Annotated in this window: 42 protein-coding genes and 1 pseudogene (1 of these 43 running past the window's edge); 8 read left to right on the top strand and 35 right to left on the bottom strand. The window is 73.3% G+C overall.

Going from position 1 to position 57,671, the window contains the following annotated elements:
- Positions 1–7: 7 nt before the first annotated feature.
- Positions 8–4,279: a nitrate- and nitrite sensing domain-containing protein gene (locus WA788_RS09465; protein WP_443033998.1), complete on the bottom strand. Its 4,272-nt coding sequence runs from the start codon at positions 4,277–4,279 to the stop codon at positions 8–10.
- Positions 4,280–4,856: 577 nt separating this feature from the next.
- Between WA788_RS09465 and WA788_RS09470 the strand changes: the two genes are divergently transcribed.
- From WA788_RS09470 to gltX, 3 genes are all read left to right on the top strand, one after another.
- Positions 4,857–5,051 (top strand): hypothetical protein, encoded by a 195-nt coding sequence (locus tag WA788_RS09470; RefSeq protein WP_335974183.1) that lies wholly within the window; start codon positions 4,857–4,859, stop codon positions 5,049–5,051.
- An 84-nt stretch (positions 5,052–5,135) separates the two neighbouring features.
- Positions 5,136–5,930 (top strand): fumarylacetoacetate hydrolase family protein, encoded by a 795-nt coding sequence (locus WA788_RS09475; RefSeq protein WP_335974187.1) that lies wholly within the window; start codon positions 5,136–5,138, stop codon positions 5,928–5,930.
- Positions 5,923–7,458: a glutamate--tRNA ligase gene (gene gltX, locus WA788_RS09480; protein ID WP_335974190.1), complete on the top strand. Its 1,536-nt coding sequence runs from the start codon at positions 5,923–5,925 to the stop codon at positions 7,456–7,458. The genes WA788_RS09475 and gltX overlap by 8 nt, the downstream gene beginning before the upstream one ends.
- Before the next feature lie 262 nt (positions 7,459–7,720).
- On the opposite strand, the gene WA788_RS09485 is transcribed toward gltX, so the two are convergent.
- The 10 genes from WA788_RS09485 to WA788_RS09530 form a co-directional block, all read right to left on the bottom strand.
- The gene (locus tag WA788_RS09485; protein WP_435173640.1) at positions 7,721–7,927 is read right to left on the bottom strand and encodes an acyl-CoA carboxylase epsilon subunit; all 207 of its coding nucleotides are present in this window, start codon (positions 7,925–7,927) and stop codon (positions 7,721–7,723) included.
- 47 nt (positions 7,928–7,974) lie between these two features.
- The gene (locus tag WA788_RS09490) at positions 7,975–9,558 is read right to left on the bottom strand and encodes an acyl-CoA carboxylase subunit beta (RefSeq protein ID WP_335974194.1); all 1,584 of its coding nucleotides are present in this window, start codon (positions 9,556–9,558) and stop codon (positions 7,975–7,977) included.
- A 169-nt stretch (positions 9,559–9,727) separates the two neighbouring features.
- Positions 9,728–10,636 carry an HpcH/HpaI aldolase/citrate lyase family protein gene (locus tag WA788_RS09495; RefSeq protein WP_335974196.1) on the bottom strand — a complete coding sequence of 303 codons (909 nt, stop codon included), beginning with the start codon at positions 10,634–10,636 and terminating at the stop codon, positions 9,728–9,730.
- The gene (locus WA788_RS09500) at positions 10,633–11,715 is read right to left on the bottom strand and encodes an HpcH/HpaI aldolase/citrate lyase family protein (RefSeq protein WP_335974198.1); all 1,083 of its coding nucleotides are present in this window, start codon (positions 11,713–11,715) and stop codon (positions 10,633–10,635) included. The genes WA788_RS09495 and WA788_RS09500 overlap by 4 nt, the downstream gene beginning before the upstream one ends.
- Positions 11,716–11,780: 65 nt before the next feature.
- A complete protein-coding gene (locus tag WA788_RS09505; RefSeq protein WP_335974201.1) occupies positions 11,781–12,278 on the bottom strand; it encodes a GNAT family N-acetyltransferase in 498 nt (165 codons plus the stop codon).
- Between the two features lie 116 nt (positions 12,279–12,394).
- Complete coding sequence (gene cimA / locus WA788_RS09510; RefSeq protein WP_335974204.1) at positions 12,395–14,020, bottom strand: citramalate synthase; 1,626 nt, start codon at positions 14,018–14,020, stop codon at positions 12,395–12,397.
- 368 nt (positions 14,021–14,388) lie between these two features.
- Positions 14,389–15,477 carry a branched-chain amino acid aminotransferase gene (locus WA788_RS09515; protein WP_335974209.1) on the bottom strand — a complete coding sequence of 363 codons (1,089 nt, stop codon included), beginning with the start codon at positions 15,475–15,477 and terminating at the stop codon, positions 14,389–14,391.
- A gap of 138 nt (positions 15,478–15,615) precedes the next feature.
- On the bottom strand, positions 15,616–16,659 hold the full coding sequence (locus WA788_RS09520; RefSeq protein ID WP_335974213.1) for a 3-isopropylmalate dehydrogenase: 1,044 nt from the start codon (positions 16,657–16,659) through the stop codon (positions 15,616–15,618).
- 509 nt (positions 16,660–17,168) lie between these two features.
- Positions 17,169–18,809, bottom strand: a complete 1,641-nt coding sequence (pruA, locus tag WA788_RS09525) for an L-glutamate gamma-semialdehyde dehydrogenase (RefSeq protein WP_335974216.1) — start codon at positions 18,807–18,809, stop codon at positions 17,169–17,171.
- 78 nt (positions 18,810–18,887) lie between these two features.
- A complete protein-coding gene (locus tag WA788_RS09530) occupies positions 18,888–19,817 on the bottom strand; it encodes a proline dehydrogenase family protein (protein WP_335974219.1) in 930 nt (309 codons plus the stop codon).
- 214 nt (positions 19,818–20,031) lie between these two features.
- Here WA788_RS09530 and WA788_RS09535 point away from each other — a divergent pair, with 214 nt between their 5' ends.
- Positions 20,032–21,294, top strand: a complete 1,263-nt coding sequence (locus WA788_RS09535) for a PucR family transcriptional regulator (protein WP_335974222.1) — start codon at positions 20,032–20,034, stop codon at positions 21,292–21,294.
- 28 nt (positions 21,295–21,322) lie between these two features.
- On the opposite strand, the gene WA788_RS09540 is transcribed toward WA788_RS09535, so the two are convergent.
- From WA788_RS09540 to WA788_RS09570, 7 genes are all read right to left on the bottom strand, one after another.
- Positions 21,323–21,910 (bottom strand): Uma2 family endonuclease, encoded by a 588-nt coding sequence (locus WA788_RS09540; RefSeq protein ID WP_335975205.1) that lies wholly within the window; start codon positions 21,908–21,910, stop codon positions 21,323–21,325.
- Positions 21,911–22,056: 146 nt separating this feature from the next.
- Positions 22,057–23,649 (bottom strand): phosphoglycerate dehydrogenase, encoded by a 1,593-nt coding sequence (gene serA, locus WA788_RS09545; protein ID WP_335974224.1) that lies wholly within the window; start codon positions 23,647–23,649, stop codon positions 22,057–22,059.
- 330 nt (positions 23,650–23,979) lie between these two features.
- Positions 23,980–24,978, bottom strand: a complete 999-nt coding sequence (gene ilvC / locus WA788_RS09550; protein WP_335974227.1) for a ketol-acid reductoisomerase — start codon at positions 24,976–24,978, stop codon at positions 23,980–23,982.
- 124 nt (positions 24,979–25,102) lie between these two features.
- Positions 25,103–25,630 (bottom strand): acetolactate synthase small subunit, encoded by a 528-nt coding sequence (gene ilvN, locus WA788_RS09555; RefSeq protein ID WP_335974241.1) that lies wholly within the window; start codon positions 25,628–25,630, stop codon positions 25,103–25,105.
- A gap of 32 nt (positions 25,631–25,662) precedes the next feature.
- Positions 25,663–27,531, bottom strand: coding sequence for an acetolactate synthase large subunit (locus tag WA788_RS09560; protein WP_335974245.1), 1,869 nt, complete (start codon positions 27,529–27,531; stop codon positions 25,663–25,665).
- A 239-nt stretch (positions 27,532–27,770) separates the two neighbouring features.
- Positions 27,771–30,845 (bottom strand): putative bifunctional diguanylate cyclase/phosphodiesterase, encoded by a 3,075-nt coding sequence (locus WA788_RS09565; RefSeq protein WP_335974250.1) that lies wholly within the window; start codon positions 30,843–30,845, stop codon positions 27,771–27,773.
- Positions 30,846–31,092: 247 nt separating this feature from the next.
- On the bottom strand, positions 31,093–32,013 hold the full coding sequence (locus WA788_RS09570) for a 2-hydroxyacid dehydrogenase (protein WP_335975208.1): 921 nt from the start codon (positions 32,011–32,013) through the stop codon (positions 31,093–31,095).
- Between the two features lie 111 nt (positions 32,014–32,124).
- Between WA788_RS09570 and WA788_RS09575 the strand changes: the two genes are divergently transcribed.
- Together WA788_RS09575 and WA788_RS09580 are read left to right on the top strand one after the other, a co-directional pair.
- A complete protein-coding gene (locus WA788_RS09575; RefSeq protein ID WP_335974253.1) occupies positions 32,125–33,162 on the top strand; it encodes an aldo/keto reductase in 1,038 nt (345 codons plus the stop codon).
- Between the two features lie 303 nt (positions 33,163–33,465).
- Positions 33,466–34,647 carry a PQQ-dependent sugar dehydrogenase gene (locus tag WA788_RS09580; RefSeq protein WP_335974256.1) on the top strand — a complete coding sequence of 394 codons (1,182 nt, stop codon included), beginning with the start codon at positions 33,466–33,468 and terminating at the stop codon, positions 34,645–34,647.
- 39 nt (positions 34,648–34,686) lie between these two features.
- Here the strand turns inward: WA788_RS09580 and WA788_RS09585 are convergent, their stop codons facing one another.
- The 11 genes from WA788_RS09585 to mnmA form a co-directional block, all read right to left on the bottom strand.
- Positions 34,687–37,029, bottom strand: coding sequence for an MMPL family transporter (locus WA788_RS09585; protein WP_335974258.1), 2,343 nt, complete (start codon positions 37,027–37,029; stop codon positions 34,687–34,689).
- Positions 37,030–37,286: 257 nt separating this feature from the next.
- A complete protein-coding gene (gene gatB / locus WA788_RS09590) occupies positions 37,287–38,789 on the bottom strand; it encodes an Asp-tRNA(Asn)/Glu-tRNA(Gln) amidotransferase subunit GatB (protein ID WP_335974261.1) in 1,503 nt (500 codons plus the stop codon).
- Between the two features lie 38 nt (positions 38,790–38,827).
- A complete protein-coding gene (locus WA788_RS09595; RefSeq protein WP_335974265.1) occupies positions 38,828–39,109 on the bottom strand; it encodes a hypothetical protein in 282 nt (93 codons plus the stop codon).
- Complete coding sequence (gatA, locus tag WA788_RS09600) at positions 39,106–40,599, bottom strand: Asp-tRNA(Asn)/Glu-tRNA(Gln) amidotransferase subunit GatA (protein ID WP_335974268.1); 1,494 nt, start codon at positions 40,597–40,599, stop codon at positions 39,106–39,108. The genes WA788_RS09595 and gatA overlap by 4 nt, the downstream gene beginning before the upstream one ends.
- 4 nt (positions 40,600–40,603) lie before the next feature.
- Positions 40,604–40,900, bottom strand: coding sequence for an Asp-tRNA(Asn)/Glu-tRNA(Gln) amidotransferase subunit GatC (gene gatC / locus WA788_RS09605; RefSeq protein ID WP_335974273.1), 297 nt, complete (start codon positions 40,898–40,900; stop codon positions 40,604–40,606).
- Between the two features lie 273 nt (positions 40,901–41,173).
- Positions 41,174–43,303: a putative bifunctional diguanylate cyclase/phosphodiesterase gene (locus WA788_RS09610; RefSeq protein WP_335974276.1), complete on the bottom strand. Its 2,130-nt coding sequence runs from the start codon at positions 43,301–43,303 to the stop codon at positions 41,174–41,176.
- Positions 43,304–43,538: 235 nt separating this feature from the next.
- Positions 43,539–45,794 carry an NAD-dependent DNA ligase LigA gene (ligA, locus tag WA788_RS09615; RefSeq protein ID WP_335974281.1) on the bottom strand — a complete coding sequence of 752 codons (2,256 nt, stop codon included), beginning with the start codon at positions 45,792–45,794 and terminating at the stop codon, positions 43,539–43,541.
- 48 nt (positions 45,795–45,842) lie between these two features.
- Complete coding sequence (locus tag WA788_RS09620) at positions 45,843–46,868, bottom strand: methionine synthase (protein WP_335974284.1); 1,026 nt, start codon at positions 46,866–46,868, stop codon at positions 45,843–45,845.
- 42 nt (positions 46,869–46,910) lie between these two features.
- Positions 46,911–47,600 (bottom strand): SDR family oxidoreductase, encoded by a 690-nt coding sequence (locus WA788_RS09625; RefSeq protein ID WP_335974288.1) that lies wholly within the window; start codon positions 47,598–47,600, stop codon positions 46,911–46,913.
- The gene (locus WA788_RS09630; protein WP_335975212.1) at positions 47,597–48,127 is read right to left on the bottom strand and encodes a TIGR00730 family Rossman fold protein; all 531 of its coding nucleotides are present in this window, start codon (positions 48,125–48,127) and stop codon (positions 47,597–47,599) included. Before WA788_RS09630 ends, WA788_RS09625 begins: the two co-directional genes overlap by 4 nt.
- Before the next feature lie 80 nt (positions 48,128–48,207).
- Positions 48,208–49,326, bottom strand: coding sequence for a tRNA 2-thiouridine(34) synthase MnmA (gene mnmA / locus WA788_RS09635; protein WP_443034004.1), 1,119 nt, complete (start codon positions 49,324–49,326; stop codon positions 48,208–48,210).
- 203 nt (positions 49,327–49,529) lie between these two features.
- Between mnmA and WA788_RS09640 the strand changes: the two genes are divergently transcribed.
- Together WA788_RS09640 and WA788_RS09645 are read left to right on the top strand one after the other, a co-directional pair.
- Complete coding sequence (locus WA788_RS09640; protein WP_335974292.1) at positions 49,530–50,390, top strand: thioesterase family protein; 861 nt, start codon at positions 49,530–49,532, stop codon at positions 50,388–50,390.
- Positions 50,391–50,818: 428 nt separating this feature from the next.
- On the top strand, positions 50,819–51,991 hold the full coding sequence (locus tag WA788_RS09645) for a cysteine desulfurase family protein (RefSeq protein ID WP_335974295.1): 1,173 nt from the start codon (positions 50,819–50,821) through the stop codon (positions 51,989–51,991).
- A 54-nt stretch (positions 51,992–52,045) separates the two neighbouring features.
- Here the strand turns inward: WA788_RS09645 and WA788_RS09650 are convergent, their stop codons facing one another.
- From WA788_RS09650 to WA788_RS09675, 6 genes and pseudogenes are all read right to left on the bottom strand, one after another.
- Positions 52,046–52,966, bottom strand: coding sequence for an amino acid ABC transporter permease (locus tag WA788_RS09650; RefSeq protein WP_335974298.1), 921 nt, complete (start codon positions 52,964–52,966; stop codon positions 52,046–52,048).
- On the bottom strand, positions 52,963–53,583 hold the full coding sequence (locus WA788_RS09655; protein WP_335974301.1) for an amino acid ABC transporter permease: 621 nt from the start codon (positions 53,581–53,583) through the stop codon (positions 52,963–52,965). The genes WA788_RS09650 and WA788_RS09655 overlap by 4 nt, the downstream gene beginning before the upstream one ends.
- A gap of 9 nt (positions 53,584–53,592) precedes the next feature.
- Positions 53,593–54,510: a glutamate ABC transporter substrate-binding protein gene (locus WA788_RS09660; RefSeq protein ID WP_335974303.1), complete on the bottom strand. Its 918-nt coding sequence runs from the start codon at positions 54,508–54,510 to the stop codon at positions 53,593–53,595.
- Positions 54,511–54,678: 168 nt separating this feature from the next.
- Positions 54,679–55,471: pseudogene (locus WA788_RS09665) on the bottom strand (amino acid ABC transporter ATP-binding protein).
- A 48-nt stretch (positions 55,472–55,519) separates the two neighbouring features.
- Positions 55,520–56,734, bottom strand: a complete 1,215-nt coding sequence (locus tag WA788_RS09670) for an ABC transporter ATP-binding protein (protein ID WP_435173669.1) — start codon at positions 56,732–56,734, stop codon at positions 55,520–55,522.
- Positions 56,735–56,751: 17 nt separating this feature from the next.
- Positions 56,752–57,671, bottom strand: the 3' portion of a protein-coding gene (locus WA788_RS09675; protein ID WP_335974306.1) for an ABC transporter ATP-binding protein. It continues 151 nt past the right edge of the window; the window shows 920 of its 1,071 coding nt (coding positions 152–1,071); its start codon lies off the right edge, out of view; it ends in the stop codon at positions 56,752–56,754.

Raw genomic sequence — 57,671 nt, forward strand, 5'->3', positions numbered from 1 at the left:
CACTCAACTAGCGCTCCTGGTTGTTCATGCCGAAACCACGGCCGTCGGTGGTACCGGTACCGCCGGCCTGGCGGCCCTGCTGGATACCCCTGCGGAGGTTGGTCAGACGTCCGCGCACGTCGTCGGGGGCGCGGGAGACCTGCGGGCCGCCCTGGGGGGCCTGCTGGGGGGCCGCGCCGCCCGCGACGAGATTCGCCCGGGGAACGCGCCGCGGCAGGCCGGAGGGGGTGACCCCGCCCGCGGTGGGTTCCCGGATGGCCTCGGCCCGCTGACGCAGCGCGTCGTTGGGCGAGGTGCGCCAGTTCGGCGTCTCGCGCGGCAGCGGCTGCGCCGCGGGCGCGGACGGCGCCTGGGCGCCGTTCTGCGCGCCGCCGGGCGCCGCCGGGCCGCCGGGCGCCGAGGTGGCCTGGACGGCCGGCTGCGGGCCGCCGGACAGCCGCTGCGGGCCGCCCGCCGGGGCCGGCCCGGGCCGGTCGGTGCGCGGGCGCTGCGGCGGCGCGGTGCGGCCCACCGGGCGGGGCGGCGGCGCCTGCTGGCCGCGCAGGCCCTGCTCGACGTGGATCTGCTGCATCCGCTCGGCCTGGCCGGTGCGGAACCAGTCGGACTCGATCGACGAGAAGATCGGCGTCGGCTCATCGCCCCGGGTCGGGGCCGGCGGCAGCGCCATCGGCTCGGCCGGGCCGGGCAGTTGCGGCTCCTGGCGCGGCACGGGCAGCGGACCCAGCTCGTCCTGGAACGGCGACTGGGGCACCGCCGGGTACGACCCGCCGGTGTCGCCGTGGCCCGGCACCGGCAGCGCGCCGGTGCTGTACGGGTCCTGCGGCTGCTGCGCGGGGCCGCCCTGGCCCTGGCCGCCCTGCGGGCTCCAGCCGGGGGTGCCCTGCGGCCCGCGCGGGCCGCGCTGCGGCAGCCCTCCGGCCGGTGCGGGGCCGGGCTGCTGCGCCGGGTACGCCCCGGAGCCGTCCTCGGCGCGCACGGCGGGGAACTGGCTGGTGTCGCCAGGACCGCCCGGCAGGGGGAAGGAGCCGGTGTCGCCGGGAGCGCCGGGCACCTGGAAGGCGCCCGTGTCACCGGGGCGGCCGACGCCCTGGCCCTGCGGCGGGTTCTCGTCACGGATCGGCGGGAACTGCGCGGTGTCGCCAGGACCGCCGGGCAGCCGGAAGGCACCCGTGTCACCGGGGCGACCGACGCCCTGACCCTGCAGGCCGCTCTCATCCCGCACCGCCGGGAACTGGCCGGTGTCACCCGGACCGCCCGGCAACCGGAAGGCACCCGTGTCACCGGGGCGACCGGCACCCTGACCCTGCAGGCCGCTCTCATCCCGCACCGCCGGGAACTGACCGGTGTCACCCGGACCACCCGGCAACCGGAAGGCACCCGTGTCACCGGGGCGACCGGCACCCTGGCCCTGCGGCGGGTTCTCGTCACGGATCGGCGGGAACTGCGCGGTGTCGCCGGGGCCGCCCGGCAGCCGGAAGGAGCCGGTGTCGCCGGAGTTGGCCTGGGGGGCGCGCTGGCCGCGCTGCGGGAGGCGACCGCGGGAGCCGTCGCCCTGGCCGCCGGCGGCGGGGCCGTCGGCGCGGACGGCGGGGAACTGGCCGGTGTCGCCGGGACCGCCAGGACCACCCGAGGCGGCCGCGGGGGTCGCCCCGGGGCCGCCGGAGCGCTGCAAGGGGCCGGGGCGGCCGCCGAAGACGTCGGAGCGGAAGCCGTTGGGGCCGGTGTTCTGCGGCTGCGGGGTCGGGAAGCCGCCGGGGCCGGATGGCCGGCCGGAGCCCTGGTCCTGACCCGCACCCTGGCCCTGGCCCGGCCGGCCGGGACCGGACTGCTGGGGCTGCGGGCGGCTGCCGGGGCCGGACTGGTCGAAGGCGTCGAACGCGGGCGCCTCGACCTCCTCGTGGCCGCGCGGGGTGTCCTCGCCCAGGCCCTGCTGCTGGTTGCCCTGCGCGGCCCAGCGCGGGCCGCCGCCGGGACCGCCGGGGCCGGCGTTGCCGCCCGGGCCGCCGGAGGCGCCCGGCTGCCGGCCGGGCAGCGCGGGGCGCGCCCCGCCCTGGCCGACCTGGGCCGCGCCGCGGCCGCCCTTGCCGGCGTTGCCGAACGCGTTCGCGATGCCGGTGGCGGCGCTGCCGCCCGCGGCGCCCGCGGGGCGTGCCCCAGGAGCGGCGCCGCCCTTCGCGTTGGCGCCGCCCTGCGTGACGTCGACCGGCAGCATGACCAGCGCGGTGGTGCCGCCGGAGTCGGAGGGGCGCAGCTGGATGCGGATGCCGTGCCGCAGGGACAGCCGGCCGACCACGAACAGGCCCATCCGGCGGGAGACCGCGACGTCCACGGTCGGCGGGTTGGCCAGCCGCTCGTTGATGTCGGCGAGGTCTTCGGGGGACAGGCCGATCCCGGTGTCGTGGATCTCGATCAGCACCCGGCCGTCGGGCAGCGAGTGGCCGGTGACCCGCACCTTGGTCTGCGGGGAGGAGAACGACGTCGCGTTCTCCAGCAGCTCGGCGAGCAGGTGCACGAGGTCGTTGACGATCCGGCCGGTGACCTCCGCCGAGGGCACCGACGTCAGCTCGATCCGCTCGTACTGCTCCACCTCGGACGCGGCCGCGCGCAGCACGTCGACCAGCGGGACCGGGCGGGTCCACCGGCGGCCGGGCTCCTCGCCGGCGAGGACCAGCAGGTTCTCGCCGTTGCGCCGCATACGGGTCGCGAGGTGGTCGAGCTTGAACAGCGACGAGAGCTGGTCCGGGTCGGCCTCGCGCGACTCCAGTTCGGAGATGAGCGACAGCTGGCGCTGGATGAGGCCCTGGCTGCGGCGCGAGAGGTTGGTGAACATCGCGTTGACGTTGCCCCGCAGCAGCGCCTGTTCGGCGGCGAGCCGGACCGCCTCGCTGTGCACCTCGTCGAACGCGCGGGCCACCTGGCCGATCTCGTCGCGGCTGTTGATGCCGATCGACTCGACCGAGGTGTCGACGTCCTGCGGGTCGGTGTCGGAGAGCTGCTTGACCAGTTCGGGCAGCCGCTTCTGGGCGACGTCCTGGGCGGTCTGCTGGAGCCGGCGCAGCGAGCGGACCATCGAGCGGCCGACGACGAACGCGCCGACGACGGCGACGCCGAGCACGAGCAGGATGATCGCGCCGGAGATCAGCGCCTCGCGCTTCGCCTCGCTCTGGAGGTGCAGCGACTTCTGCTGCATCTCGCTGAGCAGCGAGCGCTCGATCTGGTTCATCGCGTCGATCTTGGTCTTCGCCGCGTCGTCCCAGTCCAGGTACGAGCTGTTGATCTTGGTGATCGCGTTCTGCGAACTCGCGATCCGCTCACGCTCGTTGTCGTGGGCGGCGATGGTGTCGTTGTCACCCTGGATCGGGCGCAGCAGCGAGGCGGCGTCGGTGCCGTAGACCTTCATGAAGCGGGTGATCGCGGTGTTCTCGTCCGCGGCGGACCACTTCACCGACTGGTACTCGTCGGCGTTGAGCTTGCCGCCGCTGGCGAACGCGGCGCTGATCACCGCGCGCTGCATCGACTCGTACTCCTTGGCGGAGGAGAACGCCGACAGGGCGCGGGTCGCCTTGATCATCTCGGAGTTGCTGGTGGCCTGCGCCATGTCCTGGGAGAGCGACAGCAGCGAGGTGACCAGGCCGTCGTACTCGGAGACGGTCTGCGCGATGCCCGACTGGGAGGTGTATGCCTCGCTGCGGATCTCGTTGAGGTTGGCGAGCTGGCCGCCGATGGCGACCAGGGTGGCGCGGACTCCGCTGAAGACCGGGTCGTCGTCCGAGATGCCGTCGGTCGCCTGCTCGTAGAGCTTGAGGTCGCGGTCGGTGGCCTGCCGGGAGGCGGCGACCGCGTCGTTGTTCTTCTGGTTGGCCGACAGCGGGCCCGCCGAGCTGTCGCGCTCCTCCTGGAGCGCGGCGGCCAGGTTGGTGGCCTGCTCGGTGATGTCGGTCAGGGTCTTCATGTGCTCGAGCTGGTGGATGTTGTCCAGCGAGTTGTTGATGCGCAGGCCGCCGAGTGCGGAGGCGGTGACCACGGGGAGCGCGAGCAGGGAGATGAGTCTGGTGCTGATGCGCCAGTTGCGCATGGCTATTCGGGGGCCGGGCTTGCCGTCGAGGCCGGTGATCTTGCCGGCTTCCAAGCCGCTGGGCATGCTCATCCGCCCGGGGGCCGCAGTGGTACCCGGCGTGGCGGTTCCGGAGTCGGCCGCGGCCTTGGAGCCGTTGCCGGCCCCGCCGGGCTGCTCCGATTCGCCCGCAGCGCCGCTGTCCCTCTTGAAACGTCCCTGCACTAGCGTCGCAACCTCTGGACCAGGCGTCCCCCGCCGTGAGGCTGCGGGGACGGTGTCGAGTCATGGGGGCTCGGGCCGACCCGGGTCACGGGACGACTGGTGTGCCCTTCACCGCCGCACGGTGTTCCGTCCGCGCCCCCTGCGCGCCGGTTCGCCTGGATGCAGCGGTTCGGGGAATTCCAGCACAGTGCCTGATCTCGCAACAAGGCCCGTTGCCGACCTGTTGGAATGCGTCACCGATCGCGACGGCCCATGCACACTGCGTCGAGCGTCAGGGCGGTGATATGGGGCGAATACGGGCCGCTCGCGTAACCGCACGGAGGGGTGTCAGAGCGTGCCCGTCACACCGAGCGACGGGCTTTTCCCGGCTTTCACGGCTTTTGCGGCTTTCCTGGTACCGCGTCGGTTGTCCGAAAGGCGCGGTATGCGGTGGAGTTAGTGAGCAAAATCACACACCGTCAGATGTCTGTGCCCGGCGGCGGCGGGAAGAGCCCCCACTAATCTGGTGCTTTATCCGGGAGGCGGCTGTGTGAGCCGCCGCGTCCCGCACCCCCGTCGAGACCCGAGGTCCCCACAGATGATCGCCAACCCGCGGCGCACCACGCTCGCGCACCTCAAGGACGCGTCCGAACTCCTCGGCTCGCCCGCCCCGGTGGCGACGGCGGACACCGAGGCCGCGGAAGCGGCGGCGGCCGCCGTGCTGCCGCGGACCACCGCGAACCCGCGCCGTACGAAGCTCAACGAGCTGCCGAAGCCGCGCATCGCCCCCTGAGCGGCACTGACCTGCGGCGATCGCCTCGGTCCGGTGGGAGGCGGCCTGTCCAGTGGGAAGCGGCCCGGCCGCTAGGGTGAAGGCATGCGCATCGTCAGGTTCTCCATCGACGGCAACGTGGCGTTCGGAGCGGTCGAGGGCGACCCGGCCGGCGGTCCCGAGGCTCTGTCCGTCGACATCATGAAGGGCGTGCCCTTCGCGGACTTCGAGCTGTCCGGCACGAAGGTCCCGCTGGACAAGGTGCGGCTGCTGCCGCCGGTCCTGCCCAACAAGGTGGTCGCCATCGGCCGCAACTACGCGGCCCACGCCGCGGAACTGGGCAACGAGGTGCCGGACGCGCCCTGGGCGTTCTTCAAGCCCTCGACCTCGGTGATCGGCCCCGGCGACCCCATCGTGTACCCCTCCTTCTCCCAGGAGGTGCACCACGAGGCGGAGTTGGCGGTCGTGATCAGCCGGCTGTGCCGGGACGTGCCGCGGGAGCGGGTCAAGGACGTGATCCTCGGCTTCACCTGCGCCAACGACGTGACGGCCCGCGACACCCAGCGGTCCGAGAAGCAGTGGGCGCGGGCGAAGGGCTTCGACTCCTCCTGCCCGCTCGGCCCCTGGATCGAGACCTCGATCGACCTGGAGGCGGCCGGCGACCTCGCGATCACCGCGACCGTCAACGGCGAGCTGCGCCAGGCCGGCCGCACCCGGCAGATGCTGAACTCGATCGAGGACCTGATCGTCAACATCACCGAGGCGATGACGCTGCTGCCCGGCGACGTCCTGCTCACCGGCACCCCCGCGGGCGTGGGCCCGCTGCTCCCCGGCGACGAGGTCGCCGTCACCATCGAAGGCATCGGCACTCTCACCAACAAGGTGATCTCGCGTGGCTAGCGCAACTCCTGCACCCTCCGCCCCCGCTTCCGGCGGCTCCTCCGACTCCGACTCCGGCTCCGGTTCCGCCGTCCGCGTCAGGTTCTGCCCCTCCCCCACCGGCAACCCGCACGTCGGGCTGGTCCGCACCGCGCTGTTCAACTGGGCGTTCGCCCGGCACCAGCAGGGCACCCTGGTCTTCCGCATCGAGGACACCGACGCGGCCCGCGACTCCGAGGAGTCCTACCAGGCGCTGCTGGACTCGATGCGCTGGCTCGGCCTGGACTGGGACGAGGGCCCCGAGGTCGGCGGCCCGTTCGCGCCCTACCGGCAGTCCCAGCGGATGGACGTCTACGCCGACGTGGCACAGCGGCTGAAGCAGGCCGGGCACGCGTACGACTGCTACTGCACCACCGAGGAGCTGGAGGCCCGCCGCGAGGCCGCCCGCGCCGCCGGCCGCCCCTCCGGGTACGACGGCCACTGCCGGGACCTCAGCGCCGAGCAGACGGCCGCCTACCGGGCCGAGGGCCGCGCCCCGATCGTGCGCTTCCGGATGCCGGACCACCCGATCACCTTCACCGACCTGGTCCGCGGCGAGCTGACCTTCACCCCGGAGAACGTGCCGGACTACGGCATCGTGCGGGCCAACGGCGCGCCGCTGTACACCCTGGTCAACCCGGTGGACGACGCGCTGATGGAGATCACGCACGTGCTGCGCGGCGAGGACCTGCTCTCCTCCACCCCGCGGCAGATCGCGCTGTACGGCGCGCTGATCGAGTTGGGCCTCGCCCGGTCCGTGCCCGCCTTCGGCCACCTGCCGTACGTGATGGGCGAGGGCAACAAGAAGCTCTCCAAGCGCGACCCGCAGGCGTCGCTCAACCTCTACCGGGAGCGCGGGTTCCTGCCCGAGGGGCTGCTCAACTACCTCTCGCTGCTGGGCTGGTCGTTCTCCGCCGACCAGGACGTCTTCTCGATCGAGGAGATGGTGGCGAAGTTCGAGATCTCCGACGTCAACGCCAACCCGGCGCGCTTCGACCTGAAGAAGGCCGAGGCGATCAACGCCGACCACATCCGGCGGCTGGGCGTGAAGGAGTTCACCGAGGCGTGCGCGCCCTGGCTCCAGGCGCCGTTCGCGCCCTGGGCGCCGGAGTCCTTCGACGAGGCGGCGTGGCAGGCGATCGCGCCCTACGCGCAGACCCGGGTCACGGTGCTCTCCGACATCACCGCGAACGTGGACTTCCTCTTCCTCGACCAGCCGGTCGACGACGAGGCGTCCTGGGCGAAGGCGATGAAGGAAGGGTCCGACGCGCTGCTGCGCACGGCCCGGGAGCAGTTGGCCGCGGCGGACTGGTCCGCCGCGGAGTCGTTGAAGGAGGCGGTGCTCGCGGCCGGCGAGGCGCACGGCCTCAAGCTCGGCAAGGCGCAGGCTCCGGTGCGGGTCGCGGTCACCGGCCGCACCGTCGGGCTACCGCTGTTCGAGTCGCTCCAGGTGCTGGGGCGCGAGCGCACCCTCGCCCGGATCGAGGCGGCGCTGGCGAAGCTGGCCTGACCCTCCGGGGTGGGCTGGCCTGACCCTCCGGGGTGGGTGGTCCCTGTCGGTTCCGGGACCACCCGCCGGTGGTGGGCTGGTCGCGCAGTTCCCCGCGCCCCTTGATATGCCCGGGTTCCTCCGGGGCAAGCCCGGTGGTGGCCGCACTTACCCAGGGGCGCGGGGAACTGCGCTCCCCCAGAGCTTCGCCTGGGAGGTGCCCCCAGCCACCGCGGACCGCAAGGTCCCGTGCATCACAGGACGGGGCACCGCGGAGGGCCGGCTAGCCCTGCCAGGAGTGGGGCGCGCGGAAGCCCGGGGTGCGCTCGAGGCGGCGCCAGCCGGCGGTGGAGCGGGGGGTGGGCGCGGCCGGGGCGGCGGAGCCGCCGGCGGCGGCGCGGGCCAGCAGGAGCGCGGTCAGTGCGGCGACCTCCTCGGGTGCCGCGTGCCCCTTCTCGACGCGCACCAGCGAATCGGTGGGAGTGCTCACGATGGTCTCCAATAGGTGGGCCGCCTGGGCGGTCCTGGTCGGGGAGGTCACTGCGGGGGGTTGCCGTGCTTGCGGGACGGCAGGTCGGCGTGCTTGGTGCGGAGCATCTCCAGCGAGCGGGCGAGCACCTCGCGGGTCTCGGCCGGGTCGATGACGTCGTGCACCAGGCCGCGCTCGGCGGCGTAGTATGGGTGCATCAGCTCGGCCTTGTACTCCTTGACCATGCGGGCGCGCATCGCGTCGGAGTCGTCGGCTTCGGCGATCTGCCGGCGGAAGATCACGTTCGCGGCGCCCTCCGCGCCCATGACCGCGATCTCGTTCGTCGGCCAGGCGAACGTCAGGTCCGCCCCGATCGACTGGCTGTCCATCACGATGTAGGCGCCGCCGTACGCCTTCCGCAGGATCAGCGAGATCCGCGGCACCGTCGCGTTGCAGTACGCGTACAGCAGCTTCGCACCGTGCCGGATGATCCCACCGTGCTCCTGCGAGACGCCGGGCAGGAAGCCGGGGACGTCCAGGAGGGTGATGATCGGGATGTTGAACGCGTCGCACATCTGCACGAAGCGCGCGCCCTTCTCGGACGCCTCGATGTCGAGCACGCCGGCGAGCGAGGCGGGCTGGTTGGCGATGACGCCGACCACCTGGCCGTCGATCCGGGTGAGCGCCACGATGAGGTTGGTGGCCCACCGCTCGTGGATCTCCAGGTACTCGCCGTCGTCGACGATCTCCTCGATCACCTTGTGCATGTCGTACGACCGGTTGCCGTCGGCCGGCACCAGGTCCAGCAGCACGTCGCCGCGGCGGTCCACCGGGTCCTGGTTCTCCGCGGCGGGCGGGTTCTCCCGGTTGTTCTGCGGCAGCAGCGACAGCAGGTAGCGGACCTCCTCCAGGCAGGTCTGCTCGTCGTCGTACGCGAAGTGCGAGACGCCGGAGACCGCCGAGTGGACGTCGGCGCCGCCCAGGCCGTTCTGGGTGATCTCCTCGCCCGTCACCGCCTGCACCACGTCGGGGCCGGTGATGAACATCTGCGAGGTCTCCCGCACCATGAACACGAAGTCCGTGAGCGCCGGGGAGTAGGCCGCGCCGCCCGCGCACGGGCCGAGCATCACCGAGATCTGCGGGATGACGCCGGAGGCCCGGGTGTTGCGCTGGAAGATGCCGCCGTAGCCGGCGAGCGCCGAGACGCCCTCCTGGATACGGGCGCCCGCGCCGTCGTTGAGCGACACCAGCGGGGCGCCCGCCGAGATCGCCATGTCCATGATCTTGTGGATCTTCTGCGCGTGGGCCTCGCCCAGCGCGCCGCCGAAGATCCGGAAGTCGTGTGCGTACACGAACACGGTCCGGCCGTGCACGGTCCCCCACCCGGTGATCACGCCGTCGGTGTAGGGCCGCTTCGCCTCCAGCCCGAAGCCCGTGGCCCGGTGCCGCCGCAGCGACTCCACCTCACGGAAGGAGCCTTCGTCGAGCAGCAGCTCGATCCGCTCGCGCGCGGTCAGCTTCCCCTTGGCCCGCTGCGCCGCGGTGGCCTTCTCGCTCGGCCCCCGCTGCACCTCCTCGCGGATCGCACGAAGCTCCTCGACGCGCCCCCGGGCGTCGTTCGCCGTGACGGGCAGCTCTTGCGATGTGGTCATGTACCGACAGTACGAGCGTCAAGGGCCGGAAGGCGCCATCAACTTCGTACAGTGTCCAACGGCTCAGCCTGGTGGGTCCCGACAGACGGCGAGGTGGGGCGGGGTCCGGCGGCCGGTGCCGGGGCCCGCCCCACCGCGCGGTTGCGCGCCGCCGCGGGTGGCCCGGGGGTCAGCGGGCGGCGACCGCGGCGGCCAGCGCCAGCACCCGCCGGGCCTCTTCGACGTGCAGGTTCTCGATCATCCGGCCGTCCACGGTGACCACGCCGCGCCCCTGTGACGTGGCCTCTTCGAAGGCGGCGATGATCCGTTCGGCGCGCTCGACCGCCGCCGGGTCGGGCGCGAAGATCCGGTTGCAGGGTTCGAGCTGCCGGGGGTGGATCAGGGTCTTGCCGTCGAAGCCGAGCTGCCGCGCCTGGCGGGTCTCGGCCTCGAAGCCGGCCGTGTCCTGGACGTCGTTGTAGACACCGTCCAAGATGACCTTGCCAGCCGCGCGGGCGGCGAGCAGGGCCAGCGAGAGCCCGGTCAGCAGCGGGGCCCGGCCGGGCACGTGCTCGGCGTGCAGTTCCTTGGCGAGGTCGTTGGTGCCCAGCACCAGGACGGTCAGCCGCGGGGACGCCTCGGCGATCGCCCGCGCGTCCAGGAGCGCGGCGGGCGTCTCCAGCATCGCCCACAGCGCGGTGTGTTCCGGCGCGCCGGCCGCCTCGAGCGCCGCCACGACCTCCCGTACGGTCCGGGCGGAGTCCACCTTGGGGACGACGACCGCGTCCGGGCCCGCGGCCGCGGCGGCCGCCAGGTCGTCGGCGTGCCAGGCGGTGCCGGGGGCGTTGACCCGGATGGCGACCTCGCGCGGGCCGTAGGCGCCGCTCGCGGCGGCGGCCGCGACCCGCGCGCGGGCCTCGGCCTTCGCGTCGGGGGCGACGGAGTCCTCCAGGTCGAGGATGAGCGCGTCGGTGGGGAGGGTCTTCGCCTTCTCCAGGGCGCGCTCGTTGGCGCCGGGCATGTAGAGCACGGAGCGGCGGGGGCGCGGCGCGGCGGCGGGCGCGGCGGAGTTGGCGGCGGGGTCGGCGGCGGTGCTCATCGGGCGGGCTCCTCGGTGGCTGCGGTGTCGGCCGCGGCGGCGTAGGCGGCGGCGAGTTCGGGGTCGCGGGCGGCCAGGGTGTCCGCGAGTCCGGCGACCACCTGGCACTGCTTGTACGTCGCGTCGTCCTGCATCTTGCCGTCGATCATCACCGCGCCGGTGCCGTCGCCCATCGCCGCGATCACCCGGCGGGCCCAGGCGACGTCCTCGGGGGCGGGCGAGAAGACCCGCTTGGCGATGTCGATCTGCACCGGGTGCAGCGACCAGGCGCCGACGCAGCCGAGCAGGAAGGCGTTGCGGAACTGGTCCTCGCAGCCGGTGACGTCCTTGATGTCACCGAACGGCCCGTAGTACGGCAGGATGCCGTTCGCGGCGCAGGCGTCGACCATCCGGGCGATCGTGTAGTGCCACAGGTCCTGCTGGTAGGTGGGCCGGGGGCCGTCGCCGCCGGGGCCGGGGTCCGCGCGGACCAGGTAGCCGGGGTGGCCGCCGCCGACGCGGGTGGTCTTCATCCGGCGGCTGGCGGCCAGGTCGGCCGGGCCGAGCGACAGGCCCTGCATCCGGGGGCTGGCGGCGGCGATCTCCTCGACGTTGCCGACGCCGGCCGCGGTCTCCAGGATGGCGTGCACCAGGATCGGCCGGTCCAGGCCCGCCTTCGCCTCCAGTTGGGCCAGCAGCCGGTCGACGTAGTGGATGTCGTGGGCGCCCTCCACCTTCGGCACCATCACCACGTCGAGGCGGTCGCCGATCTCGGGGACCAGGGTGAGCAGGTCGTCCAGCGCCCAGGGCGAGTCGAGGCTGTTGATCCGGGTCCACAGCTGGGTGTCGCCGAAGTCGGCGGCCCGGGCGGTCCGCACCAGGCCGGCCCGGGCCGCCTCCTTGCGGTCGGCGGGGACGGCGTCCTCCAGGTTGCCCAGCAGGACGTCGACGGCCGGCGCGAGGGAGGGCACCTTGGCCGCCATCTTCTCGTTGCCCGGGTCGAAGAAGTGGATCATTCGCGAGGGGCGGAACGGCACGTCCCTGACGGGCGTGGGCGCCCCCACGGCCAGCGGGCGGAAGAAGTCCTTCGCCGAGCGCATGCGATCTCCCGGTGGTGTCGGGTCGAGGGTGTGGCGCTCACCCTACGACCGCGGGCACCGGACGGTTACCCGTCAGTAGGTGTGCCGTTGGTCACCGGGGTCCAGCGCAGCGTCATGTCCGGTTCCCGCTCCATGTTCCGCGAGCCGTCGTTGCGGTCCACCACCGTGAAGCCGTGGCGCGCGTAGAACGCCTGAGCGTCGGTGTTGCGCTGGAAGACGTGCAGGTCCAGGCCGTGCGGGCGGTGCGCCTTCGCGCGGGCCAGCAGCAGCGAGCCGATGCCGCGCCGCCGCGCGCCGGGCAGCAGGTAGAGGTGCTCCAGCCACTCCCCCTCCACCGCCGCGTATCCGAGGACGGTGCCGCCGCCGTCGACCGCGACCCAGACGTCGGACTGCGCGAGCACCACCTCGCGCACCCAGCGCTCCACCTCCGCGTCGGTACGCCTGCGCGGCGGCAGCCACGGCATCGCGGCTTCCCGCGAGGTGATGTGCACCTGGGCGATGGCGGCCGCGTCGGCGGCCTCCGCCGGACGGACGGATGCCTGCTGCTGCTCGGTTGCTGTCACGCCCGGCAGGCTAGGGCCTGCCGGGCGCGGACTCGACCGGTTTTCGCGGCCCGCGAGGCACTGCGGCCGGTCGGGGTCAGGCGCGGCCGGTCGGAATCAGGCGGCGTCAGTCGGCGTCAGGTGCTCGGTACCTCGTCCTGCGGCTCCAGGCCGGCCCGGATCAGGCCGTAGGCGTAGGCGTCCTCGAGGGCCTGCCAGGAGGCGGCGATGACGTTGTCGGCGACACCGACCGTGGACCACTCGGACGCGCCGTCGGAGGTGGTGATCAGCACCCGGGTGGTCGAGTCGGTGCCGGAGCGGCCTTCGAGGATGCGGACCCGGTAGTCGACCAACGCGAAGGTGCCCAGCTGCGGGTAGATCCGCTCCAGCGCCACCCGCAGGGCCCGGTCGAGCGCGTTGACCGGCCCGTTGCCCTCGGCGGTGGCGACGATCCGCTCGCCCTTCGCCCACAGCTTCACCGTGGCCTCGTTGGCATGCGAGCCATCCGGGCGGTCCTCGGTGATGGCGCGCCAGGACTCGATCCGGAAGAAGCGGCGCGGGCCCTCCGGGCGGCCGCTCTGCAACTCGTCGCGCAGCAGCAGCGCGAAGGACGCGTCGGCGGCCTCGTAGGTGTAGCCGCGCAGCTCGCGCTCCTTGACGCGCGCCACCACCCGGCCGACCAGTTCGCGGTCGCCGCCGAGGTCGATGCCGAGCTCCTTGCCCTTCAGCTCGATCGAGGCGCGGCCGGCCATGTCGGAGACCAGCATCCGCATGGTGTTGCCGACCCGTTCGGGGTCGATGTGCTGGTAGAGGTCGGGGTCCACCTTGATCGCGGAGGCGTGCAGCCCGGCCTTGTGCGCGAAGGCGGACACGCCCACGTACGGCTGGTGGGTGGAGGAGGGCAGGTTGACGATCTCGGCGATGGCGTGCGAGATGCGGGTCATCTCGCCGAGCGCGCCCTCGGGCAGCACCCGCAGGTCGTGCTTGAGTTCCAGGGCCGCGGTGACGGGGAAGAGGTTGGCGTTGCCGACCCGCTCGCCGTAGCCGTTGGCGGTGCACTGGACGTGGGTGGCGCCGGCGTCGACGGCGGCGAGGGTGTTGGCGACCGCGCAGCCGGTGTCGTCCTGGGCGTGCATGCCCAGCCGCGCGCCGGTGTCGGCGAGCACCTGCGCGGTGACGGTCTGGACCTGCTTGGGCAGCATCCCGCCGTTGGTGTCGCACAGCACCACCACGGACGCGCCGGCCTCGTGGGCGGCGGCCACCACGGAGGTGGCGTAGCCGGGGTTGGCGCGGTAGCCGTCGAAGAAGTGCTCGCAGTCCACGAAGACCCGGCGGCCCTGCTCGACCAGGTACGCGACGGTGTCGCGGACCATCGCGAGGTTCTCCTCCAGCGTGGTGCGCAGCGCCAGTTCCACGTGCCGGTCATGGGACTTGGCGACCAGGGTGATGACCGGGGCACCGGACTCCAGCAGCGCGTTGACCTGCGGGTCGTCGGCGGCCTTGGTGCCCGGGCGGCGGGTGGCGCCGAACGCGACCAGCGTGGCGTGCTTCAGGTCCAGTTCGGCGGCGGCGCGGGCGAAGAACTCGGTGTCGCGGGGGTTCGCACCGGGCCAGCCGCCTTCGATGAAGCCCACGCCGAAGTCGTCCAGGTGCCGTGCGATGCCCAGCTTGTCGGCGACGGTGAGGTTGATGCCCTCGCGCTGCGCGCCGTCGCGCAACGTGGTGTCGAAGACGTGGAAGCTGTCGTCGGGTTCGGCGGTCATGGTGGTTGCAACTCCTGTCGGGTGGGTGGGGTTGGCCCCGGACGGCGTTCATCCGGAGGTTCCGACTCCACTTGCCCCCAGTCTCCTCGTGCGGTTCCGCCTCCGGCGCGGGTGGGCCGGGAAACGAAAAAACCCCTCGCGGATGCGAGAGGTCTGCACGCGGGTCTGGGGCACGGTGAGGTTCCACCTGGGTTCAGCGGAAGCGTCACTGCGGACCGGCGTGCCTGCGGCCAATAATCAGCGTGGCGTACGAGGACACGCGAGCAGTGTGGCACACCTTTCCGCCATACGGGTGGCCGTCTCACGTTCTGAGCAGGACGGCAAGCCCCCCGCCACGGCAGGCGGGGGGCTCGGCAGCGTACTGGCGCTCACGCGCCCAGGGGGTGCATCCAGCCGTGGGGGTCGGGGGCGTGACCGGTCTGGATGTCGAGCAGGGCCTCGCGCAGCCGCAGGGTGACCTCGCCCGGACCGCCGTCGCCCACCGTCCAGTTCGCCCGGGTGGACTTGATCGAGCCGACCGGGGTGATCACGGCCGCGGTGCCGCAGGCGAACACCTCGGTGAGGGTGCCGTCCTCGTTGCCCTGCTTCCAGTCGTCGACGCTGATCCGGCCCTCGCCGACCTCGTACCCCAGGTCGGCGGCGATCGCGAGCAGGGAGTCCCGGGTGATGCCGGGCAGCAGCGAGCCGCTGAGCGAGGGGGTGACGATGCGGTTGCCGTAGACGAAGTACAGGTTCATGCCCCCCATCTCCTCGATCCAGCGCCGCTCGATGGCGTCGAGCCACACCACCTGGTCGCAGCCCTGCTCGGCGGCCTGCGCCTGGGCGACGAGGGAGGCCGCGTAGTTGCCGCCGGTCTTGGCCGCGCCGGTGCCGCCGGGGGCCGCGCGGACGTACTCCTCTGACAGCCACACCGAGACCGGCTTGACCCCGCCGGAGAAGTAGGCGCCGGCCGGGGAGGCGATGACCAGGAAGAGGTACTCGCGGGAGGGCCGGACACCGAGGCCGACCTCGGTGGCGATCATGAAGGGCCGCAGGTAGAGGGAGGCCTCGCCCTGGCTGGGCACCCAGTCCTTGTCCTGGCGGACCAGCACGTCGCACGCCTCGACGAAGGTCTCCACCGGCAGCTCCGGCATCGCCAGCCGCCGTGCGGAGTTCTGGAAGCGCCGCGCGTTGGCCTCGGGCCGGAAGGTGGCCACGCCGCCGTCGGGCTGGCGGTACGCCTTGAGGCCCTCGAAGATCGTCTGGGCGTAGTGCAGCGTCATGTTCGCCGGGTCGACCGACAGCGGCGCGTACGGCACCAGCTGGGCGTCGTGCCAGCCGCGGCCGTCGGTCCACTTGATGGTGACCATGTGGTCGGTGAAGTACCGCCCGAAGCCGGGGTCGGACAGGATCGCTTCGCGCTCCACCGCGGGCAGCGGGTGCGCGGAGGGCTTCAACTCGATCGTGGGCGTCGTCATCTTCTGTTCCTTCACCGTGTCGCTGACGCCCTCGACCGTACTGCTAGGACGTCCTACTTTCCCGCCAGGAAGCGGCCCCGTCACCGATTATCGCAGCGACGGGGCCGGGTGGTACCTCGGGTGGGCCGGCTTCCCGCGTCAGCCGGCCACCCGCGCGGCCAGCGCGTCGCCGATCTCGACCGTGGAGCGGGCCGGGCGGCCGGCGCGCTCGGCGAGGTCCGCGTGGACGGCGGCGTCGATCCGGTCGGCCTCCGCGTCGTAGCCGAGGTGCCGCAGCAGCAGCGCGACGGACAGCACGGTCGCGGTCGGGTCGGCCTTGGACTGGCCGGCGATGTCGGGCGCCGAGCCGTGCACGGGCTCGAACATCGACGGGAACTCGCCGCTGGGGTTGATGTTGCCGCTCGCGGCCACACCGATGCCGCCGGATACGGCCGCGGCGAGGTCGGTGACGATGTCGCCGAAGAGGTTGTCGGTGACGATCACGTCGAACCGCTCGGGCTGCGTCACCAGGAAGATCATGGTGGCGTCGACGTGCAGGTAGTCGGTGGTGACCTCGGGGTACTCCTTGCCGACCGCCTCGAAGATCCGGGTCCACAGGCTGCCGGCGTGCACCAGCACGTTGTTCTTGTGCACCAGGGTGAGCTTCTTGCGCGGGCGGGCCTGGGCGCGGGCGTAGGCGTCGCGCACCACGCGCTCGATGCCGTAGGCGGTGTTCAGGCTCACCTCGGTGGCGACCTCGGCCGGGGTGCCGGTCCTGATCGCGCCGCCGTTGCCGGTGTAGGGGCCCTCGGTGCCTTCGCGGACCACCACGAAGTCGATGTCCGGGCTGCCCGCGAGCGGGGTGCCCACGCCCGGGAACAGCTTGCTGGGCCGGAGGTTGACGAAGTGGTCGAAGGCGAACCGCAGCTTCAGCAGGAAGCCGCGCTCCAGGACGCCGGAGGGCACCGACGGGTCGCCGATCGCCCCGAGCAGGATCGCGTCATGGGCCTTGAGCTCGGCCAGGTCCGCGTCGGTGAGGGTCTGACCGGTGGCGTGGTACCGCTTGGCGCCGAAGTCGTACTCCTTCGTCTCCAGCTTGGTTTCCTGCGGGAGCGCCGCGGCGAGGACTTTGAGACCTTCGGCGACGACTTCCTGACCGATTCCGTCGCCGGGGATCACTGCGAGGTTGATGCTGCGAGACATGCGGGGCACCCTACTCCGCGTCTTGACCTATGACACAGCACGTCCGCATGTCGGACGCAGCATCTCCGGTGCGTTCTGGGCGCGTGCGGTATGCGCGCGGCTCAGTGCTCGTGGCCGGTGGAGCCGCCGTTGTCGCGGCGGTCCATGGAGCGCTGGAGGGCGCGCAGGGCGTTCTGGCGGGCGTCGTCGTCCATGGGAATCAACTCCGTTGAAGAGTGGTACCGACGGGTGGTGAGACGTGCCAAGGAACGCGGGCGGAGAGCAGCGCCGCGGGGGTGGCCCGCCTGGAGGCGCCTGGCTCGCATCCGCCGTCCGCTCGGTCGAGCGGGAAACGTTCGGCTCATTCAAAGTTAGGACACAGCGCGCGCCCTGTCCCCAGGTTTACTCGGACTTCCTACTATCTGAGACGACCGGCCGTTCGTTCGGCCGTACGGAGGCCGTGCAGGGGCCGGACAGGGAACTGCCCCCGTCTCCGAGGCCGGGAGGCGGGGGCAGTGGCGCGGGGGCGGTCAGCCCTGGTGCGGGTAGCGGTAGTCCGTCGGCGGGACCAGCGCCTCCTTGATCGCGCGGGTCGACGTCCAGCGCAGCAGGTTCTGCGCGGAGCCCGCCTTGTCGTTGGTGCCGGAGGCCCGCGCGCCGCCGAACGGCTGCTGGCCGACCACGGCGCCGGTCGACTTGTCGTTGATGTAGAAGTTGCCCGCCGCGAAGCGCAGCCGCTCCATCACGTGGGCCACGGCCGCCCGGTCGCGGGCGATCACCGAACCGGTCAGCGCGTAGGAGGCGACCGACTCCATCTGGTCGAGCATCGCGTCGAACGCCGCCTCGTCGCTGTCGTCGTAGACGTACACCGCCAGCAGCGGGCCGAAGTACTCCTCGCGGAAGATCTCGTGCTCCGGGTCGGTGGCGACAAGCACCGTCGGGCGGACGAACCAGCCGACCGAGTCGTCGTACGTGCCGCCGGCCACCACCTCGACGCCCGGGTCGGCCTTGGCGCGCTCGATCGCGGCCTTGTTCTTGGCGAACGCGGCGCCGTCGATCAGCGCGCCCAGGAAGTTGCTCAGGTCGGTGACGTCGCCCATGGCCAGGCCGTCGACCTCGGCGGCGAACTCCTCCTTGAAGCCGCCCTCCCACAGCGAGCGCGGCAGGTAGGCGCGCGAGGAGGCCGAGCACTTCTGGCCCTGGTACTCGAAGGAGCCGCGGGTCAGCGCGGTCTTCAGCACCGCCGGGTCCGCCGACGGGTGGGCGACCACGAAGTCCTTGCCGCCGGTCTCGCCGACGATCCGCGGGTAGGAGCGGTAGCGCTCGATGTTCTCGCCGACCGTCCGCCACAGGTACTGGAAGGTCCTGGTCGAGCCGGTGAAGTGGATGCCGGCCAGCTCCGGATGGGTGAGCGCCACCTCCGAGACGGCCTCGCCCCGCCCGGTGACGAGGTTGATGACGCCGTCCGGCAGCCCGGCCTCCTTCAGCAGCCGCATCACCAGCAGCGCCGAGTGGGTCTGGGTCGGCGACGGCTTCCACACCACCACGTTGCCCATCAGCGCGGGCGCGGTGGGCAGGTTGCCGGCGATGGCGGTGAAGTTGAACGGCGTGATCGCGTAGACGAAGCCCTCCAGCGGGCGGTGGTCCAGGCGGTTCCACACCCCGGGGGAGTTCGTCACCGGCTGCTCGGCGAGGATCTGCCGGGCGTAGTGGACGTTGAACCGCCAGAAGTCGACCAGTTCGCAGGGGCTGTCGATCTCGGCCTGCTGCACCGTCTTGGACTGGCCGAGCATGGTGGAGGCGACGAGCGTCTCGCGCCAGGGGCCGGAGAGCAGCTCGGCGGCGCGCAGGAAGATCGCGGCGCGGTCGTCGAAGGAGGTGGCGCGCCAGGCGGGGGCCGCGGCGAGCGCCGCGTCCACCGCGTCCCGGGCGTCCTGGGCGTCGGCGGCGGCGCTGGTGCCGAGCCGGGCCGCGTGGTGGTGCGGCTGCACCACGTCGAACCGCTCGCCGCGCCCCATCCGCTCGGTGCCGCCGATCACCAGCGGCAGGTCGATCGGGTTGCCGGCCAGCTCCTTGAGCTTCGCCTCGAGCCGGGCGCGTTCCGGGCTGCCGGGCGCGTAGGTGTGCACCGGCTCGTTGACCGGCGCGGGGACCTGGGTCACAGCGTCCATGGAGCGTGTCTCCTTGTGGGATCGGTTCGGCGGAACGGTTCGACGGATCGGTTCGGCGGATCGGTTCGGCGGAACGGTTCAGCGGCTGGGGGCGAAGGAGCGCAGGAAGAAGGCGAGGTTCGCCGGGCGCTCGGCGAGGCGGCGCATGAAGTACCCGTACCAGTCTGCGCCGTAGGGGACGTAGATGCGCATGCGCTCGCCGGCCGCCGCGAGCCGGCGCTGCTCGGCGGTGCGGATGCCGTAGAGCATCTGGAACTCGTACGACCCGGCGGCCCGCCCGTTGCGGGCGGCGAGTTCCTGGGCGATGGCGATCATGCGCGGGTCGTGCGAGCCGACCATGGGGTAGCCCTCGCCCTCGAAGAGGATGCGCAGCGCGCGCACGTAGGCGCGGTCGACGGACTTGCGGTCCTGGTAGGCGACGTGCGCGGGCTCCTTGTAGGCGCCCTTGACCAGCCGGACCCGGGAGCCGTCGGTGGCCAGCTCCTTGGCGTCGGCCTCGGTCCGGAAGAGGTAGGACTGGAGGACCGCGCCGGTGCGCGGGTGCTCGCGGCGCAGCTCGCGCAGGACCGCCAGCGTCGAGTCGACGGTGGTGTGGTCCTCCATGTCGAGGGTGACGGTGGTGCCGGTCGCGGTGGCGAGCTCGGCGACCGCGCGGACGTTCTCCAGCGCGATGTCGTGGCCGCCGTCGGGCAGCGCCTGGCCGAAGGCGGAGAGCTTCACCGACACCTCGGCGCGCCCGCCGAGGTCGGCGGTGGCCAGTGTCTCCAGCAGCCGCAGGTAGGCGTCGCGGGTCTGCCGGGCGGTGGCGCGGTCGGTGACGTCCTCGCCGAGGTGGTCGAGGGTGACCTCCAGGCCGGCGGCGGTCAGCGCGTGGACGGTGTCCATCGCGGGGTGCAGCGCGTCGCCCGCGACGAAGCGGTCCACCACCGGACGGGTGACGGGGGCGGCGGCGACGACGCGGCGCAGCCGGTCGCTGCGCGACGCGGCGAGCAGCACGGGACCGAGCACTTGGGGCCTCCTGGCGGATGGCGGGCGGCCGGGGCGGTGGGACCGCCGGGCGGGGCCGGTGGGCGGATGGGCGGGTTGCCGGTGCGGCGGGGGTGGCCGCCGCACCGGAGCGGCGGCACGGATCGCGTGCCGTCACCGCGAATGTAGGTACGGGCCCGCCCGGTGGGCCATCGACACCTGTCACGCATCCGGGTGCGACCCCTCATACAGATGTATGAGGACCGTGGAGGACAATGGACGGGTGGCCGCTGACTACGGTGATTTCCAGGATCTGGTGGACGAGGTCTCGGCGCTCCTCGGGGCGCCCGCGACGCTGGAGGACCGGGACTTCCGGCTGATCGCGTTCGGTGTGCACGACAGCGACGACGAGGCCGCGGTCGACCCGGTGCGGACCCGGTCGATCCTGACCCGGCGCTCCACCGCGGAGGTCCGCGCCTGGTTCGAGCAGTTCGGCATCGCCCGCGCCACCGCCCCGGTCCGCATCCCCGCGGCGCCGTCCGCGGGGGTCTTCACCGGCCGGCTGTGCCTGCCGGTGCGGCACGCCGGGGTGGTCTACGGCTATGTGTGGCTGCTGGACGAGGCCGACCACTCCCCCGGGCAGCTCGGTGCGGCGATGGCGGTCGCGGCGCGGATCGGGGACCGGCTCGCGGCGATGTCCGCGGCCGGGGCCGAGGCCGGCCAGGCACTGCGGGCGCTGCTCACCGGGGCGACCCGGGCCGCGCTGGACACCGCGGAGGAGGCGCTGCGCAAGGCGCTGGGGCCGGACGCGGACGAGCCGCACGCGCTGGTGTGCGTGTGGCCGCCGGAGCGGGGCGGCAAGCGGCTGGCCGGGCCGCCGCCGGAGGGCTGGGCCGGCCGCGCCGACGACCTGCCCGGGGCGCGGACCGTGCCGGGCGCCGCGGCGATCGCCCGGGTGCCGGGGTGGGGGCGCTGGGCGGCGGTGGCGGTGCTGGTGCGGCTGCGCTCGCCGCAGGTGCTGGCGCCCGCGCGGACGGCGGCGACCCGGGTGCTGGCCGCGGTCGCGGCGGGCGGCCCGGGTGAGGCGAACGGGGCCGGCGGGGCGCAGGAGCCGGTGGCGGGGGTGAGCGACGCGCGCACCTCGCTGGCGGAGCTGCCCGGCGCCTGGCAGGAGGCGACCGCGTCCGCCCGGGCGGCCCGGGCGCAGCCGCTGCTCGGGCCGGTCGCCAAGTGGTCGGGGATCGGGCCGTACCGGCTGCTCACCGCGCTGCCGGCCGAGGCGTCGCCGGACCCGGCGATCGCCTCCCTGCTCACCGACGCGCACCGCGAACTCGCCCACACCGCCGAGGTGTTCCTCGACCACGCGGGCCAGGCCGGGCGGACCGCCACCGCGCTGGCGATCCACCGCCAGACGCTCTACTACCGCCTGTCCCGGATCGAGCAGCTCACCGGACTCGACCTGGCCGACGGCGAGTCCCGCCTGCTGCTCCACATGGCACTGAAGGCCGCCCGCCTGTAGCGGGACGTGGCGGCACGGTCGGACAGCGCTACATGCGGTCGATCTCGGTCAGGTCGATGTCGATGGTGTACGGGGCGGAGACCTTGAGGCGGTCGTGGTGGATGCCGGTCAACTCGTACGCGTGGCCGAGCCGGTCCAACTCGTAGGTGTGGACCACCGGGCGACCGATTTCCGTCCGCTCGACCAGCCAGAAATGCGGAATTCCCGCACGTGCGTAGAGCAGCGGTTTGCGCTCACGGTCACGGTCGGCGGACTCCGGCGAGACCACCTCCACCGCGAGGACCACGTCCTCGGCACGGTAGCTCGTCTCACCATGTCCGGCGTTCGGCACCGCACGTTCGTGCAGGACCGTCAGGTCCGGCTCAGGCCGGTTGGTCTTGTCAAGCACGATGGTCATTTCTCGGCGCACCCGAAGGTCCTTCGGCGCGAAACCGCGCAGCGCGTGGACCAGCAGGTCCAGGACCAGCGCATGGAAACTCTTCTGCGGACTCACGAAAACGAGGCTCCCGTCGATCAGCTCGGTGTGCGGCGGGAGATCGGGGATGCGGTCGAGGTCGTCCGCGGTGAAGCCACCCGGAGGGGGGAAAACCCAGTCCGGGAGTTTTTCGGCAGTCATCTGTCCTCCCATGGACGGGATCGTGTCGGCATTGATCAGATGAACGCCAGAAAACACCGGCGCCACCACCCGAACGAGTGATTTGTACTACCGGTGTTTTCTGGTCACGTCATAAAGACAAGCCTACGCGCCACCGCGGTCCGGAATCAGTCCGTAAGGTTGACCGCGCGGGCGGACGTGGCGCCGATCTCGTCGGCGATGTCGGTGAGGACGCCGGCGGGGATGGTGGAGTCGACGGTGAGGGCGACGAGCGCGTCGCCGCCCGCGGCCGCGCGGGCGACCTGCATGCCGGCGATGTTGACGCCGACCTCGCCGAGGATGCGGCCGACAGTGCCGACCACGCCCGGGCGGTCGGTGTAGCGCAGGAACGCCATGTGGTCGGCGAGCGCCAGGTCCACATCCTCGTCGCCGACCGCGACGATCTTCTGGAGGTTCTTCGGGCCGGCCAGGGTGCCGGACACCGACACCTCGGTGCCGTCGGCGAGGGTGCCGCGCACGGTGACGAGGTTGCGGTGGTTGGGCGACTCGGAGCTGGTGGTGAGGCGGACCTCCACCCCGCGCTCCTGCGCGAACAGCGGTGCGTTGACGTAGGACACGGTCTCGGCCACCACGTCCTCGAACACGCCCTTGAGCGCGCTGAGTTCGAGCACCTTCACGTCGTGCTGGGTGATCTCGCCGCGGACCTCGACGTCCAGGCGGGCGGCGACCTCGCCGGCCAGCGCGGTGAAGATCCGGCCCAGCTTCTCCGCGAGCGGCAGCCCGGGCTTGACGTCCTCGGCGATGACGCCGCCCTGCACGTTGACCGCGTCCGGGACCAGTTCGCCGGCGAGCGCGAGCCGCACCGACTTCGCGACCGCGATGCCCGCCTTCTCCTGCGCCTCGTCGGTGGAGGCGCCCAGGTGCGGGGTCGCCACCACGTTGTCGAACTGGAAGAGCGGGGAGTCGGTGCACGGCTCCTTTGCGTACACGTCCAGGCCGGCGCCGGCGACCCGGCCCTCCTTGAGGGCCGCGGCGAGCGCCTCCTCGTCGACGATCCCGCCGCGCGCGGCGTTGACGATCCGCACCGACGGCTTGACCTTGTGCAGCGCCTCGTCACCGATCAGGCCCAGCGTCTCGGGGGTCTTCGGCAGGTGGACGGTGATGAAGTCGGAGACCTCCAGCAGCTCGTCCAGGGAGAGCAGCCGGACACCCATCTGCGCGGCGCGGGCGGGCTGCACATAGGGGTCGTAGGCGACGACGTTCATCCCGAAGGCCGACATCCGCTGGGTGACCAGCACACCGATCCGGCCCAGGCCGACCACGCCGAGGGTCTTCTCGCTCAGCTCGACGCCGGTGTACTTGTTCCGCTTCCACTCCCCGGCCTTCAGCGCCGCGTTGGCGGGCGCGATGTTCCGGGCGGTGGCGATGATCAGCCCGCAGGCGAGTTCGGCGGCGGTGACGATGTTGGAGGTCGGGGCGTTCACGACCATGACGCCGGCCTTGGTGGCGGCGGCCACGTCGACGTTGTCCAGGCCGACGCCCGCGCGGGCGACGACCCGCAGTTTGCCCGCGGCGGCGACCGCTTCGGCGTCCACCTTGGTGGCGCTGCGGATCAGGATGGCGTCGACGTCGGCGATCGCGGACAGCAGCTCGGCTCGGTCCGCGCCGTTGCAGTGCCGGATCTCGAAGTCCGGGCCGAGCGCGTCGACCGTGGCCGGCGACAGCTCTTCTGCGATGAGTACGACAGGCTTCTGGCTCACGTGGTCCTCACTTGTTCCTGCGGGGGCGGCCGGTCCCGTGGGGCCGCTCCTGGGAGGGCGGGGTAGTGGGCGAAGAAGAAGCCCACCCATCCGGGGGATGGCATGCCGCGTGGAAGACGCACGACGCTGTGAGCCTGACGCGCTTGTTAAGGGAGTGTATCGGCGGGGTGGATCAGCGCCATCGCCGAAATGGAAGGATCACCCTCAAGGGTTGCGTCGCTTCGTACAAACCCCGCCCCGAATCCCCCGTTCAGGGGCACTGCCGGGGGCGGGGTCGTGTACGAAACGAGGCGCGCGGGGGCCGGTCCGGGACGGCCCGGACCGCGGGGCTTACGCCTCCTCGTCCACCCAGCTCATCAGCTTGCGCAGCTTCTTGCCGGTGGTCTCCAGCAGGTGGTTCTCGTCGGCCTTCTTGTACTCGTTGTACTTCGGCAGGCCGGCGTTGTACTCGGCGATCCAGTTGTTGGCGAAGGTGCCGTCCTGGATCTCGCCGAGGATCTTCTTCATCTCGGCCTTGGTGTTCTCGTTGATGATCCGCGGGCCGGTGACGTAGTCGCCCCACTCGGCGGTCTCGGAGACCGACCAGCGCATCTTCTCCAGGCCGCCTTCGTACATCAGGTCCACGATGAGCTTCAGCTCGTGCAGGCACTCGAAGTAGGCGATCTCCGGCTGGTAGCCGGCCTCGACCAGGGTCTCGAAGCCCGCCTTGACCAGCGCGGAGGTGCCGCCGCACAGCACCGCCTGCTCGCCGAAGAGGTCGGTCTCGGTCTCCTCGGTGAAGGTGGTCTTGATGACGCCGGCGCGGGTGCCGCCGATGCCCTTGGCGTAGGAGAGCGCCAGCGCGAAGCCGTTGCCGCTCGCGTCCTGCTCGACGGCCACGATGCACGGCACGCCGCGGCCTTCCTCGTACTGGCGGCGGACCAGGTGGCCCGGGCCCTTCGGGGCGACCATGCAGACGTCGACGCCGGCCGGCGGCTTGATGAAGCCGTAGCGGATGTTCAGGCCGTGCCCGAAGAAGAGGGCGTCGCCGTCCTTGAGGTTGTCCTTGATGGACTCCTCGTAGACGCGCGCCTGGATCGGGTCCGGCACCAGGACCATGATGACGTCGGCCTCGGCCGCGGCCTCGGCGACCGTCACCACGCGCAGGCCCTGCTCCTCGGCCTGCGCCTTGGACTTGGAGCCCTCGTGCAGGCCGATGCGCACATCGACGCCGGAGTCGCGCAGCGACAGCGCGTGGGCGTGGCCCTGGCTGCCGTAGCCGATGACCGCGACCTTGCGGCCCTGGATGATGGACAGGTCGGCGTCGTCGTCGTAGAACAGCTCGGCCACTTCGGGTATCTCCTTGGTTCGGTTGGTACGGCCCACCGTACGCCGGTGGGCGGGAAGGGGTTTCGGGGTCTCGCCATGCGGATCGGCCCGCGCGCGGGTCGCGCGCGCCGGGCCGTCCGCCGCGTCACGCGGAGCGGTCGAGCGCGCGCAGGCTCCGGTCGGTGATGGAGCGGGCGCCGCGGCCGATGGCGATGGTGCCGGACTGGACCAGCTCCTTGATGCCGAACGGCTCCAGCATCTTGAGCATGGCCTCCAACTTGTCGGCGCCGCCGGTGGCTTCGATGGTGACGGCCTCCGGCGAGACGTCGACGGTCTTGGCGCGGAAGAGCTGCACGATCTCCACGACCTGCGAGCGGGTGTCGTTGTCGGCCCGCACCTTCACCAGGACGAGTTCGCGGGCGACCGCGGCCGTCGGGTCGAGTTCGACGATCTTCAGCACGTTGACCAGCTTGTTGAGCTGCTTGGTGACCTGTTCGAGGGGCAGTTGGTCCACCACGTTGACCACGATGGTGATCCGGGAGATCTCGGGGTGCTCGGTGGTGCCGACCGCGAGGGAGTCGATGTTGAAGCCGCGGCGGGAGAACAGCGCGGTGATCCGGGCCAGGACGCCGGGCTTGTTCTCCACCAGGACGGAGAGGGTGTGCTTGGACATGTCAGTGGTTTCCTTCGCTCGTCCCGGCTCGCTCAGTCGTTTTCGCTGTCGCCGAAGTCAGGGCGGACGTCGCGCGCGGCCATGATCTCGTCGTTGGAGGTGCCGGCGGCGACCATCGGCCAGACCATGGCGTCCTCGTTCACGATGAAGTCCACCACCACCGGGCGGTCGTTGATCTCGTTCGCCTTGGCGATGACCGCGTCCAGCTCGTCGGGCGACTCGCAGCGCAGCCCGACGCAGCCCATCGCCTCGGAGAGCTTCACGAAGTCCGGCACCCGGGTGCCGTGGTTGCGGATGGAGCCGACGCCCTGGGTGGAGCCGGGCACGTGCTCGGCGCCGTCGTGCAGCACCGTGTTGGAGAACCGCTCGCCGTAGAAGAGGTTCTGCCACTGGCGGACCATGCCCAGGGCGCCGTTGTTGATGACGGCGACCTTGATCGGGATGTTGTTCAGCGCGCAGGTGACCAGTTCCTGGTTGGTCATCTGGAAGCAGCCGTCGCCGTCGATCGCCCACACGGTCTGCTCCGGGCGGCCGGCCTTGGCGCCCATCGCGGCGGGCACCGCGTAGCCCATGGTCCCGGCGCCGCCGGAGTTGAACCAGGTGCCGGGCTGCTCGTACTTGATGAACTGCGCGGCCCACATCTGGTGCTGGCCGACGCCGGCGGCGAACAGGGTGCCCTCGGGGGCGAGTTGCCCGATCCGCTCGATGACCTGCTGCGGGGCGAGGCTGCCGTCGCCGGGCGTCTCGTAGCCGAGCGGGTAGGTGTTGCGCCAGAAGGACAGCTGCCGCCACCAGTCGGTGTAGTCGCCGCGGTGGCCGGCCTCGTGGTCGGACTGGACGGCGACGATCAGGTCCGCGAGCACCTCGCGGGCGTCGCCGACGATCGGCACGTCGGCGATCCGGTTCTTGGAGATCTCGGCCGGGTCGATGTCGGCGTGCACGACCTTCGCGTTCGGCGCGAAGGTGTCCAGCCGGCCGGTGACGCGGTCGTCGAAGCGGGCGCCGAGCGCGACGATCAGGTCCGACTTCTGGAGCGCGGTGACCGCGGAGACGTCGCCGTGCATGCCGGGCATGCCGACGTGCTGGGGGTGGCTGTCGGGGAACGCGCCGAGCGCCATCAAGGTGGTGGTCACCGGGGCGCCGGTCAGCTCGGCGAGGATGCGCAGCTCCGCGGTGGCGCGGGCCTTGAGCACGCCGCCGCCGACGTAGAACACCGGGCGGCGGGCCTCGTTGATCAGCCGGGCGGCCTCGCGGATCTGCTTGGCGTGCGGCTTGGTCACCGGGCGGTAGCCGGGCAGGTCCTGCTGCGGCGGCCAGCTGAAGGTGGTCTCGTTCTGCAGCGCGTCCTTGGCGATGTCGACCAGGACCGGGCCGGGGCGGCCGGTGCCGGCGATGTGGAACGCCTCGGCGATGGTGCGCGGGATCTCGGCCGGGTCGGTGACCAGGAAGTTGTGCTTGGTGATCGGCAGGGTGATGCCGCAGATGTCGGCTTCCTGGAAGGCGTCGGTGCCGATGGACTTCGAGGCGACCTGGCCGGTGATGGCCACGATCGGCACGGAGTCCATGTGCGCGTCGGCGATCGGGGTGACCAGGTTGGTGGCGCCCGGGCCCGAGGTGGCCATGCACACGCCGACCTTGCCGGTGGCCTGGGCGTAGCCGGTGGCGGCGTGGCCGGCGCCCTGCTCGTGGCGGACCAGCACGTGGCGGACCTTCACGGAGTCCATCAGCGGGTCGTACGCCGGCAGGATCGCGCCGCCCGGGATGCCGAACACGGTGTCGGCGCCTACGGCCTCAAGGGAGCGGATGAGGGCCTGTGCACCAGTCATGCGCTCCGCGGGGGCGGCGGGCGCCGCGCTGCGGCTCCGCTGCGGGTGGTGGGACCCGGTGGCCTGCTCGGTCATCTGCGTTCTCTTCTCTCGAAGATGAGGGTTTGCGGTGGTGCGTCGCTGCTCTGGTACTGCGGTGGCCGGCGGCGACGGGCTGCCGCCGGGCAACAAAAAACCCCCCGTGCCGTGAGGCAAGCGAGGGGAGCGCGCCGGTGCGGTGCGAGGCGTAGGGGCCTCGGTCAGCCGACGCGCTTTCCAAGTACGAGAATTCGGGTGCGCATGGCTCCGACCCTCCTCCCGCCCCCGCTTTGGTGTCAAGCCGGTGGGACGGGCGTCTCATTATTCGAGCATACCGGGTAGCCGCCGCGGGCCAGCGAGCCGCGCAGGTGGTGCTCGTCGAGCGGGCCGGAGAAGGCCATGCCCAGGCCCTGGGCGCAGCCCATCTCGTGCATCGCCTGGAGCTGCTCGGGGCGGTCGATGCCGTCGGCGACGGCGCGGATGCCGAGGTCGGCGGCGATGTCCAGCAGGCCGCCGGTGATCTTGCGCAGCCGGCCGGACTCGACCACGCCGTCGGTGAAGGCGCGGTCGAGCTTGATCATGTCCACCGGGAGGGTGCGCAGGGCGCCGAGCGCGCCGTATCCGGCGGCGAAGCCGCCGAGCGCGATGCGCACGCCGAGCCGGCGCAGGCCGGTCAGCCGGCGCTCCAGCTCCTCGGGGGCGATCCGGGGGTCGCCTCCGGTCACCTCGACGACCAGGCCGCTGGGCGGCAGCTCGTGGCGGGCGAGCAGCCGCTCGATGCCGGTGGCCGACTGGTCGCGGTGGAGCAGGCGGCCGGCGGACAGCCGTACGGTGACCGGGACGCGGTGGCCGGCGCCGTAGCGCAGCGCGGCCTGTTCGACCGCCTGGTCGAGCAGGCGGTCCAGCAGGCGCCCGGTCCCTAACGCGCGCTCGCCGCCGTCACCGGAGTACAGGAACTCGGCGGGCGTGGAGAGTATGCCCTGCGGGGTGCGCCAGCGGGGGCGGGCCTCGACGCCGGTGATCCGGCCGCCGACCAGTTCCACGACGGGCTGGTGCAGCAGGGTGAACTCGCCGTCGTCGAGGGCTTTGCGCACCCGCCCGGCCAGTTCGTTGCGCCGCACGGCGTCGGATTGCAGCCGCGGGGCGTACAGCTCCACGCGGCCCTTGCCGGCCTGTTTTGCCCGGTACATCGCGAGGTCGGCGTGGCGCATCACGTCGCCGGGGGCGGCGCCGGGCTCGGCGAAGGCGATACCGACGCTGGCGCCGACCCGGACCTCGATGCCGTCCACCCGGTAGGGCTCGGAGAGGACGGCGCGCAGCCGGTCGGCGATGTCGCGGACGCGGTCCTCGACGGTGGCGGCGGGCCGGCCGGGGGCAGCGGCGCCGGGAGCCGGCCCGGTGCTTGCGCCGGTGCCAGGGCCGGTACCGGGGCCCGCGGCCGGGTCGGGGGCGGGCAGTGGCTCGGCGGGGGCCGCGCGGGGCCCGGGGATCGAACCGTGCCCGAGGTACGCGCAGTGGCCCGGGTGCCCGCCGGGGTGGGCGGGACAGGGCAGGTGGCCGGGGGCGGCCCCGGCGTGGTCGGCGCTCCCCTCGGGGTGCGCCGGGTGCGCCGGGTGCGTGGGGTGCCCTGGAGACCCGGGCGCCTGCGCGGCGGCGGGGGCCGCCTCCGGGCCCGAGATGAGCGCGGCGAACTCGTCGCCGCCGAGGCGGGCCGCCACGTCGCCGGAGCGCAGGGTGTCCCGCAGCCGGCGGGCGGCCTGGATCAGCAGGTCGTCGCCCGCCTGGTGGCCGACCGTGTCGTTGACCGCCTTGAAGCCGTCGAGGTCCACATAGAGCACGGCGGCCCTGGCGTCCCCGGCCCGCCGGCCGCCGACCGCGCGGCCGAGCCGTTCCAGGAACAGGGCGCGGTTGGGCAGGTCGGTGAGCGGGTCATGGGACGCGTTGTGCTGCAACTGGGCCTGGAGCCGCACGCGTTCGGTGATGTCGCGGCTGTTGAAGATCAGGCCGCCCTGGTAGCGGGTGACGCTGGACTCGATGTCGAGCCAGCCGTGGCGGTCGGCGCGGATGCGGCACTCGATGCGGGTGGCCGGCTCCTCGCCGGGCGGGGCGGCCAGGAAGCGGCGCACCTCGTGCAGGACGCGGCCCAGGTCCTCGGGGTGGATGTGGGCGGCCAGCTCGGTGCCGACCATCTCCTCCGGGTCCCGGCCGTAGACGCCCTGGGCGGCGGGGCTGACGTAGCGCAGCACGCCGGTGGGCGCGGCGATCATGATGACGTCGCTGGAGCCCTGCACCAGGGAGCGGAAGTGGTTCTCCTTGTGGGCCAGTTCCTGGGTGAGGGCGATGTTGTCGAGGAGCATGATGCCCTGGCGGACCACGAGCGCCAGCACCACGGTGCAGCCGGTGAGCAGCACGACGCGGTCGCACGTCTGGCCGGTGATCACGTTGTACAGGATGCCGAGGGTGCAGACGGCTGCCGCCAGGTAGGGCGTGAGGGCGGTCAGCGAGGTGGCGACCTTGCGGGTGGTGGCGCCGGCCCGGCGGGCGGGGTGCGGGTGGGCGTACAACCGCGCGCCGACCCAGGGCGCGTACGCCAGCAGCAGGCTGCCGGCGAACCAGCCGGCGTCGAGCACCTGGCCGGAGCGGTAGTGCGCGCGCAGCAGCGGCGAGGTGAACAGCGCGTCGCACAGCACGGTGAGCGCCAGGGCGGCGATCGCGGTGTTGACGGCGGCGCGGTTGACCCCGGCGCGCCGGAAGTGCAGCGCGAGCACCATGCTGACCAGCACGATGTCCAGCAGCGGGTAGGCCAGCGACAGGGCCGTCCGGGCGGTGCTGGGAGCGTCGATCGCGGCGGTGCGGGCCAGCGCCAGGCTCCAGGACAAGGTGAGCAGCGAGCCGCCGATCAGCCAGGTGTCCAGCGCCAAGCAGACCCAACCCGCCCTGGTCACCGGGCGTTTGGCGAGCACCAGCAGCCCGATGATCGCGGGCGGGGCGAACATCAGGAAGCAGAAGTCGGCGGCGGAGGTCTGCGGCACGGGACGGCGCAGCACCACTTCGTACCATCCCCAGATGCCGTTGCCCAGGGCCGTCATCGCGGAGGAGCAGGCGAACAGCAGCCAGGCCGGGCGGTGCGGCCCGGCCTGGCGCCGGGCGTACAGCAGGGCGGAGACCGAGGCGGCGGACGCGGCCGCGGCGAGCCCGAAGTCGCCCATGACCAGGGCCATTTCGTGGCTTCCCCAGCCGAGTGCGGCGCCGGTGGTGTAGCCGCCGCAGACCAGGGCCAGCAGGAGTTGGGGCAGCAGGCCGACGGCGGCGTGGCCCTCGGCCTCGGCGGTGGTCTGCGGCGCCGCGAGCACGGCTCCCCCGGTGCTCATGCCGCGCTCCGCTGTGCCGCGGTACGCCGGTGCCGCGTGATCGGTCCGCACGGTCGGTCCTGCATCACCCGCCCCCTCACTTCGTCGTCGTTCACAGCGCCGTGCCCGTGGTCGTTCGGTCACAACGTGCCCCCGAATGCCGACGATACACCAGATTCGTCACTCTGGGATAGGTCTTTCCTACTGTGTGTAACCATCAGGGGGTTGCCGGCATTCCCGGACCAGGTGGCGCCGCCCGGCGGGCCGTTCAGTTCCCGGCGACCACGTTCTCCAGCGGCAGGCCGGCCGCGAACCGCTCCAGCTGCGCGCGCACCAGGCGCTTGGCGCGCGGCAGGAAGGCGGAGGTGCTGCCGCCGACGTGCGGGCTGACCAGCACCCCCGGCGCGTGCCACAGCGGGTGCCCGGCCGGCAGCGGCTCGGGGTCGGTGACGTCGAGCGCCGCCGTGAGCCGCCCCGACTCGGTCTCGGCGAGCAGCGCCTTGGTGTCCACCACCGGTCCGCGCGCGACGTTGACCAGCAGCGCGTTGTCCTTCATCGCCGCCAGGAACGGGGCGTTGACCAGTCCCCGGGTCTGCTCGGTGAGCGGGGTGGTGAGCACCACGACGTCGGCGGACGGCAGCAGCGCGGGCAGCTCGGCCATGGCGTGGACCGGCCCGCGCGGCGCGTCCCGCCGGGTGCGGGCGACCCGGTCGACGGTGCACTCGAAGGGCGTCAGCCGGTCCTCGACGGCCGAGCCGATCGAGCCGTAACCGACGATCAGCACCCGGCGGTCGGCGAGCGCGGGGTAGAAACCGGCGTACCACTTCTCGTTGTCCTGGCCGCGGACGAAGCGCGGGATGCCGCGCAGCGAGGCCAGGATGAGCGCGAGGGTCAGCTCCGCGGTGCTGGCCTCGTGCACGCCGCGGGCGTTGCACAGCCGGACGCCGGCCGGCAACTGCCCGAGGTGGGGTGCGATGTGGTCGACGCCCGCGCTGAGCGTCTGCACCACCTGGACCCGGCTCATCCGCGGCAGCGGGCGCGCGCCGAGCACGGGCCCTCTCATGTACGGCACGACGTAGAAGGCGGCCTCGGCGGGGTCGGCGGGGTACTCGTCGGCGCCGTCCCAGAAGACGTAGTCGAAGGCGTCGGGCAGGTCGTCGAAGTCCGCGGGCGGCAGCGAGAGCCACACGGTGGGGCGCTCTCCGGAGGTGCCGCGGGCCGCGGTCCGGTCGCTTCGGGTGGTGTCGGTCATGGTCAGGAGGCTATGACACAGTGGGGCGGCGCAAGGAGGTTGTGACGGGTGGAGCGCAGAAGGGTCGGGGCCACGGCGCTCGACGTGGGCGCGGTCGGCCTCGGCTGCATGCCGATGAGTTGGGGCTACGGCCCCCCGCGGCACCGCGGCGTGTCAGCCCCCGCCGGGCGCGGCAGCGGCATCGAGCAGTCGCTGCGGGTGGTGCACGCCGCACTCGACGCGGGCGCCACCTTGCTGGACACCGCCGACATGTACGGCCCGTTCACCAACGAACTGCTGCTGGGGCGGGTGCTGGCGAAGCGCCGGGCGGACGCGTTCGTCGCCACCAAGTGCGGGCTGCTCGTCGGCGAGCAGCACCTCGTGGCCAACGGCCGCCCCTCCTACGTGCGCAGGGCGTGCGACGCGTCGCTGCGGCGGCTGCGGACCGACACGATCGACCTCTACCAGCTGCACCGGGTCGACCCGGAGGTGCCGGTCGAGGAGACGTGGGGGGCGATGGCGGAGCTGGTCGCGGCCGGCAAGGTGCGCGCGCTGGGCCTGAGCGCGGTGGGCGCGCGCGGCCGCCGCACCCGGGGCGGCCGCGCGGGCGGCGGCCGGTACGACGAGACGATCCGTCATCTCGCCCGCGTGCAGCAGGTCTTCCCGGTCGGCTGCGTGCAGGCGGAGCTGTCGGTGTGGGCGCCGGAGGCACTGGCGGAGCTGCTGCCGTGGTGCGCGGCGCGCGGCATCGGCTTCCTGGCCGCGATGCCGCTCGGCAACGGCTTCCTCACCGGCACCCTCACCCCCGGCGAGGGCTTCGCGCCGGAGGACCTGCGGGCCCGGCACCCGCGGTTCACCGCCGAGATGATGGCCGCCAACCAGCCGATCGTGGCCGGGCTGCGCCGGGTCGGCGCGCGGCACCGGGCGAGCGCGGCGCAGGTCGCGCTCGCCTGGGTGCTCGCGCAGGGCCCGTCGGTGGTCCCGCTGCCCGGCACCCGCTCCGCCGAGCGGGCGGCACAGAACGCGGCGGCCGCCGACCTCGCGCTGACCGCCGCGGACCTCGAGGAGATCGCCGCGCTGCCGCCCGCGCAGGGCTCCTGGGACTGACCGCCCGGCCCGCGTCCGCGCCCGGCCGGGCGGTGTGACGCCGACCGCGTCGGGCCCGAACTGCCCCTGGGCAGCGGCGGGATGTGGTGTGCTTGGCTGCTGGAGCGGCCCGGCGGTGCGGGCCCGGCGGAACTGGTGGAGCGCGTGGATCGACGGTTGCGGGAGCTGACGGTGGCGGACGGCGGATCGGCGCGCGGGCCCGTACGAGGGCTCCTGGCCCGGCCCTTCAACAGGCCCGGCAGGCCCGGCGGGCCCGCTCGCGGAACCGCTCGCAGGCTCGTACGCGGGCCGGTACGCGCGCCGGTGCGGCGCGCCGCGTGGCTCGCGCCGGCGCTCGCCGCAGTGCTGGTCGGCGGCTGCTCCTCGGCCGCGTCCCCGAACCTGGCGCACCCGGTGTCCCCCACCGCGTCCGGCACCGCGCGCTCCGGCGGCGGCGCGCCCTCCGGGTCCGCCGCCCCCTCCGCCCCGGTGTCCACCCCGCCCGCCAAGGGAAGTGCGAAGGTCACCGCCACCATGGCGACCGGGCTGAGCGCGCCGTGGGGGCTGGCCCGGCTCCCCGACGGCAGCCTGCTGGTGGGCGCGCGCGACACCGGCCGGATCTCCCGGGTCGACCACGCGACGCACGCGGTGAGCGAGGTCGGCCTCGTGCCGGGGGTCGCCCACACCAAGGGCGGCGAGAACGGCCTGCTGGGCCTGGCGGTCTCCCCGGACTACGGCTCCGACCACCTCGTCTACGCCTACTTCTCCACCGAGTCCGACAACCGGGTCGCGAGCTTCCTGTACGACCCGTCGCGGCCCAAGGGCGAGCAGCTGGGCGCGCCCGACACGCTGCTGCGGGGCATCCCGACCGGCACCCAGGACGACGGCGGCCGGATCGCGTTCGGCCCCGACGGCGACCTCTACGCGGGCACCGGCGACGCCGGCCGGCGCGCGCTCGCCCAGGACGCCTCCTCGCTCGGCGGCAAGATCCTGCGGATGGCGCCCGACGGCGCCGCCCCCGCCGACAACCCGACGTCCGGCTCGCTGGTCTACGCGACCGGCTTCCGCAACGTCCAGGGCCTGGACTGGGACGGCCAGGGGCGGCTGTGGGCCTCGGAGTTCGGGCAGGACACCTGGGACGAGCTGGACCTGGTCAAGCCCGGCGGCAACTACGGCTGGCCCACGGTCGAGGGCACCGCCCACCGGGCCGGGCTGGTGGACCCCGTCGAGCAGTGGCACCCCGCTGACGCCTCCCCCAGCGGCGTCGCCTACGCGGCCGGCTGCGTCTGGACGGCCTCCCTCAAGGGCGGCCGGCTGTGGCGGGTCCCGCTGGCCGGCGCCAAGCCGTCCGCCGCCCCGCAGGCGTTCCTCACCGGCACCTACGGCCGCCTGCGGACCGTCGTCGCCCTCGACGACCACACGCTGCTGCTCACCACGAGCAACACCGACGACCGCGGCACCGCCCGCTCCGGCGACGACCGGGTGCTCGAACTCACCGTCTCCTGACCGCGATCGGGCCCGTCGCGGCGGGCCCGATCGCGGCGGCTACACGGTGACGCGCGGCGGCGCGGGCAGCGCGGGCGGCGGGACAGGTGACGGGACAGGCGGCGGGACGACGGACACCGCGACGGGCGCCGCGGGTGCCGGCACCGCGACCGGGACGGGCACCTTCGCGTCCGGGCCGCCCGGCACCACTTCGATGTCCAGTCGCGGCAGCCTCCGGTCCAGCCAGCCCGGCAGCCACCAGTTGGCCGGGCCGAGCAGGTGCATCAGCGCCGGGACCAGCAGTGTGCGCAGTACGAACGCGTCGAGGGCGACGGCCGACGCCAGCCCGATGCCGAACATCGCGATCACCCGGTCCCCGCTGAGCACGAACGCCAGGAAGACCGCGACCATGATGACCGCCGCCGAGCTGATCACGCGGCTGGTCTCGGCGAGTCCGACCCGTACCGCCCGGCCGTTGTCGCCCGTCTCCCGCCACTCCTCGTACATCCGGCTGACCAGGAAGACCTGGTAGTCCATGGACAGCCCGAACAGCACGGGGACGAGGATCACCGGCAGGAAGGGCTCGATCGGCCCGGCCCGGCCCAGGCCCAGCCACTCGCTGCCCCAGCCCCACTGGAAGACCGCGGTGACCACTCCGAAGGACGAGGCGACCGCGGCCACGTTCATCAGCGCCGCCTTGACCGGGACACCCACCGAGCGGAAGGCGACCAGCAGCAGGAGGCAGCCGAGCCCCACCACGCAGCCGACGAACAGCGGCAGCTTCCCGACCACCACGGCGGCGAAGTCGTCGTAACTGGCCGTGGAGCCGCCGACGTCGACCTCCAGGTCGGTGCCCCGCTCCGCCGCCGGCAGGACCTGGTGGCGCAGTTCGCCGACGAGGCGGGAGGTGGCGGTGGACTGCGGGGAGGTGGTGGGCACCACCGTGATGACGCCGGTGCTGCCGGCGTCATCGAGGTCGGGGCCGGAGACCGACGCGACGCCCGGGGTGTGGCGCAGGGTGTCCGGCAGGTGTTCCAGGGCGACCAGCCCGCCCGCGCTGCCGGTGGTGGCCACCAGCGTCAGCGGGCCGTTGCTGCCGGGTCCGAAGCCCTCGGCGAGCAGGTCGTACGCCTTGCGGGTGGTCGAGGTCGAGGGGTCGTTGCCCTGGTCGGAGGTGCCCAGGTGCAGCGAGAACGCGGGCAGGGCGAGCACCACCATGACGGCGGCGGCGAACCCGCCGAGCAGCCGGGGGTGGCGGGAGACGAAGCCGGACCAGCGGGCGGCGGCGCCGGTGGGCGGGGCCGCCGGGCTGTCGGCGCCGCGGCAGCCCGGATGGCGTTCGGCCCGGCGGTGCTGCGCCGCCGGGCAGCCGCTACCGTGTGCCAGCACCCGCCGCTCCCGCCGGCTGAGCGCGCGGTGCCCTATGACGCCGAGCAGCGCCGGCAGCAGCGTCACCGACGCGGCCACCGTGAGCAGCACCGTCAGCGAGGCTGCGACGGCGACGCCGTCCAGGAAGTCCAGCCGCAGCAGCAGCATCCCGAGCACCGCAACGCACACGGTGCCGCCGGCGAAGACCACCGCCTTGCCGGTGGTGGCCACCGCCTCCTCGGCGGCACGGGCCACCGGCAGACCGCGTTTGAGGCCCTTGCGGTGCCGGGTGACGATGAACAGCGCGTAGTCGATGCCGACGCCGAGCCCGATCAGCATGCCGAGCATGGGGGCGAAGTCGGCGACGGTCATGGCGTGGCCGAGCAGGACCGTGGCCATGTAGGCGGTGCCGCAGCCGATCAGCGCGGTGGCGATCGGCAGCAGCATCGCGGCGAACGACCCGAAGGCGACCAGCAGCACCACCGCGGCCACCGCCACCCCGACCGCCTCGCTGAGGTGGGCGCTGGCCGCCTCGGTGGTGCCGACCGCCTCGCCGCCGAGCTCGACCTCCAGGCCGGCCCGCTGTCCGGACTTGGCGGTGTCGACCAGGGCCTGGGCCTGGGCGCGGCTGACCCCGTCGGCGTCCTTGCCGTAGCCCACGGCGGCGTAGGCGGTGTGCCCGTCGGCGCTGATCTGGGTGCCGCCCGCGGCGCTGTAGGGGCTGGTCACGGAGGTGACGCCGGGCAGGGTGCGGGCCTGGTCGAGCACCTTGGTCATGGTCTGCTCGACGGCGGCGGCGCGGACGGTGCCGTGCCCGGTGTGCCACACGATCGTGTCGGAGTCGCCGGCCTGCGCGGGGAAGGCGGTGCGCAGCAGTTGCGCGGCCCGGCCGGACTCGGTGTTCGGCGCTTCGTACTTCTGGGAGTACGTGGAGCCGGCGACGGCGGCGGCCGCGGTGAGCCCGAGCAGCGCGGTCAGCCACAGCAGCACCACGAGGAGGCGGCGGCGGAAACACCACCGAGCGAGTACGGCCATGGGCTGCTGTCCCCTTGCGGGTGCGGTTGGTCGGTACGCCGGGTGGGTTCCGTGGCGACACGTTCCGCCTACTCTGCCAGCAGATAACGGTTTTTTGCGTCTTTCGTGCTTCTCCTCACAAGTGTCCGAAAGGGATAAAGAGTTCCGGTGGCAGGCGAAGGCGGCCGCACCCCGTTGGCAGCACGAAGGAGGCGGCCCCCCGGCCGGGGTGCCGCCTCCTTCAGGTGCGTGCCCGATGTGCGCACGCGGACCGCGGGTCAGCCCTGGAGCTTCTCCAGCACCAGTTCGCGCACCCGCTTGGCGTCCGCCTGGCCGCGGGTCAGCTTCATGACCGCGCCGATCAGCGCGCCGGCCGCCGCCAGGTTGCCGCCGCGGATCTTCTCGGCGACCGCCGCGTTGTCCGCGATGGCCTGGTCCACGGCCGCGCCGAGCGCGCCGTCGTCCGAGACGACCTTCAGCCCGCGCTTGTCGACCACCTGGTCCGGGTCGCCCTCGCCGGCGAGCACGCCCTCGATGACCTGGCGGGCCAACTTGTCGTTGAGGTCGCCGGCCGCCACCAGCGCGGCGACCCGGGCCACCTGCGCGGGGGTGATGGCCAGCCCGGCCAGCTCCGCACCGGTCTCGTTGGCGTGCCGGGCCAGCTCGCCCATCCACCACTTGCGGGCGGCGGCCGCGTCCGCGCCCTCGTCGATGGTGGCCGTGATCAGGTCGATCGCGCCGGCGTTGAGCGCGGACTGCATCTCGAAGTCGGAGATGCCCCACTCCTGCTTGAGCCGCTTGCGGCGGGCCAGCGGCAGTTCGGGCAGTTGGGCCCGCAGCTCCTCGACCCACTCCCGGGCCGGGGCGACCGGCACCAGGTCGGGCTCGGGGAAGTAGCGGTAGTCTTCCGCCTCCTCCTTGATCCGGCCGGAGGTGGTGGAGCCGTCCTCCTCGTGGAAGTGCCGGGTCTCCTGCACGATGGTGCCGCCCGCGGAGAGCACCGCGGCGTGCCGCTGGATCTCGAAGCGGGCCGCCCGCTCCACGCTGCGCAGCGAGTTGACGTTCTTCGTCTCGCTGCGGGTGCCGAACTTCTCCCGGCCGTGCGGGCGCAGGCTCAGGTTGACGTCGCAGCGCATCTGGCCCATTTCCATCCGGGCCTCGGACACGCCCAGCGCCTTGATCAGCTCGCGCAGCTCGGCGACGTAGGCGCGGGCCACCTCGGGCGCGCGGGCCCCGGCGCCCTCGATCGGCTTGGTGACGATCTCGATCAGCGGGATGCCGGCCCGGTTGTAGTCCAGCAGCGAGTGCGAGGCGCCGTGGATACGGCCGGTCGCGCCGCCGATGTGGGTGGACTTGCCGGTGTCCTCCTCCATGTGGGCGCGCTCGATGAGCACCCGGAAGACCTCGCCGTCCTCCAGCTGGACGTCCAGGTAGCCGTTGAAGGCGATCGGCTCGTCGTACTGCGAGGTCTGGAAGTTCTTCGGCATGTCCGGGTAGAAGTAGTTCTTCCGGGCGAACCGGCACCACTCGGCGATCTCGCAGTTGAGCGCCAGGCCGATCTTGACGGCCGACTCGACGCCGATCTCGTTGACCACCGGCAGCGCGCCGGGCAGGCCCAGACAGGTCGGGCAGACCTGCGAGTTGGGCTCGGCGCCCAGTTCGGTGGAGCAGCCGCAGAACATCTTCGTCCGCGTACCCAGCTCGACGTGGACCTCCAGGCCCATCACCGGGTCGTACGACGCGAGCGCGTCCTCGTAGGACAGCAGGTCCGTGACGGTCACTGTTCCTGTACCTCTTCTTCCGTCAGTCCGTCGGTCGCTCAGCCCGCGAGGACGTCGTCGTCGCCGAGCCGGCGCAGCTCGCGGACGAGCAGCACGATGCCGGTGGTCACCGCGGCGGCGCGCAGCACCGCGTCGAGCAGCTGGAGGTTGTCCTCCTCGGCGCGCGCGGCGCGGACCTTCTTCACCGCGGAGAAGGCGCTGAACAGCGAGGTGCCGATGGACAGGTAGGTGCCCTTCTTGCTCTTGCCGCTCTTGTCCTGGTCCGCCGGACCGGTGGCCTTGCCGGTGCTCTTCGCCGCGGACTTCGTCTGGGTGCTCACAGCTGCGGTGCCTCCTCAAGTAGCGGGTGGCCCCACTTCGACACGAAGGCGGCCTCTACGGCGGCGCCGACCCGGTAGAGCCGGTCGTCCTTGAGCGCGGGCGCGATGATCTGAAGGCCCACCGGGAGACCATCCTCCGGCGCGAGACCGCACGGCAGCGACATCGCCGCGTTGCCGGCCAGGTTGACCGGGATGGTGCACAGGTCGGCGAGGTACATCGCCAGCGGGTCGTCGGCGCGCTCGCCGATCGGGAACGCCGTGGTGGGCGTGGTGGGCGAGACGATGACGTCCACCTGCTCGAAGGCGCGCTCGAAGTCGCGGGTGATCAGGGTGCGGACCTTCTGCGCCGAGCCGTAGTAGGCGTCGTAGTAGCCGGAGCTGAGCGCATAGGTGCCGAGGATGACGCGGCGCTTGACCTCGGGGCCGAAGCCGGCCTCGCGGGTGAGCGCGGTGACCTCCTCCGCGGACCGGGTGCCGTCGTCGCCGACCCGCAGCCCGTAGCGCATCGCGTCGAAGCGGGCCAGGTTGCTGGAGCACTCCGACGGCGCGATCAGGTAGTACGCCGCCAGCGCGTAGGTGAACGACGGGCAGGACAGCTCGACGATCTCCGCGCCCAGCTCGCGCAGCAACTCGACGGACTCCTCGAACCGCTGGACCACGCCGGCCTGGTAGCCCTCGCCGCCGAACTCCTGGATGACGCCGATCCGCAGGCCCTTGACGTCGCCGTTGCGGGCGGCCTCGACCACCGGCGGCACGGGCACGTCCACGGAGGTGGAGTCGAGCGGGTCGTGGCCGGCGATCACCTCGTGCAGCAGCGCCGCGTCCAGCACGGTGCGCGCGCACGGGCCGCCCTGGTCGAGCGAGGAGGAGAACGCGACCATGCCGTAGCGGGAGACCCCGCCGTAGGTCGGCTTGACGCCGACGGTGGCGGTGACCGCGGCCGGCTGCCGGATCGAGCCGCCGGTGTCGGTGCCGATCGCCAGCGGCGCCTGGTACGAGGCGAGCGCCGCGGCCGAGCCGCCGCCCGAGCCGCCCGGGATGCGGGTGAGGTCCCACGGGTTGCCGGTCGGGCCGTACGCGCTGTTCTCGGTGGAGGAGCCCATCGCGAACTCGTCCATGTTGGTCTTGCCGAGGATCACCACGTCGGCGTCCTTCAGCTTCCGGGTGACCGTCGCGTCGTAGGGCGGCAGCCAGCCCTCGAGGATCTTCGAGCCGACGGTGGTCGGCACGCCCTCGGTGGTGAAGATGTCCTTCAGCGCGAGCGGCACCCCGGCGAGCGGGCCCAGCGCCTCCCCCGCGGCGCGCTTGGCGTCCACCGCGCGGGCCTGGGCGAGCGCGCCCTCCCGGTCCACGTGCAGGTAGGCGTGGACCTTCTCGTCCACGGCCTCGATCCGGGCCAGGTGCGCCTCGGTCACCTCGACCGCGGTCAGCTCGCCGGACGCGATCTTCTGCGCCGTCTCGGCGGCGGTGAGCCTGATGATGTCCGTCACGACGTCAGTCCTCCCCCAGGATCTGCGGGACCTTGAAGCGCTGCTGCTCCTGCGCGGGCGCGCCCGACAGCGCCTGCTGCGCGGTCAGCGACGGCCGGACGGTGTCCGGACGCATCACGTTGGTCAGGGGCAGCGGGTGGGAGGTCGGCGGCACGTCCTCGCCGGCCACCTCCGAGACGCGGGCTACGGCGCCGATGATGTCGTCGAGCTGTCCGGCGAAGTGGTCCAACTCTTCGCGTGACAGCTCCATCCGCGCGAGCCGCCCGAGGTGGGCGACCTCCTCGGGCGTGATGCCAGGCATGCAGCGGTCCTCTGCGGGGTGAGATGTCGATGGACCCCCAATCCTACGGTGCCCCTGCGGCCGACCCGAACCGATATCCCCCGGGTGCGGGTGCCCTGCGCGGGCAGCGGCAAGCAACAAGGGGGCGCGGGGAACTGCGCGCTCGGCCGGTACGGCGCCGCGCCGGGCCCGCAGGCCCAGCCCCCGCGGCGAGTCGCCGGACCCCCGGCCGGTGGAGGGCTGGTCGCGCAGTTCCCCGCGCCCCCTTGTTGCCCTCTTCCGCGAGGGCGCCCGCTACGCCTGCTTGGCGGGGAGGGCGGCGGCCGGGCGCTGCCAGCCGCGCTCGCCGCGGGCCCGCAGCCACTGCGTGGCCTCCTGCTCGGGCATGGCGGCGGCCACCAGCCACCCCTGCACGGCGTCGCACCGCAGGTCCCGCAGGCGTTCCCAGGTCTCGTCGTCCTCGACGCCCTCGGCGACGACCATGAGCCCGAGCGAGTGCGCGAGGTCGATGGTGCAGCGCACGATCTCCGCGTCCTCGGCGTCGGCGATGAGCCGGGCCACGAAGGAGCGGTCGATCTTCAGTTCGCTGACCGGCAGCCGCCGCAGGTGGACCAGGGAGGAGTAGCCGGTGCCGAAGTCGTCGAGGGACATCTTCACGCCGTGCCCGGTGAGCCCGTTGAGCGTGTCGGCGGCGCGCTGCGGGTCCTCCAGCAGGACGTGCTCGGTGATCTCCAGCTGGAGGGAGCCGGGCGGCACCTGGTGGCGGGACAGCCGCGCGGCGACGGCCCCGGCGAACCCCGGGCTGTGGACGTCGCGGGGCGAGACGTTGACGGCGACGGGGACGTCGAGCCCCATGGCCCGCCAGCGGGCGATCTGGGCGAGCGCGGTGTCCAGGACGTACTCGGTGAGCTGCGGCATCAGCCCGGAGGTCTCCGCCATCGCGATGAACTCCTCCGGGTTGACCCGGCCCCGCTCGCGGTGCTCCCAGCGCACGAGCGCCTCGAGCCCGGCCACCTGGCCGTCGAACCGCACCTTCGGCTGGTAGTGGAGTTCGACATCCCCGGCGTCCAGTGCCCGCCGCAGGTCGCCGAGCAGGCCGAGGCGGTCGGGGGTGTTGGCGTCGCGCGTGGCCTCGTAGACCTCCGCGCCGCTGCGGTCCCGCTTGGCCTGGTACATCGCCACGTCGGCGCGGCGCAGCAGGCCCTCCGCGTCGGAGGCGTGCTCGGGGAAGATGCTCACCCCGGCGCTGGCCTCCAGCACCAGCGTCAGCCCGTCGAGGTTGAGCGGTGAGCCGAGCGCGGCGACCAGGGTGCGGGCGATCCGCTGGGCGCGGGTGGCGGAGTCGCAGGCCGGCAGCAGCACCGCGAACTCGTCGCCGCCCAGCCGGGCCGCCTCCGCGCCGCGCGGCAGGGCCAGCCGCAGCCGGTCGGCGACCTGGAGCAGCAGCCGGTCGCCGGCGAGGTGCCCGAGGGTGTCGTTGACCGAGCGGAACTTGTCCAGGTCGATCAGGATCAGCCCGACCCGGCCCCAACTCGCGGGCGTGCTCTCGCCGGGGCCGCCGCCCGCGCCGCGCGCGGTGTCGATCGCGGACCAGGTGCGCTCCAGCAGCCACTGCCGGTTGGGCAGCCCGGTGAGCGGGTCGCGCAGCTGCTCCTCGGCCCGGGCGTGCACGATCCACAGCGTGGAGTCCAGGGCGATCAGCGGCACCGCGAACAGCGGCAGCAGCGCCGGCTGGTCGCAGGCGACGACGAGGATCAGCGGGGAGATGCCGAGCAGGGCGGCGCCGACCAGCCCCTGCCGGACCAGGGCGGTCCTGGCCACCGTGGGCAGGCCGCCGCGCGGCGCGAACGCGGCCCACAGCAGGACCCTGGTCGCGGTGAGGTAGGCCAGGGCGGTGACGATGACGGCGGGCAGCGCCGACCAGTCCCAGCCGGAGGTGCTCCAGGGCCGGGCCACGGAGGGGTGGATGCCGAACAGGTCGAGGCTGAGCGCGCCCGCGCCGATGCCGAGGATGTCGATCGCGCCGTGCAGTCCGGCCTGCCACCAGCGGTGCCGGCGGGCGGCGCCGACCAGCACCACCACCGCGAGGCTGACCAGCACCGCGGGCACCCAGCCGAAGAGCAGCAGCACCGCAAGCACGAGGGCGGCACCGGAACCGGTGCCGCCCCACCAGCGGTCGCGCCCCATCGCGACCAGATGGCCGACGATGATCCCCGTCAGGACCGCCAGCGCCCAGCCGATCCGGCCGCCGGGGAAGAGTGCGTCGCCTTCGTCCAGCAGCCGCCCGACCCCGGCGGCGAGCACGGCGGCCGCCCCGACGAGCACGGCCCAGCGCACGATCGGGGCCGGGCTCGTGGGGAGGACCGGTGCGGCCGCGCTGCTCCGGGGCAGCCGTGCCGCTCCGGCGCTCTCCGTGGGTTCCATACCCGTGTCCCTCTCACAGCCCGTGAAGCAAGCAGGTGCGCGGGTGCCGGGACGGACGCGGGGCGGCCGGATGGGCCGCCGCGATCCCGCTGCCCGACGGGGCGCTCCTCAACAGTAGGCCGCGGCGTGCCGTCGCGGGCACCGATCGGCGGTCAATGCTTCCGCGCGCCCCGGAACGCACGCGCTCGAACTCACCTGTCCGACAGGGGCCGATCGGGTGACATGTGGCTCCAGGTCAGTCTGATGCGGCGTCGGATTCCGCTTCGGACTGCGGCTCGGGCTCCGGCTCCGGCTCCGGCGGGTTGACCGCCACCGCGCGGGCGGCGTCGGCGCCCTGCTCCAGGAGCACCCCGAATCCGTCCTCGTCCAGGATCGGGACCTTCAGCTGGACCGCCTTGTCGTACTTCGACCCGGGGTTGTCGCCGACCACCACGAAGTGCGTCTTCTTGGAGACCGAGCCGGTGACCTTGGCGCCGCGGCCGGCCAGCGCCTCCTTCGCGCCGTCGCGGGTGTGGCCGGTGAGGGTGCCGGTCACCACCACCGTCAGCCCCTCCAGCGGACGCGGGCCCTCGTCGGAGCCCTCCTCGGTGAAGGTCACCCCGGCGGCGCGCCACTTCTCGATGATCTCCAGGTGCCAGTCCACGGAGAACCACTGCTTGAGCGAGGCGGCGATGGTCGGCCCGACCCCGTCGACCGCGGCGAGCTCGGCCTCCTCGGCGTCCTTGATCCGGTCCAGGTCGCGGAACTCGCGGGCGAGCGCCTCGGCGGCCACCGGCCCGACGTGCCGGATGGACAGCCCGGTGAGCACCCGGGCGAGCGGGCGCTCCTTGGCCGCGGCGATGTTCTCCAGCATGGACAGCGCGTTCTTCTTCGGCTCGCCCTTCTGGTTGGCGAAGAAGGTGACCACCTTCTCCTCGCCGGTCTCCGGGTCGCGCTTGGGCAGGCCGGTGTCCTGGTCCAGGACGTAGGAGCGGATCGGCAGCAGCCGCTCGATGGCGAGGTCGAACAGGTCGCCCTCGTCGGCCAGCGGCGGCTGGTCGGGGGCAAGCGGCTGGGTGAGCGCGGTCGCCGCGACGTATCCGAGCGCTTCGATGTCCAGGCAGCGGCGGCCGGCGAGGTAGAAGATCCGCTCGCGCAACTGGGCGGGGCAGCGCCGCGCGTTGGGGCAGCGCAGGTCGATGTCGCCCTCCTTCATCGGCTGGAGGGCAGTGCCGCACTCGGGGCACTCGGCGGGCATCACGAACTCCCGCTCGCTGCCGTCCCGCAGGTCGGCGACCGGGCCGAGGATCTCCGGGATCACGTCGCCCGCCTTGCGCAGCACCACGGTGTCGCCGATCAGGACGCCCTTCTTCTTCACCACCTCCTGGTTGTGCAGGGTGGCGAACTCGACCTCGGAGCCGGCCACCGTCACCGGCTCGACCACCGCGTACGGCGTGACCCGGCCGGTGCGGCCGACGCCGACCCGGATGTCCACGAGCTTGGTGTTGACCTCCTCCGGGGCGTACTTCCAGGCGATCGCCCAGCGCGGGGCGCGGGAGGTGGAGCCGAGCCGGCCCTGGAGCGGGATCTCGTCGACCTTGACGACGACGCCGTCGATCTCGTGCTCGACGTCGTGGCGGTGCTCGCCGTAGTACGCGATGAACTCGCGAACGGCGGCGAGCGAGCCGACCACCTTGTTGTGGCGGGCGGTGGGCAGGCCCCACTCGTGCAGCAGTTCGTACGCCTGCGACTGGCAGTCGATGGCGAAGCCCTCGCGGGCGCCGATGCCGTGCACCACCATGCGCAGCGGGCGGGTGGCGGTGATCCGGGGGTCCTTCTGGCGCAGCGAGCCGGCCGCGGCGTTGCGCGGGTTGGCGAACGGCTTGTCGCCGCCCTCGACCAGCCGCGCGTTCAGCTCCTCGAACTTCTCGCCGGGGAAGTAGACCTCGCCGCGGATCTCGACCAGTTCGGGCACCCGCTCGCCGGCCAGCCGGTCGGGGATGTCGGAGATGGTGCGCACGTTCGGCGTGATGTCCTCGCCGGTGCGGCCGTCGCCGCGGGTGGCGGCGCGGGTCAGCCGGCCGTGCTCGTACGTGAGGTTGACCGCGAGGCCGTCGACCTTCAGCTCGCACAGGAAGTGGTACGGACTGCGGGTGTTGTCCGGCGGGCCGAGTTCGGCGGCGACGCGGTCGGCCCAGGTGGCCAGCTCCTCGTCGGTGAAGGCGTTATCCAGCGAGAGCAGGCGCTCGCGGTGCTGGACGGAGGTGAACTCCGTTTCGTACGCGCCGGCGACCTTCTGGGTGGGCGAGTCGGGGGTGCGCAGGGCCGGGTGCTGCTCCTCGATCGCCTCCAGGCGGCGCAGCAGCCGGTCGAACTCGGCGTCGCTGACCACCGGTGCGTCGTTCACGTAGTAGCGGAAGCGGTGCTCCTCGACCTGCTCGGCCAGGCGCGCGTGCTCCTCACGGGCCTCGGCGGGGATGTCCGCCCGGCCGGCCTCCTGCTCGGCTGCCACGTCCGTGTCCCTCCTACCAATCGGGCCGCAAGCGGCCGCACTCCGGCGTCACTCTGGGTTGTCGACGAGCGAGCGTGCCGCCTTCGCGCAGTGCACGAGCGCGGCACGGGCATAGGCCGGTGAGGCCCCCGCCAGACCGCAGGACGGGGTGAGGGCCACGGCGGCGCCCAACGCCCCCGGTGCCAGTCCCAACCTGCGCCACAGCGCCCGAACACCACTGACGCTACCGGCTGGGTCTGACAACGGGGCGTCCGTGCCGGGCACGACACCGGCGAAGAGCGCGAGGCCGGCCTCCGCGGCCTCCCCGAAGGCGTCCCAGTCACGTTCGGTGAGCAGATCGAAGTCGAAGGAGATGCCGTCGACCCCGGCGCGGCGCAGCAGCGCGAACGGCACGTCGGGGGCGCAGGAGTGGACGCTGACGGCGGCGCCCGCGGCCCGTGCGGCGCCGGCCAGGTCGCGCAGCGCGCCCTCGACGACGGCGCGGTCCACCGCGCGGTGGGTACGGTAGCCGCTGGCGGTCCTGACCTGGCCGCGCAGCACCGCGGTGAGGCCGGGTTCGTCGAGTTGCAGCAGCAGGCGGGCGCCGGGCACCCGGCGGCGGACGTCGGCGAGGTGCGCGGTGAGGCCCTCCGCGAGGGAGGCGGTCAGGTCGCGGACGGCGCCGGGGTCGCGCAGCGCGGCCTCCCCGCCGTGCAGTTCGACGGCGGAGGCGAGCGTCCAGGGGCCCACCGCCTGGATCTTGAGCGGGCCCTGGTGGCCTTGCGTGAACTCCTCCAGCGCGTCCAGGTCCTCCCCCAGCCACGCCCGGGCCCGCTTGGTGTCGCGCCCGGGCCGGTCGCCGAAGCGCCAGCCGCTGGGCTCCACCCGCGCGTACAGGTCGACCAGCAGTCCCAGGGTGCGGCCGATCATGTCCGCGCCCGGGCCGCGGGCCGGCAGCTCGGGCAGGTAGGGCAGCGCGCCGACGGCCTCCGTGGCCACCCGGGCGGCTTCTCGCGCGTCTCCCCCGGGCATCGACCCGACGCCCGTCGCGGCGCCCTCGGGCAGGGTGAAACGTTCACTGGTCTCGGTGCTCACGGTGGCAGCGTAGAGGTTCGGCCGCGGCGCCCCGCGCCGGGACTACCGCGCGGGGCGGACCGTGAGGTCGGGGATCGTGGCGTCCCGCGGCAGGTCGAGGGCGGTCAGCAGGGCGGTCGCGACGGACCCGGGGTCGATGAAGCGCGCCGGGTCGTAGGGCTCGCCCTCCTGCTGGTGGACCTTCTGCTGCATGGGGGTGGCGGTCCGCCCGGGGTACACGGTGGTGACGCGCACACCGGCGGCGTGCTCCTCGGCGCGCAGCGAGTCCGCCAGGGCCTTCAGGCCGTGCTTGCTCGCGGCGTACGCGCTCCACTCGGCGTGCGCCTGGAGGCCCGCGCCGGAGTTGACGAAGACCACGGTGCCGTGGGACAGCCGCAGTTGGGGCAGGAGCAGCCGGGTCAGTTCGGCGGGGCCGGTGAGGTTGACCGCGAGGGTGTGCTCCCACAGCTTCGGGGTGATCTCGCCGACCGGCCCGAGGTCCACGGTGCCGGCGATGTGCAGCAGCGAGTCCAGCCGGTCCGGCAGCGCCTGCTTCTCCAGCGCCCAGGACAGCCGGCCCGGTACGGCGAGGTCGCCGACGACGGTGTGCGCGCCGCCGAACTCCTCGGCGAGCTGCCGGGCCCGGCCGGCGTCGCGGGCCAGCAGCCACAGTTCGTCGCCGCGGTCCAGCAGCCGGCGGGCGACGACGGCCCCGATGCCCGAGCCGGCGCCGGTGACGAGATGGACGCTCACGCGTGCTCCTGGAGGTAGGCCAGCGCGTCGGCGCCGTGGTCGGAGATGTGCACCAGCTCGGCGAGCGGCAGGGGCAGGAAGCCCTCGGACTCCATCCTGCGCAGCTGGGCGGCCAGTCCGTCGTAGAAACCGCCGCTGTTGAGCAGGACCACCGGTTTGGCGTGCAGGCCGTGCTTCTTCAGCTCCAGGATCTCGGTCGCCTCGTCGAGGGTGCCGGTGCCGCCGACCATGATGACGATCGCGTCGCTGCGGCGCAGCAGTTCGGCCTTGCGGGCGGCGAGGTCCGGCGCGATCACCATCTCGTCGGCGTCGGCGCGCGCCTTGGCGCGCAGGAACTCCACGGAGACGCCGACCAGCCGGCCGCCGGCCTGCCGTACGCCGTCGGCGACGACCTTCATCAGCCCGGACTCCGAGCCGCCCCACACCAGGGTGTGGCCGCCGGCGCCGAGCAGGCGGGCGAAGTCGCGGGCGGGCGCGGTGTACTGCTCGGGGAGGTCCGCGGCGGACAGGAAGACGCAGATGTTCAGCGGGCGGACCGGGCGGGTGCCGGCGACGGGCGCGAGGGCGGCTCCCACCGCGGGTTCGGCCGCGGGTTCGGTGGTGCCGGTCATGCGGGGTGTCCTGCCGCGGCCGGGGCGGGGCGGCCCTGGTCGCGGGCGCGCTCGCGGTCGGTGGTGGCGATGGTCGCGGAGCCGACGACGCGGGTGCCGTCGTACAGCACGACCGCCTGGCCGGGGGCGATGCCGCGCATCGGGTGGTCGAAGGAGACGTGCAGGGTGCCGTCGAGGAGTTCGGCGGTGGCGGGCACCTCCTCGCCGTGGGCGCGCAGTTGGGCGGTGTACGCGGCCGGGCCGGCCGGCGGGGTGCCGCACCAGCGCGGGCGGATGGCGGTGAGCGCGGTGACGTCGAGGGCCTCGGCGGGGCCGACGGTGACGGTGTTGTCCACCGGCGAGATGTCCAGGACGTAGCGGGGCTTGCCGTCGTCGGCGGGCACGCCCAGCCGCAGGCCCTTGCGCTGGCCGACGGTGAAGCCGTACGCGCCGGTGTGGGTGCCGACGACCGCGCCGCTCTCGTCCAGGATCTCGCCCTCGCGGGTGCCCAGGTGTTTCGCCAGGAAGCCCTGGGTGTCGCCGTCGGCGATGAAGCAGATGTCGTGGCTGTCGGGCTTGCGGGCCACCATCAGGCCCCGGCGCTCGGCCTCGGCGCGGATCTCGTCCTTGGTGGCCGCGGTGTCGCCGAGCGGGAACATGGCGTGGGCGAGCTGCTGCTGGTCCAGGACGCCCAGGACGTAGCTCTGGTCCTTGGCGGCGTCGCCGGAGCGGTGCAGTTCGCGGCTGCCGTCGGGGGCGGTGCGCACGGCGGCGTAGTGGCCGGTGCAGACCGCGTCGAAGCCGAGGGCGAGGGCCTTGTCCAGCAGCGCGGCGAACTTGATCTTCTCGTTGCAGCGCAGGCAGGGGTTGGGGGTGCGGCCGGCGGCGTACTCGGCGACGAAGTCGTCCACCACGTCCTCGCGGAAGCGGTCGGCGAGGTCCCACACGTAGAACGGGATGCCGATGACGTCGGCGGCGCGCCGGGCGTCCCGGGAGTCCTCCAGGGTGCAGCAGCCGCGGGCGCCGGTGCGGAAGCTCTGCGGGTTGGCGGACAGGGCCAGGTGCACCCCGGTCACGTCGTGGCCCGCCTCCGCGGCCCGGGCGGCCGCGACCGCGGAGTCGACGCCGCCGCTCATGGCGGCCAGCACGCGGAGCCGCTGCCGCGGCGGCTCGGTCGGGATATCACTCACCGGACCAGGGTAACGGGCGGCCCGGGCCGAGCCGCGCGGGCTTTTCCGCCCCCTCGGCGCGGGCGTCGGCCGCCGGCCACCGCGCGCTCGCCCGGTCTTTGCCCGGGAAGCCTGGACAGGTCGGCCTTACCGATGGGTAACATGCGGTCATGGCACACAGGACGGCCGGCGCGGCCATCGACGACAGCGAGTTCGACCGGGACACCGCGGTCACGCCCAGGGCGGGCGAGCCCGGGACGTACGACGCCGAGCTGTCCGAAGGGTGGACGATCGTCGCGGCGATCAACGGGGGCTACCTGCTGGCGCTGGCCGCGCGGGCGCTGCGCGCGCAATTGCCGCACCCGGACCCGCTGACCATCACCGCGCACTACCTGACCGCGGCGAAGGCCGGACCCGCGGTGGTCCGCACCCAGACCGTGCGCGCCGGGCGGACCATGTCGACCGGGCAGGCGTCCGTCTTCCAGTACGACGAGGACGGCAACGAGGTCGAGCGGCTGCGGGTGCTGGCCGGCTACGGCGACCTCGACGCGCTCCCCGACGACGTGCGGACCTCCGCGCGGCCGCCCCTCATGCCGGGGTACGACGAGTGCGTCGGCCGCGAGCAGGCGCCCGAGGACGCGCCCTTCACCGGCTCCACCGCGATCATGGACCGGCTGGACCTGCGGCTCGACCCGGCCACGGCCGGGTGGGCGGTCGGGGCGCCCTCCGGGGCCGGGGAGGTCCGCGGCTGGCTCGGGCTCGCGGACGGACGCGACCACGATCCGCTGTCGCTGCTGCTCGCCGTCGACGCGCTGCCGCCGGCGGCGTTCGACCTCGGGCTCAAGGGGTGGACGCCCACGCTCGAACTCACCGTGCACCTGCGGTGCCGGCCCGCACCCGGGCCCGTGCGGGTCTCTGTCACCACGCGGAACCTCGCCGGTGGGCTGCTCGAGGAGGACTGCGAGGTCTGGGACGGCAACGACCGGCTCGTGGCCCAGTCCCGCCAGTTGGCTCGCGCCCCGCGCGGCTGACGCCCCCGGGTGCCCCTGTCCGGCCCCCTCAGCGACCACCTGCCGGTGGGGGGGTGCCCCCCGGGCTGCCCCAGCCGCGGGTTTACGGGACCTTGCGGTCCGCGGTGGCTGGTCGCGCAGTTCCCCGCGCCCCTGGGCAGCTGCGGCTCGGGCCGGGGTTGCCCCGGGAGGACCCGGGCGAATCCAGGGGCGCGGGGAACTGCGCGCGCAACACGCCACCGGCCGGAGGCCGGACAGCACAGCGCAACCACGACGGCGCGCAGCCGAAGGGGCGCGGGGAACTGCGCGACCGGCCACCCACCCACCGCAAGGTCCCGCGATCCACAGGGGCGGGCAGCCCGGAGGGAACCCCCCACCGGCAGGTGGTCCCTCGCCCGACAGGACGGGGGCACCCGGGGGGTCGGGGGCACCCTTAGAATCGGGGGATCATGGCCTACCTCGATCACGCCGCCACGACGCCGATGCTCCCGGAGGCGGTCCGGGCGATGACCGCGCACCTGACGGTGACGGGGAACGCGTCGGCACTGCACGGGGCGGGCCGGCGGGCACGCCGTACCGTCGAGGAGTCGCGGGAGGCGCTGGCGGCGGCGCTGGGCGCCCGGCCGAGCGAGGTGGTCTTCACCGCCGGCGGCACCGAATCGGACAACCTGGCCGTGAAGGGCCTGTTCTGGTCGCGCCGTGCGGAGGACCCCCGGCGGGTGCGGGTGCTGGCGAGCCCGGTGGAGCACCACGCGGTGCTGGACGCGGTGTACTGGCTCGCCGACCACGAGGGCGCCGTGGTGGAGTGGCTGGAGGTCGACGGCTACGGCCGGGTGCGGCCGGAGGCGCTGCGGGCGGCGCTGGAGCGGGGCGCGGGCCCGGCGGATGTGGCGCTGATCACCGCGATGTGGGCGAACAACGAGGTCGGCACCGTGCTGCCGATCGCGGAACTGGCGGCGGTGGCACGGGAGTTCGCCGTGCCGATGCACTCCGACGCGGTGCAGGCGTTCGGCCAGGTGGACCTGGACTTCGCCGCGAGCGGCCTGGACGCGATGACGGTGACCGGGCACAAGGTGGGCGGCCCGTACGGGGTCGGCGCGCTGCTGCTGCGCCGCGAGGACACGCCGGTGCCTCTGCTGCACGGCGGCAGCCAGGAGCGCAGCCGGTCCGGCACGCTGGACGTGCCGGCGATCGCCGCGTTCGCCACGGCGGGCACGCTCGCGGCCGAACGGCGCGCGCAGTTCGCCCGCGACGTCGGCGCGCTGCGCGACAGCCTGGTACGCGGGGTGCTCGCGGCGGTGCCGGACGCGGTGCTCAACGGCGACCCCTCGCCCGAGGGCCGGCTCGCCGGGAACGCCCACTTCACGTTCCCCGGCTGCGAGGGCGACGTCCTGCTGCTGCTGCTGGACGCGCAGGGCATCGCCTGCTCCACCGGCTCGGCGTGCACCGCGGGCGTGGCCCAGCCCAGCCATGTGCTGCTGGCGATGGGCCGCTCCGCGGGCGACGCGCGCGGCACCCTGCGCTTCTCCCTGGGGCACACCTCGACCGCCGAGGACGTGGCGGCCCTCACCGCGGCGATCGGCCCCGCGGTGGAACGCGCCCGGGCGGCGGGCCGCACCTGACCCGGCCGCTCCCGGCCCGCGGGGTCCGCGGGGTCCGCGGGGCCGCAGCCGCGCTCAGACCGGGCGCAGCGGCTCGGCCCCCGCGCCCCCGGCGGCCTTCGGCTCCCGGGGACCGGGCAGGCGCGGGGCGACCCCGGATGCCCCGCCTGCCGTACCCGGTGTGCCCGCTGCCGGACGGCGCCTGCCGCGGCGTTCCAGCGCCTCGGCGAGCTGGGACAGGGCCGCGTTGGCCACGATGTACACCACCGTGACCGTCAGGTAGCTCTGCAGGAAGTCGTGCGTGTAGGAGCCCAGCACCTTGCCCTGGTTGAGGAGTTCGGGGTAGCTGACGACGTATCCGAGGGTGGTGTCCTTGAGCAGGCTGACCAGTTGGGAGACCAGCGTGGGCACCACGAGGCGGACCGCCTGCGGCAGCACCACCAGCCGCATCACCTGGCGGCGGCTGAGCCCGAGGGCGTGGGCGGCCTCGGACTGCCCGCGGTCCAGGGCCAGGACGCCGGCCCGGAAGACCTCGGCGAGCAGCGCCGAGGTGCACAGCACCACCGGGATGACCAGCTCCCAGAAGACCGGGAAGGTGTAGCCGGCCCGCGGGATGCCCATCAGGAAGACGTACAGCACCAGCAGCAGCGGCACCGAGCGGAACAGCTCGACGAAGCCGCCCGCGGCCAGCCGGGTCAGCCGGTGCGGCGAGAGCCGGCCGAGGGCGAGGAGCGCCCCGGCCGGCAGCGCGAGGAGCGCGGCCACCCCCGCCGCCTTGAGGGTGCGCACCAGCCCCTGGAGCAGGAAGCGCTGGTAGGGCCACTGCCCGAAGGGCTGCCAGCGGGCGCGGTCGAGCTGGCCGTGCCGCGCCAATTGGTGCAGCCCCAGGGCCAGCAGCCCGGCGAAGAGCAGCACCGACAGCAGGGTGGCCAGCCGGATGCGGCGCCGGGCCCGCGGTCCCGGCGCGTCGAACAGCACCCGGTTCGGCCCGCTCACCGGCGCACCGCCATCCGCTTCTGGAGCCGCCCGGCGAGCAGCGCGACCGCCGCGGTGACCAGCACGTAGCCGGCCGCGGCGAGCAGGAAGGTCGGCACCGGCTCGTCGTACTTCAGGTCCAGCCACTGGGTGCGGCCGATGAGTTCGCTGACGCCGACCGCCGCGCCCAGCGAGGAGGAGAGCACCACGCCGATGAGGATGTTGGCCAGCGGCTGGACCATGGTGCGGAAGGCCTGCGGGAGGATCACCAGGGCCAGGGACTGGCCGAAGGTCATCCCGATCGCGCGGGCCGCCTCGGCCTGCCCGACCGGCACCGCGTTGATCCCGGCCCGCAGCGCCTCGCAGACGTACGCGGCGAAGTACAGCGCCAGGCAGGCCGCTTCGGAGGTGAACAGCGGGTAGGTGACGCCCGCGTCGGGCAGTCCGAAGACGAACAGCACCAGGAACGCCAGCAGCGGCACGTTGCGGAACACCTCGACGTACAGGGTGCCGAGCAGCCGCAGCGGGAGGACCGGGCCGACCCGCAGCACCGTCAGCAGAGTGCCGAGCAGGGACAGCTCCAGGGTGGTGCCGAGTCCGCCGGCGAGGTAGCCGAGGTGGCTGAGGACCCCGTGCACGGCGGGCCGTCAGGAGCCGTCGGCGGAGCCGATGGCGGGCGGCGCGGGTGGCGAACCGCCCACCTTGGCGCCGATGGTGGCCTGCCACAGCTTGGCCCACTGCCCGTCGGCGTAGATCGTCTTCAGCCACGCGTCGACGAACGCCTTCGCCTCCGGGTCGGCCTTCGGCAGGCCGATGCCGTAGGGCTCCTGGGTGAAGGGCTGCCCGACGACCTTCAGGCCCGTGTCGTCGGCCGCGTCGCCCAGCAGGATGCTCTGGTCCAGCACGTAGGCGTCCGCGCGCCCCTGCTTGACCGCGGCGACGCACTCGCCGTCCTCCTGGAAGAGCAGGGTCTTCGCCTTGGGCGCGACCTTCTTCAGGTCCAGCGCGGCGGTGGAGTTGCCCTCGGTGGCGACAGTCTTCCCGTTCAGGTCGGCCGGCCCGGTGATCCCGGTCGTGCCCGCCTTGACCAGGATCGCGTCGCCCGACTCGTAGTACGGCCCGGCGAAGGCGACCTTCTCCGCGCGCTGCGGGGTGACGGTGTAGGTGGCGAACACCGCGTCCACGGTGCCGTTCTGGAGCAGCGTCTCGCGGGTGTCCACGGTGACCAGGGAGAGCTTCGTGGACGGCTTGCCGATGATGTAGCGCGCCAGCATCTGCGACAGCCCGGCGTCGAAGCCCTCCAACTTATTTGTGACGGGGTTGCGCTGGGAGAAGACCGCGGAGGAGTCGGTGCCGCCGACCAGCAGGGTGCCGCGCTTCTTCACCTTCGCCATCCAGGAGCCGGGGGTGATCGCGGCAGCCGGGGCGACCGGCGCGCCCGCGACCACCTGCTCCTGGGTCGGCCCGGCCGTCCCGCCCCGGCCGCCCTTGACCGGGTGGACGCTGCTGCCGCCGCACGCGGCGAGCACTCCGGTCAGCGCCAGTGCCGCGCCCGCGGCGAGCACCGCCCGGCGCCACCGCGGTAAACCGCCTGGTCCTTGCTCCGTCCGACGGCCGCGCTGCTGAGGAACCATGAGGGACTCCTTCGGTACGAGTACGGATACGGGTACGGGTACGGGTACGGGTACGGGTGGTCCGGACGGCAGCGGGCGCGGGGCGCCGGATGCCGGGCGTCAGTGCCGCAGGATCGTGGAGAGGAAGTCGCGGGCGCGCTCGGTGCGCGGCTTCGTGAAGAACGCCTCGGGCTCGCCGGTCTCGACGATCTGCCCGGCGTCCATGAACACCACCCGGTCCGCGGCGCGGCGGGCGAAGCCCATCTCGTGGGTGACGGCGACCATCGTCATGCCGTCGCGGGCCAGGCCGACCATCACGTCCAGCACCTCCCGGATCATCTCCGGGTCGAGCGCGGAGGTCGGCTCGTCGAAGAGCATCAGCTTGGGGTGCATCGCCAGGGCGCGGGCGATCGCGACGCGCTGCTGCTGGCCGCCGGACAGCTCCGCGGGGGTGCCGGGACTCCTTGTCCGCCACGCCGACCCGCTCCAGCAGCGCCCGCGCCTCCTCGACGGCCTCGGCCCGGGGCACCTTGCGCACCCGGGTCGGGCCGAGCACCACGTTCTCCAGCACGGTCTTGTGCGCGAACAGGTTGAAGGACTGGAAGACCATCCCGACGTCGGCCCGCAGCGCCGCCAACGCGGCGCCCTCCTGCGGCAGTTCGCGGCCGTCGAAGACGATCCGGCCGGAGTCGGCGGTCTCCAGCCGGTTGACGCAGCGGCACAGCGTGGACTTGCCGGAGCCGGACGCGCCGAGCACGACGACGACCTCGCCCTCGTGCACGTCGAGGTCGACGTCGCGCAGGGCGACGAAGTCACCGAACCGCTTGTTGACCGCCTCGATGCTCAGCAGCACCCGCCGGCCGCTGCCGCCGGCCGCGGTGCCGCCCGCCGTCCCGTTCGCGTCGTCCGCCATGCTTACGACGATAGGGGGCCGCGCGGCGGAACAGTAGCGGCCGGGGCGTCATCGCAGGGCGGGCTCCGGACGCTGGTCGGCGGCGTTCTCCGGGTGGTGGCAGGCCACCTGGTGGCCGGGCGCCAGCTCCACCAGCGGCGGCTGCTCGGTGGTGCACACCGCGGTCGCCTTCCAGCAGCGGGTGTGGAAGCGGCAGCCGGGCGGCGGGGAGATCGGCGAGGGCACATCGCCGGTGAGCAGGATGCGGCCGCTGCCGCTGACCGGGGCGGCGGCCCGCGCGGGCGCCGGCTCGGCGTCCGCCGGGGCATCGGCGCTGGGGTCCGCAGCGGTGTCCGCGGCCTCCTCGCCGGGCACCTCGGGCGTCACCGTCGGCCGGTTGCGCCGCTTCGGGTCCGGCACCGGCACCGCGGACAGCAGCGCGGTGGTGTACGGGTGGAAGGGCGAGCTGTACAGCGCCTCCCGGTCGGCCAGCTCCACCACCTTGCCCAGGTACATCACCGCGATCCGGTCCGAGACGTGCCGGATCACCGACAGGTCGTGCGCGATGATCACGTAGGTCAGGCCGAGTTCGGACTGGAGGTCGTCCAGCAGGTTGACCACCTGCGCCTGGATGGACACGTCCAGCGCGGAGACCGGCTCGTCGGCGACCACCAGCTTCGGGCGCAGCGCCAGCGCCCGGGCGATGCCGATCCGCTGCCGCTGCCCGCCGGAGAACTCGTGCGGGTAGCGGTTGTAGTGCTCGGGGTTGAGGCCGACCAGTTCCAGCAGCCCCTGCACCTCCTTCTTCACACCCTGCTCGGTGGCGACCTTCTGCAACCGGAAGGGGGTGCCGACGATGGTGCCGATGGTGTGCCGCGGGTTGAGCGAGGAGTACGGGTCCTGGAAGATCATCTGCACGTCGCGGCGGAGCGGGCGCATGGCGCCGGTGCTCAGGTGCGTGATGTCGCGGCCGTCGAACTCGACCGTCCCGCCGGTCGGTTCGAGCAGCCGGGTGATCAGCCGGCCCATGGTGGACTTGCCGCAGCCGGACTCGCCGACCACGCCCAGCGTCTCGCCCGCCCGGACCTGGAAGTCGATGCCGTCGACCGCCTGCACCGCGCCGACCTGGCGGCGCAGCAGGCCCTTGGTGATCGGGAAGTGCTTGGTCAGCCCGGTGACCTTCAGCAGCGGCTCCCCGGCCGGCCTGCGCGGCGCGGGGGTGCGCTCCTGCGGCGTCGCGTCGGCGGCCGGACCGCCCTTGTCCAGCGAGGTCTTCTCCGCCACGGTCTCGTCCCGGCCCTTCACAGCTTCGGCTCGATCTCTTCGGTCCAGATCCTGACCCGCTCCTCGTCGCCGAGGTGGCAGGCGGCCACGTGGCCGGCGGCGACCTCGCGCAGCTCGGGCACCTCGGACTGCGAGGCGCCGCCGGTCAGTTCGGCGTAGGGGCAGCGCGGGTGGAAGGCGCAGCCGCTCGGCACGTTGATCAGGCTGGGCGGCGTCCCCTTGACCGGGTTGAGCCGGTCGGTGCGCTCCCGGTCCAGCCGGGGCATGGAGCCGAGCAGGCCCCAGGTGTAGGGGTGCTTGGGCTCGCTGAAGAGCTTCTCGGCGGTGCCGCGCTCGATCACCCGGCCCGCGTACATCACCAGCAGGTCGTCGGCGACCTCGGCGACCACGCCCAGGTCGTGGGTGATCATGACGACCGCGGAGCCGAACTCCTGCTGGAGGTCGCGGATCAGGTCGAGGATCTGGGCCTGCACGGTGACGTCGAGCGCGGTGGTCGGCTCGTCGGCGATGAGCAGCTCGGGGTTGTTCACCAGCGCCATCGCGATCATCGCGCGCTGCCGCATGCCGCCGGAGAACTGGTGCGGGTAGTCCCGGAAGCGCTTGCGCGGCTCGGGGATGCCGACCCGGTCGAGCATGTCCATGGCCCGCTGGGCGGCCTCCTTCTTGCTGACCGCGTGGTGCACCCGGTACGCCTCGACGATCTGGTTGCCGATCGAGTAGTACGGGTGCATCGCCGACAGCGGGTCCTGGAAGATCATCGCCATCTTGCGGCCGCGCAGCCGCCGTACCGCGTCCGGCGGGGCGCCGACCAGTTCCTCGCCGTCCAGCCACACCTCGCCGGAGATCCGGGCCCGCGCGGTGCGGTGCAGGCCCATGATGCCCAGGGACGTGACGGACTTGCCCGACCCGGACTCGCCGACGATGCCCAGGGTGCGGC

The sequence above is a fragment of the Streptomyces sp. CA2R106 genome (genome assembly GCF_037034245.1).
GTDB lineage: Bacteria > Actinomycetota > Actinomycetes > Streptomycetales > Streptomycetaceae > Actinacidiphila.

Excerpts from the sequence above, each read along its gene's own strand:
- WA788_RS09470 (WP_335974183.1), top strand. The coding sequence starts at position 4,857 with ATGATCGCCAACCCGCGGCGCACCACGCTCGCGCACCTCAAGGACGCG.
- WA788_RS09475 (WP_335974187.1), top strand. The coding sequence starts at position 5,136 with ATGCGCATCGTCAGGTTCTCCATCGACGGCAACGTGGCGTTCGGAGCG.
- WA788_RS09490 (WP_335974194.1), bottom strand. The coding sequence starts at position 9,558 with ATGACCACATCGCAAGAGCTGCCCGTCACGGCGAACGACGCCCGGGGG.
- WA788_RS09495 (WP_335974196.1), bottom strand. The coding sequence starts at position 10,636 with ATGAGCACCGCCGCCGACCCCGCCGCCAACTCCGCCGCGCCCGCCGCC.
- WA788_RS09500 (WP_335974198.1), bottom strand. The coding sequence starts at position 11,715 with ATGCGCTCGGCGAAGGACTTCTTCCGCCCGCTGGCCGTGGGGGCGCCC.
- cimA (WP_335974204.1), bottom strand. The coding sequence starts at position 14,020 with ATGACCGCCGAACCCGACGACAGCTTCCACGTCTTCGACACCACGTTG.
- WA788_RS09515 (WP_335974209.1), bottom strand. The coding sequence starts at position 15,477 with ATGACGACGCCCACGATCGAGTTGAAGCCCTCCGCGCACCCGCTGCCC.
- WA788_RS09520 (WP_335974213.1), bottom strand. The coding sequence starts at position 16,659 with ATGTCTCGCAGCATCAACCTCGCAGTGATCCCCGGCGACGGAATCGGT.
- pruA (WP_335974216.1), bottom strand. The coding sequence starts at position 18,809 with ATGGACGCTGTGACCCAGGTCCCCGCGCCGGTCAACGAGCCGGTGCAC.
- WA788_RS09535 (WP_335974222.1), top strand. The coding sequence starts at position 20,032 with ATGAGGACCGTGGAGGACAATGGACGGGTGGCCGCTGACTACGGTGAT.
- WA788_RS09540 (WP_335975205.1), bottom strand. The coding sequence starts at position 21,910 with ATGACTGCCGAAAAACTCCCGGACTGGGTTTTCCCCCCTCCGGGTGGC.
- ilvN (WP_335974241.1), bottom strand. The coding sequence starts at position 25,630 with ATGTCCAAGCACACCCTCTCCGTCCTGGTGGAGAACAAGCCCGGCGTC.
- WA788_RS09560 (WP_335974245.1), bottom strand. The coding sequence starts at position 27,531 with ATGACCGAGCAGGCCACCGGGTCCCACCACCCGCAGCGGAGCCGCAGC.
- WA788_RS09565 (WP_335974250.1), bottom strand. The coding sequence starts at position 30,845 with ATGAGCACCGGGGGAGCCGTGCTCGCGGCGCCGCAGACCACCGCCGAG.
- WA788_RS09585 (WP_335974258.1), bottom strand. The coding sequence starts at position 37,029 with ATGGCCGTACTCGCTCGGTGGTGTTTCCGCCGCCGCCTCCTCGTGGTG.
- gatC (WP_335974273.1), bottom strand. The coding sequence starts at position 40,900 with ATGCCTGGCATCACGCCCGAGGAGGTCGCCCACCTCGGGCGGCTCGCG.
- WA788_RS09610 (WP_335974276.1), bottom strand. The coding sequence starts at position 43,303 with ATGGAACCCACGGAGAGCGCCGGAGCGGCACGGCTGCCCCGGAGCAGC.
- mnmA (WP_443034004.1), bottom strand. The coding sequence starts at position 49,326 with ATGAGCGGCGGCGTCGACTCCGCGGTCGCGGCCGCCCGGGCCGCGGAG.
- WA788_RS09640 (WP_335974292.1), top strand. The coding sequence starts at position 49,530 with ATGGCACACAGGACGGCCGGCGCGGCCATCGACGACAGCGAGTTCGAC.
- WA788_RS09645 (WP_335974295.1), top strand. The coding sequence starts at position 50,819 with ATGGCCTACCTCGATCACGCCGCCACGACGCCGATGCTCCCGGAGGCG.